53 protein-coding genes, 1 tRNA gene and 3 pseudogenes (2 of these 57 only partly in view) are annotated in these 57,180 nt (G+C 59.1%); 32 read left to right on the forward strand and 25 right to left on the reverse strand.

The genetic code is table 11. The annotated features are described in order from the left end of the window. Both FHX08_RS23895 and FHX08_RS23900 read left to right on the forward strand, forming a co-directional pair. Window positions 1-691 carry the 3' portion of a Bax inhibitor-1/YccA family protein gene (locus FHX08_RS23895; RefSeq protein ID WP_184327707.1) on the forward strand. Its footprint begins 38 nt before the window's first position, so only the last 691 of its 729 coding nucleotides appear in the window; the start codon falls outside the window, past its left edge; it ends in the stop codon at window positions 689-691. A gap of 108 nt (window positions 692-799) precedes the next feature. Further along, complete coding sequence (locus tag FHX08_RS23900; RefSeq protein WP_132655790.1) at window positions 800-1,357, forward strand: GNAT family N-acetyltransferase; 558 nt, start codon at window positions 800-802, stop codon at window positions 1,355-1,357. 6 nt (window positions 1,358-1,363) lie between these two features. Here the strand turns inward: FHX08_RS23900 and FHX08_RS23905 are convergent, their stop codons facing one another. The 3 genes from FHX08_RS23905 to acnA all read right to left on the reverse strand — a co-directional run bounded on the left by FHX08_RS23905 (window position 1,364) and on the right by acnA (window position 5,706). After that, on the reverse strand, window positions 1,364-1,765 hold the full coding sequence (locus FHX08_RS23905) for a DUF2794 domain-containing protein (protein WP_132655792.1): 402 nt from the start codon (window positions 1,763-1,765) through the stop codon (window positions 1,364-1,366). Window positions 1,766-2,038: 273 nt separating this feature from the next. After that, window positions 2,039-2,779 (reverse strand): DUF1223 domain-containing protein, encoded by a 741-nt coding sequence (locus FHX08_RS23910; protein ID WP_132655794.1) that lies wholly within the window; start codon window positions 2,777-2,779, stop codon window positions 2,039-2,041. Between the two features lie 236 nt (window positions 2,780-3,015). Then, window positions 3,016-5,706: an aconitate hydratase AcnA gene (gene acnA, locus FHX08_RS23915; RefSeq protein WP_132655796.1), complete on the reverse strand. Its 2,691-nt coding sequence runs from the start codon at window positions 5,704-5,706 to the stop codon at window positions 3,016-3,018. Between the two features lie 260 nt (window positions 5,707-5,966). Between acnA and ccmA the strand changes: the two genes are divergently transcribed. Genes ccmA through FHX08_RS23940 form a run of 5 tightly spaced genes read left to right on the forward strand, consistent with a single transcriptional unit; the run spans window position 5,967 to window position 8,855 of the window. Further along, window positions 5,967-6,611, forward strand: a complete 645-nt coding sequence (gene ccmA, locus FHX08_RS23920; RefSeq protein ID WP_132655798.1) for a heme ABC exporter ATP-binding protein CcmA — start codon at window positions 5,967-5,969, stop codon at window positions 6,609-6,611. Continuing rightward, window positions 6,608-7,267 (forward strand): heme exporter protein CcmB, encoded by a 660-nt coding sequence (gene ccmB / locus FHX08_RS23925; protein ID WP_132655800.1) that lies wholly within the window; start codon window positions 6,608-6,610, stop codon window positions 7,265-7,267. Before ccmA ends, ccmB begins: the two co-directional genes overlap by 4 nt. Before the next feature lie 48 nt (window positions 7,268-7,315). Then, a complete protein-coding gene (locus FHX08_RS23930) occupies window positions 7,316-8,077 on the forward strand; it encodes a heme ABC transporter permease (RefSeq protein WP_132655802.1) in 762 nt (253 codons plus the stop codon). 2 nt (window positions 8,078-8,079) lie between these two features. Then, a complete protein-coding gene (gene ccmD / locus FHX08_RS23935; RefSeq protein ID WP_113299612.1) occupies window positions 8,080-8,250 on the forward strand; it encodes a heme exporter protein CcmD in 171 nt (56 codons plus the stop codon). Next, window positions 8,247-8,855, forward strand: a complete 609-nt coding sequence (locus FHX08_RS23940) for a DsbE family thiol:disulfide interchange protein (RefSeq protein ID WP_132655804.1) — start codon at window positions 8,247-8,249, stop codon at window positions 8,853-8,855. The genes ccmD and FHX08_RS23940 overlap by 4 nt, the downstream gene beginning before the upstream one ends. On the opposite strand, the gene FHX08_RS23945 is transcribed toward FHX08_RS23940, so the two are convergent. The 6 genes and pseudogenes from FHX08_RS23945 to FHX08_RS23970 form a co-directional block, all read right to left on the reverse strand. Further along, the gene (locus FHX08_RS23945; RefSeq protein ID WP_132655806.1) at window positions 8,852-9,439 is read right to left on the reverse strand and encodes a DUF2585 domain-containing protein; all 588 of its coding nucleotides are present in this window, start codon (window positions 9,437-9,439) and stop codon (window positions 8,852-8,854) included. The two genes, FHX08_RS23940 and FHX08_RS23945, sit on opposite strands and share 4 nt — an antisense overlap. Further along, the gene (locus FHX08_RS23950) at window positions 9,436-10,080 is read right to left on the reverse strand and encodes a septation protein A (protein WP_132655808.1); all 645 of its coding nucleotides are present in this window, start codon (window positions 10,078-10,080) and stop codon (window positions 9,436-9,438) included. Before FHX08_RS23950 ends, FHX08_RS23945 begins: the two co-directional genes overlap by 4 nt. Window positions 10,081-10,141: 61 nt before the next feature. After that, window positions 10,142-11,689 (reverse strand): signal recognition particle-docking protein FtsY, encoded by a 1,548-nt coding sequence (gene ftsY, locus FHX08_RS23955; protein WP_132655810.1) that lies wholly within the window; start codon window positions 11,687-11,689, stop codon window positions 10,142-10,144. Between the two features lie 15 nt (window positions 11,690-11,704). After that, on the reverse strand, window positions 11,705-12,979 hold the full coding sequence (mtaB, locus tag FHX08_RS23960; RefSeq protein WP_132655812.1) for a tRNA (N(6)-L-threonylcarbamoyladenosine(37)-C(2))-methylthiotransferase MtaB: 1,275 nt from the start codon (window positions 12,977-12,979) through the stop codon (window positions 11,705-11,707). Further along, window positions 12,976-13,878 (reverse strand): diaminopimelate epimerase, encoded by a 903-nt coding sequence (gene dapF, locus FHX08_RS23965; RefSeq protein ID WP_132655814.1) that lies wholly within the window; start codon window positions 13,876-13,878, stop codon window positions 12,976-12,978. The genes mtaB and dapF overlap by 4 nt, the downstream gene beginning before the upstream one ends. A 141-nt stretch (window positions 13,879-14,019) precedes the next feature. Beyond that, a pseudogene (locus FHX08_RS23970) lies at window positions 14,020-14,267 on the reverse strand (hypothetical protein). A gap of 488 nt (window positions 14,268-14,755) precedes the next feature. On the opposite strand from FHX08_RS23970, the gene ffh reads away from it, so the two are divergent. The 9 genes from ffh (at window position 14,756) to leuC (ending at window position 22,660) form a co-directional block, all read left to right on the forward strand. After that, the gene (ffh, locus tag FHX08_RS23975; RefSeq protein ID WP_132655816.1) at window positions 14,756-16,339 is read left to right on the forward strand and encodes a signal recognition particle protein; all 1,584 of its coding nucleotides are present in this window, start codon (window positions 14,756-14,758) and stop codon (window positions 16,337-16,339) included. Between the two features lie 16 nt (window positions 16,340-16,355). Next, the gene (locus FHX08_RS23980) at window positions 16,356-16,664 is read left to right on the forward strand and encodes a chorismate mutase (protein WP_112564488.1); all 309 of its coding nucleotides are present in this window, start codon (window positions 16,356-16,358) and stop codon (window positions 16,662-16,664) included. Between the two features lie 49 nt (window positions 16,665-16,713). Next, on the forward strand, window positions 16,714-17,082 hold the full coding sequence (rpsP, locus tag FHX08_RS23985; RefSeq protein ID WP_132655818.1) for a 30S ribosomal protein S16: 369 nt from the start codon (window positions 16,714-16,716) through the stop codon (window positions 17,080-17,082). Window positions 17,083-17,208: 126 nt separating this feature from the next. Further along, on the forward strand, window positions 17,209-17,778 hold the full coding sequence (gene rimM, locus FHX08_RS23990; RefSeq protein ID WP_132655820.1) for a ribosome maturation factor RimM: 570 nt from the start codon (window positions 17,209-17,211) through the stop codon (window positions 17,776-17,778). Window positions 17,779-17,783: 5 nt separating this feature from the next. After that, window positions 17,784-18,485: a tRNA (guanosine(37)-N1)-methyltransferase TrmD gene (trmD, locus tag FHX08_RS23995; RefSeq protein ID WP_184327708.1), complete on the forward strand. Its 702-nt coding sequence runs from the start codon at window positions 17,784-17,786 to the stop codon at window positions 18,483-18,485. Between the two features lie 198 nt (window positions 18,486-18,683). After that, the gene (gene rplS, locus FHX08_RS24000; protein ID WP_132655824.1) at window positions 18,684-19,226 is read left to right on the forward strand and encodes a 50S ribosomal protein L19; all 543 of its coding nucleotides are present in this window, start codon (window positions 18,684-18,686) and stop codon (window positions 19,224-19,226) included. A 147-nt stretch (window positions 19,227-19,373) separates the two neighbouring features. Beyond that, window positions 19,374-20,171 (forward strand): basic amino acid ABC transporter substrate-binding protein, encoded by a 798-nt coding sequence (locus FHX08_RS24005; protein ID WP_132655826.1) that lies wholly within the window; start codon window positions 19,374-19,376, stop codon window positions 20,169-20,171. Window positions 20,172-20,189: 18 nt separating this feature from the next. Beyond that, complete coding sequence (locus tag FHX08_RS24010) at window positions 20,190-21,008, forward strand: amino acid ABC transporter permease (protein ID WP_132655828.1); 819 nt, start codon at window positions 20,190-20,192, stop codon at window positions 21,006-21,008. A gap of 242 nt (window positions 21,009-21,250) precedes the next feature. Continuing rightward, the gene (gene leuC, locus FHX08_RS24015; protein ID WP_132655830.1) at window positions 21,251-22,660 is read left to right on the forward strand and encodes a 3-isopropylmalate dehydratase large subunit; all 1,410 of its coding nucleotides are present in this window, start codon (window positions 21,251-21,253) and stop codon (window positions 22,658-22,660) included. 150 nt (window positions 22,661-22,810) lie between these two features. Here the strand turns inward: leuC and FHX08_RS24020 are convergent, their stop codons facing one another. The 3 genes from FHX08_RS24020 to FHX08_RS24030 form a co-directional block, all read right to left on the reverse strand. Continuing rightward, window positions 22,811-23,641 carry an aldo/keto reductase gene (locus FHX08_RS24020; RefSeq protein ID WP_132655832.1) on the reverse strand — a complete coding sequence of 277 codons (831 nt, stop codon included), beginning with the start codon at window positions 23,639-23,641 and terminating at the stop codon, window positions 22,811-22,813. A 193-nt stretch (window positions 23,642-23,834) separates the two neighbouring features. Further along, window positions 23,835-24,104: a hypothetical protein gene (locus FHX08_RS24025; protein ID WP_132655834.1), complete on the reverse strand. Its 270-nt coding sequence runs from the start codon at window positions 24,102-24,104 to the stop codon at window positions 23,835-23,837. A 49-nt stretch (window positions 24,105-24,153) separates the two neighbouring features. Next, a complete protein-coding gene (locus FHX08_RS24030; protein ID WP_132655836.1) occupies window positions 24,154-24,702 on the reverse strand; it encodes a L,D-transpeptidase in 549 nt (182 codons plus the stop codon). A gap of 138 nt (window positions 24,703-24,840) precedes the next feature. On the opposite strand from FHX08_RS24030, the gene FHX08_RS24035 reads away from it, so the two are divergent. Further along, a complete protein-coding gene (locus FHX08_RS24035) occupies window positions 24,841-25,524 on the forward strand; it encodes a response regulator transcription factor (RefSeq protein WP_007814583.1) in 684 nt (227 codons plus the stop codon). A gap of 1 nt (window position 25,525) precedes the next feature. Continuing rightward, window positions 25,526-25,981: a cyclic nucleotide-binding domain-containing protein gene (locus FHX08_RS24040; protein WP_132655838.1), complete on the forward strand. Its 456-nt coding sequence runs from the start codon at window positions 25,526-25,528 to the stop codon at window positions 25,979-25,981. A gap of 6 nt (window positions 25,982-25,987) precedes the next feature. Here FHX08_RS24040 and FHX08_RS24045 read toward each other — a convergent pair whose 3' ends face one another. The 6 genes and pseudogenes from FHX08_RS24045 to tesB all read right to left on the reverse strand — a co-directional run bounded on the left by FHX08_RS24045 (window position 25,988) and on the right by tesB (window position 33,565). Next, on the reverse strand, window positions 25,988-26,791 hold the full coding sequence (locus FHX08_RS24045) for an exodeoxyribonuclease III (protein ID WP_132655840.1): 804 nt from the start codon (window positions 26,789-26,791) through the stop codon (window positions 25,988-25,990). 161 nt (window positions 26,792-26,952) lie between these two features. Beyond that, entirely contained in the window at window positions 26,953-27,627 is a 675-nt protein-coding gene (locus FHX08_RS24050) for an outer membrane lipoprotein carrier protein LolA (RefSeq protein ID WP_132655842.1), read from the reverse strand. Between the two features lie 134 nt (window positions 27,628-27,761). Next, on the reverse strand, window positions 27,762-30,431 hold the full coding sequence (locus tag FHX08_RS24055) for an FtsK/SpoIIIE family DNA translocase (RefSeq protein ID WP_132655844.1): 2,670 nt from the start codon (window positions 30,429-30,431) through the stop codon (window positions 27,762-27,764). A 233-nt stretch (window positions 30,432-30,664) separates the two neighbouring features. Further along, window positions 30,665-32,086 carry an ammonium transporter gene (locus FHX08_RS24060; RefSeq protein WP_132655846.1) on the reverse strand — a complete coding sequence of 474 codons (1,422 nt, stop codon included), beginning with the start codon at window positions 32,084-32,086 and terminating at the stop codon, window positions 30,665-30,667. A gap of 30 nt (window positions 32,087-32,116) precedes the next feature. Continuing rightward, window positions 32,117-32,467: a P-II family nitrogen regulator gene (locus FHX08_RS24065; RefSeq protein WP_007814595.1), complete on the reverse strand. Its 351-nt coding sequence runs from the start codon at window positions 32,465-32,467 to the stop codon at window positions 32,117-32,119. Between the two features lie 212 nt (window positions 32,468-32,679). Beyond that, window positions 32,680-33,565, reverse strand: a pseudogene (gene tesB / locus FHX08_RS24070) (acyl-CoA thioesterase II). Window positions 33,566-33,651: 86 nt separating this feature from the next. Between tesB and FHX08_RS24075 the strand changes: the two are divergent. Next, complete coding sequence (locus FHX08_RS24075; protein ID WP_132655848.1) at window positions 33,652-34,866, forward strand: ubiquinone biosynthesis hydroxylase; 1,215 nt, start codon at window positions 33,652-33,654, stop codon at window positions 34,864-34,866. A gap of 2 nt (window positions 34,867-34,868) precedes the next feature. Here the strand turns inward: FHX08_RS24075 and FHX08_RS24080 are convergent, their stop codons facing one another. The 4 genes from FHX08_RS24080 to FHX08_RS24095 form a co-directional block, all read right to left on the reverse strand. Further along, on the reverse strand, window positions 34,869-35,060 hold the full coding sequence (locus FHX08_RS24080; protein WP_132655850.1) for a Trm112 family protein: 192 nt from the start codon (window positions 35,058-35,060) through the stop codon (window positions 34,869-34,871). Between the two features lie 8 nt (window positions 35,061-35,068). Further along, window positions 35,069-35,740 carry an LON peptidase substrate-binding domain-containing protein gene (locus FHX08_RS24085; RefSeq protein WP_132655852.1) on the reverse strand — a complete coding sequence of 224 codons (672 nt, stop codon included), beginning with the start codon at window positions 35,738-35,740 and terminating at the stop codon, window positions 35,069-35,071. A gap of 101 nt (window positions 35,741-35,841) precedes the next feature. Further along, complete coding sequence (gene trxA / locus FHX08_RS24090; protein WP_132655854.1) at window positions 35,842-36,813, reverse strand: thioredoxin; 972 nt, start codon at window positions 36,811-36,813, stop codon at window positions 35,842-35,844. Window positions 36,814-36,869: 56 nt separating this feature from the next. Continuing rightward, a complete protein-coding gene (locus tag FHX08_RS24095) occupies window positions 36,870-37,379 on the reverse strand; it encodes a prolyl-tRNA synthetase associated domain-containing protein (RefSeq protein ID WP_132655856.1) in 510 nt (169 codons plus the stop codon). Window positions 37,380-37,637: 258 nt separating this feature from the next. Here FHX08_RS24095 and FHX08_RS24100 point away from each other — a divergent pair. Beyond that, window positions 37,638-37,712, forward strand: a tRNA-Gly gene (locus FHX08_RS24100). Window positions 37,713-37,894: 182 nt separating this feature from the next. Here FHX08_RS24100 and FHX08_RS24105 read toward each other — a convergent pair. Then, window positions 37,895-38,251 (reverse strand): annotated as a pseudogene (locus tag FHX08_RS24105) (helix-turn-helix domain-containing protein); the annotation flags it as partial. Window positions 38,252-38,667: 416 nt separating this feature from the next. Here FHX08_RS24105 and FHX08_RS24110 point away from each other — a divergent pair. The 3 genes from FHX08_RS24110 (at window position 38,668) to FHX08_RS24120 (ending at window position 43,306) form a co-directional block, all read left to right on the forward strand. Next, complete coding sequence (locus FHX08_RS24110) at window positions 38,668-39,339, forward strand: CBS domain-containing protein (RefSeq protein ID WP_132655860.1); 672 nt, start codon at window positions 38,668-38,670, stop codon at window positions 39,337-39,339. 86 nt (window positions 39,340-39,425) lie between these two features. After that, complete coding sequence (locus FHX08_RS24115) at window positions 39,426-41,888, forward strand: phosphoketolase (protein WP_132655862.1); 2,463 nt, start codon at window positions 39,426-39,428, stop codon at window positions 41,886-41,888. Window positions 41,889-41,986: 98 nt separating this feature from the next. Next, a complete protein-coding gene (locus tag FHX08_RS24120) occupies window positions 41,987-43,306 on the forward strand; it encodes a glucoamylase family protein (protein WP_132655864.1) in 1,320 nt (439 codons plus the stop codon). A gap of 100 nt (window positions 43,307-43,406) precedes the next feature. On the opposite strand, the gene FHX08_RS24125 is transcribed toward FHX08_RS24120, so the two are convergent. Beyond that, on the reverse strand, window positions 43,407-45,095 hold the full coding sequence (locus FHX08_RS24125) for an ABC transporter ATP-binding protein/permease (RefSeq protein WP_132655866.1): 1,689 nt from the start codon (window positions 45,093-45,095) through the stop codon (window positions 43,407-43,409). Window positions 45,096-45,280: 185 nt separating this feature from the next. Then, window positions 45,281-45,826 (reverse strand): ABC transporter substrate-binding protein, encoded by a 546-nt coding sequence (locus FHX08_RS24130; RefSeq protein ID WP_312862182.1) that lies wholly within the window; start codon window positions 45,824-45,826, stop codon window positions 45,281-45,283. A 52-nt stretch (window positions 45,827-45,878) separates the two neighbouring features. On the opposite strand from FHX08_RS24130, the gene FHX08_RS24135 reads away from it, so the two are divergent. The 9 genes from FHX08_RS24135 to FHX08_RS24175 form a co-directional block, all read left to right on the forward strand. Then, on the forward strand, window positions 45,879-47,012 hold the full coding sequence (locus FHX08_RS24135; RefSeq protein ID WP_132655868.1) for an ROK family transcriptional regulator: 1,134 nt from the start codon (window positions 45,879-45,881) through the stop codon (window positions 47,010-47,012). A gap of 8 nt (window positions 47,013-47,020) precedes the next feature. After that, window positions 47,021-48,463 carry a M81 family metallopeptidase gene (locus tag FHX08_RS24140; RefSeq protein WP_132655870.1) on the forward strand — a complete coding sequence of 481 codons (1,443 nt, stop codon included), beginning with the start codon at window positions 47,021-47,023 and terminating at the stop codon, window positions 48,461-48,463. 195 nt (window positions 48,464-48,658) lie between these two features. Next, on the forward strand, window positions 48,659-49,372 hold the full coding sequence (locus FHX08_RS24145; protein ID WP_132655872.1) for a FadR/GntR family transcriptional regulator: 714 nt from the start codon (window positions 48,659-48,661) through the stop codon (window positions 49,370-49,372). A gap of 81 nt (window positions 49,373-49,453) precedes the next feature. Then, window positions 49,454-50,962, forward strand: a complete 1,509-nt coding sequence (locus FHX08_RS24150; protein WP_132655874.1) for an ABC transporter substrate-binding protein — start codon at window positions 49,454-49,456, stop codon at window positions 50,960-50,962. Window positions 50,963-51,027: 65 nt separating this feature from the next. Beyond that, window positions 51,028-51,975, forward strand: coding sequence for an ABC transporter permease (locus tag FHX08_RS24155; protein ID WP_132655876.1), 948 nt, complete (start codon window positions 51,028-51,030; stop codon window positions 51,973-51,975). Further along, window positions 51,972-52,856, forward strand: coding sequence for an ABC transporter permease (locus tag FHX08_RS24160; protein WP_132655878.1), 885 nt, complete (start codon window positions 51,972-51,974; stop codon window positions 52,854-52,856). Before FHX08_RS24155 ends, FHX08_RS24160 begins: the two co-directional genes overlap by 4 nt. A 21-nt stretch (window positions 52,857-52,877) precedes the next feature. After that, entirely contained in the window at window positions 52,878-54,662 is a 1,785-nt protein-coding gene (locus tag FHX08_RS24165; protein ID WP_132655880.1) for a gamma-glutamyltransferase family protein, read from the forward strand. 3 nt (window positions 54,663-54,665) lie between these two features. Beyond that, the gene (locus tag FHX08_RS24170) at window positions 54,666-55,421 is read left to right on the forward strand and encodes a DUF1028 domain-containing protein (protein ID WP_132655882.1); all 756 of its coding nucleotides are present in this window, start codon (window positions 54,666-54,668) and stop codon (window positions 55,419-55,421) included. A 39-nt stretch (window positions 55,422-55,460) separates the two neighbouring features. Then, window positions 55,461-57,180 carry the 5' portion of an ABC transporter ATP-binding protein gene (locus tag FHX08_RS24175; RefSeq protein ID WP_132655884.1) on the forward strand. Its footprint extends 119 nt past the window's final position, so only the first 1,720 of its 1,839 coding nucleotides appear in the window; its start codon is at window positions 55,461-55,463; its stop codon lies beyond the right edge, outside the window.

The following is a 57,180-nucleotide window of genomic DNA, read 5'->3' on the forward strand; positions in this document are numbered from 1 at the left end:
CGGCGAAGTGATTGATCAAGGCCTCCGCGCTTATATGCTCAAGGTCTACAACCTGATGGCGCTGGGCCTGGCGATCACTGGTTTGGCCGCTTATTTCTCATTCACCTTCGCCGTCCAGGGCAACGAACTCACCCAGTTCGGGGTGATGCTGTACCAGTCTCCCCTGCGTTGGGTCGTGATCCTTGCGCCTCTTGCGGCCGTGTTCTACTTGAGCTTCCGCATTAGCCGCATGAGCGTGGCCGCGGCACAGGCGACCTTCTGGATCTACGCCGCATTGGTCGGTCTGTCCCTGTCGTCGATCTTCCTGATCTACACACAGTCAAGCATCACGCAGACCTTCTTCGTGACGGCCGCATCCTTCGGCGCGTTGTCGCTTTACGGCTACACGACCAAGCGTGACCTGTCGGCGATGGGTTCGTTCCTGATCATGGGCCTCTTCGGCCTGATCATCGCTTCGCTGGTCAACATTTTCCTGGCTTCGTCGGCCCTGCAGTTCGCGGTCTCCGTGATCGGCGTGCTGATCTTCGCAGGCCTCACCGCCTACGATACACAGCGGATCAAGGAGATGTACTATGAAGCAGACGGTTATGACGTCGCGGGCCGCAAGGCCATCATGGGCGCGCTGACGCTCTACCTCGACTTCATCAACCTGTTCATGTTCCTGCTGCAGTTCATGGGTAACCGGAAATAAGCGGCTCACACTGAAACGGAAAAGGCGGCTTCGGCCGCCTTTTTTGTTGCGGCCGGTCTGCTGGAATGCTTCAACGAGAGCTCTTTCAACCGTGCCGATCGATCCGAAATGCCCCCTATTCTGCGCGACGCCGTTCCTTCCGATCTTCCCGCCATTACCGATATCTATCGCGAGTCCGTGCTGAACGGCACGTCCAGCTACGAAATCGTACCACCGACGCAGACGGAAATGGCAGGCCGTTTCTCCGCCATCCGCGAGCAGGGCTACCCTTACATGGCCGCGGTGGACGAGGGCGGAGCCCTGCTCGGCTATGCCTATGCTTCGGCCTTCCGCACGCGGCCGGCCTATCGCTGGCTGGTCGAGGATTCGATCTATCTGGGCACGGAGGCACGCGGGAAGGGCATCGGCAAGCTGTTGCTCGGAGAACTGATCTCCCGCTGCACTGTGTCCGGCTTCCGACAGATGACCGCAGTCATCGGCGGCGCGAGCCCGGCTTCAATCGCGCTTCACCGCTCGCTCGGTTTCGAAGAGATTGGCCTGATGAAGGGCGCCGGCTACAAGCACGGCCGCTGGCTTGATACGATGCTGATGCAGCGGGAACTCGGCGAAGGAACGGAAACCCATCCCGATCCCGAGGCTTATCCCGGCTCGCTGTTCAAGGGGTGAACTTGTCTATTTATCGACGAGTTTCAACGACTTGTCGAAGACCTTCAGCACCGGTGCGAGTTCATGGCCGCGCTTCAGGATCATGCCGTTGATATTCACCACCGAAAAGGCGCCCTGCTTTCCGGCAAGCTTCGGATTCTTCTCGATGCGGAAAAGCGGCATTTCGCCTGAGCGCTTGAAGACGGAGAAGACCGCCTTCTCCTTGGTATGGTCGATGGCATAGTCTTTCCACTCGCCTTCGCCCACCATGCGACCATAGATCCACAGAATCTGGTCGAGTTCCCGCCGATGAAATGTCACCGGCATCGGCTCTTTGTTTTGTCTGTATTCCCTGAGATCAACGACGGTTGAAGAGCTATTGTCGACGGAGCGGCTTTCGCCGTGTCGCAAATCCGGCGTATCTGTCATCAGACTCCCGAGGCCTCCACGTGTGACAGGAGAATGACAGTTTGCCCAAGCCACGGCAAATTGCAAGGGCGCAGAGCATCACACTGGGGACGAAACCGGCTTTCTCCGGTGTGCCGCATTTCAGTCAAAACAGCGCCTCATTTCCAAGAGAACTATAGGTTCCAGTTTGGCGCCAGCGCGCCAAAGGGCCCGGCGGAGCGTATCGACCTTAACCCCAGCCCCGAATACGCTTGGCCGGGCCGCCTCACATTCATCCGTAACCGGATGAAGTTACTAGATATTTTTTCCAGCCATGACGACGGCAGCGCCGAGGATTGCTCCCGGATCGCCGTTCGGCGTCGCAGACTGCAAGAGAATCGCTGATCCCTCCAAATCCGGTTTTTCCATCACACTCGCCGGAAGGGTGAGTGTCGTGGCCTTGCCGTCCCACATGCCGACGGTCTCCACATCGGTCACACTATGGAGGTAGGAAATCTTCTGGCCACTATTTTCGCCCTTCTCGACGTTGATCGTTTTTTCCTTGTCGAAATAGACGATCACGACATTGGCCTTGCCCTGACCGGCGCCAAGTTTGATCTCCAGTTCGTCGCCGCGCATGCGCGCGCTGACGGGCACGATTAGACCTTTGCCTTCACCCGCGTAGCTGTCCAGCTTGCCGTTGATGCCGGCGAGATCGGCGCCTGCAATATGGTCACGGCCGTTGACGATCACCTGTGGTGTATAGACGTTACTGCGGCCCATCATGCGGGCATAACCGTACTGACGCTCGGTATTTTCCTTCGAACTCAGCGTATCGGCCCAGCCGAGATAGTTCCAGTAATCGACGTGATAGGCGAGTGCGATGACATCGCCTTGGCTGACGAGCTTGCGGAATGCGGCATCGGCCGGCGGACAGGAGGCGCAGCCCTGCGACGTAAACAGCTCAACGACGCCTTTCGGCGCGCCGTCTTCGGCCAAGAGCGGACCTGCAAAGGCAAGCCCGGCTACCAGCGGGATCAAAAAACGCGGGGACATTCACCAGCACCTCTTTTTCAGCGCCGGTAATAGTCCTGACCGCCGGCTCCGAGATATGAACGTACGAATAATCCTTCCAGATCCAAACGCAAAGTCACGAACGGGTGAGACGGTGCCCCTGGCTGAGGACGGCCGAAACACATCGCCGTGAGCTTGAAAGCAGCCGCGTTTTCCGCAAAGAAAAACCGCCGGAAAATGGCTTTCCGGCGGTCATTATCGACTGAGTGTCTTAACAATCAGGCTGCGAGATCGCGCAGAACCGTCTGCAGAATACCGCCATTGTTGAGGTAGACGACCTCATCAAGCGTGTCGACGCGCGACAGCAGCGGAACTTCCTTCACCGTGCCGTCGGCGTAGGTGATCTTGGCGATCTTCTTTTCGCGCGGCTTGATGTTTTCGAGCCCTTCGATGGTAACGAGTTCGTCACCCTTCAGGTTGAGGCTCTGCCAGGTCGTGCCCTCTTCGAAGACGAAGGGGATGACGCCCATGCCGACCAGGTTCGAACGATGGATACGCTCGAAGCTCTGGGCGATGACGGCCTTGACGCCGAGCAGATTGGTGCCCTTCGCAGCCCAGTCACGCGAAGAACCGTTGCCATATTCCACGCCGGCGAAGATGACGAGCGGAACGCCCTCGGCCTTGTACTGCATGGCCGCATCGTAGATCGAAGTCTCTTCCTTGGACGGATAGTGGATAGTGTAGCCGCCTTCCTTGCCGTTTGCACCGAGCATGAAGTTGCGGATGCGGATGTTGGCGAAGGTGCCGCGCATCATGACTTCATGATTGCCGCGACGCGTGCCGTACTGGTTGAAGTCGGCCACGGCGACGTCATGGCCGAGCAGGTAAGCTCCAGCAGGCGAAGCAGCCTTGATCGAACCGGCCGGAGAAATGTGGTCGGTGGTGATCTTGTCCCCGAAGAGACCCAGAATGCGTGCGCCCTTGATGTCGGAGGTGCCGGTGCCCTTCTTGCCCATGCCGACGAAGTACGGCGGGTTCTGGACGTAGGTCGACTGATCGTCCCAAGCATAGGTCTGGCCGGCAGGAACGTTGACCGCCTGCCAGTTCTCGTCGCCCTTGAAGACGTCGGCATACTTGGTTTCGTAGAGCTCGCGGGTGACGTACTTCTGGATGAAGTCCTGCACTTCGTGCGAGGTCGGCCAAATATCCTTGAGGTAAACAGGGTTGCCGTTCTGGTCTTCACCGATCGGCTCCTTCGTCAGGTCCTTCTGGACCGTACCGGCAAGCGCGTAGGCGACGACGAGGGGCGGCGAAGCGAGATAGTTCGCCTGGACGTCAGGAGAAATACGGCCTTCGAAGTTACGGTTGCCCGAGAGCACGCCGGAAACGATGAGGCCCTTGTCGTTGATCGTCTTGGAGATCGGCGCCGGCAGCGGACCGGAATTACCGATGCAGGTCGTGCAGCCGAAGCCGACGAGGTTGAAGCCGAGCTTATCGAGATCGGCCTGTAGGCCGGACTTGGCAAGATATTCGCCGACGACTTGCGATCCCGGAGCAAGCGAGGTCTTGACCCACGGCTTGGTCTTCAGACCCTTGGCAACGGCGTTGCGAGCGAGAAGGCCGGCAGCGATCAGAACCGACGGGTTGGAGGTGTTGGTGCAGGATGTGATGGCGGCAATAGCCACGTCACCATGGCCGAGGTCGAAATCCGTACCTTCGACTGCGTAGCGATTGGAAAGCTGGCCGGGCTTCTTGTAGTCGGCATCCATCGAAGCAGCAAAGCCAGCAGCGATGTTTTCGAGAGCGATGCGGCCTTCCGGACGCTTCGGGCCGGCCATCGACGGGACGACGTCACCGAGGTCGAGTTCGAGCGTGTCGGTAAAGACGAGGTCGGAACCGTCGCCTTCGCGCCACATGCCCTGGGCCTTCGAATAGGCTTCGACGAGCGCGATACGGTCATGCGTGCGGCCGGACATGGTGAGGTAGTTGATGGTTTCGCCATCGACCGGGAAGAAGCCGCAAGTCGCTCCATATTCTGGCCCCATGTTGCCGATCGTCGCGCGATCCGCGAGCGGCATGTTGTCCATGCCCGGACCGAAGAATTCGACGAACTTGGAAACGACGCCCTTCTTGCGCAGCATCTGCACCACGGTCAGAACGAGGTCGGTCGCGGTCACACCTTCCTTCAGCTTGCCGGTCAGCTTGAAGCCGATGACTTCAGGCAGGAGCATCGAGACCGGCTGGCCGAGCATGGCGGCTTCAGCTTCAATGCCGCCGACACCCCAGCCGAGGACGCCGAGACCGTTGATCATGGTCGTATGCGAGTCGGTGCCGACGCAGGTGTCCGGATAGGCAATCGTTTCGCCGTCCTCTTCTTTCGTCCAGACGGTCTGGCCGAGATATTCGAGGTTGACTTGGTGACAGATGCCGGTGCCCGGAGGAACGACGCGGAAATTCTTGAATGCCTGCTGGCCCCACTTCAGGAAGCGGTAACGCTCGCCGTTGCGCTGATATTCCAGCTCGACGTTCTTGGCGAAAGCCTGCGGCGTGCCGAATTCATCGACGATGACGGAGTGGTCGATGACGAGATCGACGGGAACGAGCGGGTTGATCTTTTCCGGATCGCCGCCGAGAGAAACCATCGCATCGCGCATTGCAGCGAGATCGACGACAGCGGGAACGCCTGTGAAGTCCTGCATCAGCACACGGGCCGGGCGATAGGCGATCTCGTTCTCGACGGCGCCCTTGTTGTTCAGCCATGCGGCAACAGCAAGGATATGTTCCTTGGTGACCGACTGACCATCTTCGAAGCGCAGCAGATTTTCCAGCAGCACCTTCATCGAATAGGGGAGCTTCGATACGCCGGGCAGGCCATTTGCCTCAGCCTTGGGCAGGCTGTAGTAGACATAGTCCTTTCCACCAACGGAAAGCGTGGACCGACAATTGAAACTGTCAAGAGATTTAGACACGAGAGACCCCGTTTCTGATAGCCAACACAGTCGTGCGAACGCCTATGCACTTAATGCACATCAGGATGCGGGTACGGCCATTTCCGCTGTCCGCACGTGAGGAAAAAACCCCAAGTTCGGCGCAAGGATGAAATTCACGCCGACCGCTGGCGTGGTTGCAGGTCTTATAGATAATTTCGTAAAGAGTTGCCATAGCGACAAAGGTCAAAATTGGACATTTTTTGAGCCTGCTGGCAGCGCAACGAAGAAAGAACCGATGCATGCATCTTACCGCTGAAAATCTGGCTGCCCGACGCGGGGAAGATCTGATTTTCGTTAACGTTTCCTTTCACTTGCAGGCCGGCGAAGCACTTATTCTGACGGGTAAAAACGGATCAGGAAAATCCACTTTATTGCGCGTGGTGGCGGGCCTGCTGAGGCCTGAAAAAGGCTCTGTCACAGTCATTGATTCGCCCGGTGGCGAAGCCGGCCCGGCAGCCGAAGCGAGCCACTACCTTGGTCATCGCAACGCGATGAAAAATGAACTTACGGTTGCGGAAAATCTGGACTTCTGGCGATCCTTCCTTGGACCCGGCAAAACCGCAGGCCTGAGCATCGAAGAAGCCGCAGAAGCGGTGGGCCTACCTGGCATCACGCATCTTCCCTTCGGCTATCTCTCCGCCGGCCAGCAGCGCCGATTTGCCTTTGCCAAGCTCTTGGTCGCACATCGCCCAATCTGGATCCTCGACGAGCCGACCGCAGCACTCGATGCCAGCGCAGACAAATTGTTTGCAGGGCTGATCGAGACGCACCGCCGGGAAGGTGGCATCGTGATTGCCGCGACGCATCAGCCGCTTGGGCTCGAAAATGCGCGAGAGTTGCGCATGACTGGGTTTGCGGGCGTCGACCAGGGAGTATGGGGATGATCGCCCTTTTCCTTCGCGACCTCAGACTTTCCGTTCGTGCCGGCGGTGGAGCATTGATCGGCATTCTCTTCTTCCTGACGATCGTCGCCGTCATTCCCTTCGGCGTCGGTCCCGATCTTGCATTGCTTTCACGCATCGGCCCAGCCATCGTCTGGATTGGCGCGTTGCTTGCGGCCCTTCTCGGGCTCGATCGTCTGTTTCAGGCGGAGCGTGATGACGGCTCCCTTGATCTGATGCTCATGCAGGAGACGCCGCTAGTACTGACCGTGCTCATCAAATGCGCCGCGCACTGGACGGCAACCAGCCTGCCGCTCGTCATCGCCTCACCATTGCTCGGTCTCTTCATGAACATGAACGAGACGGCGATCGGCGCGACCATGCTCACCCTCCTCGTTGGCTCGCCCGCCATTACCTTCATCGGCGCAGTTGGCGCGGCCGTCGCCGTCGCCTTGCCGCGCGGTGGCCTGCTTGTGTCGGTGCTGATCCTGCCGCTGGCGATTCCCGTGCTGATCTTCGGCGTCAGCGCTACCTATGCAGCGGTCGTTGGGCCATCACCTTTCCTGCCACCATTTCTGATCCTCATTGCCCTGACGCTTTTCTTCGCGGTCATCGGTCCGGCAGCTGCCGCCCTTGCGCTCAGAAACACGGCGGATTGATCGTCGCTTCGATTGCGGCTTCCGGCGGATAAAGGTAAGGAAGCGGATATGAGCGAAACGAGCTTTGCAATCAGCAAATTCAGTGATCTTGCCAACCCGACGCGGTTTCTGGCGCTGGCATCGCGCGTCATTCCATGGCTGGCGGGTATCACCGCCCTCAGTTTTATCGTCGGGCTCTATCTGAGCTTCTCGACCGAGGGCGACTACCAGCAGGGCGAAACGGTGCGCATCATGTATGTGCATGTGCCTGCCGCCTGGCTTTCGATGATGTGCTACACGATCATGAGCATTTCGGCGATCGGCACGCTCGTATGGCGCCATCCGCTGGCGGACGTATCGGCGAAAGCTGCGGCGCCGCTCGGTGCTGCCTTCACCTTGCTTGCGCTTGTCACCGGCTCTCTCTGGGGTAAGCCCATGTGGGGCACATGGTGGGTGTGGGATGCGCGGTTGACCTCGGTCTTCATTCTCTTCCTGATGTATCTCGGCCTGATCGCTTTGAACCGCGCCATGGATGAGCCCTCAAAGGCTGCACGCGTTACCGCGGTCCTCACCCTCGTCGGCTTCGTCAATATTCCGATCATTAAGTTCTCCGTCGACTGGTGGAACACGTTGCATCAATCGGCAAGCGTCCTGCGTCTCGACGGCCCCGCGATCGATCCGGAATTCCTGCGTCCGCTGCTTATCATGGCGATCGCTTTCACCCTGCTGTTCTTCACGCTGCATCTGATGGCGATGAGAAATGAGATCTGGCGCCGTCGCATCGCCTCCCAGCGCCGCATGGCTGCCCGTATGGCAGGCCAAGAGGAATAGAGATGGGCTCCTACGCTTTCTACGTCTACGGCTCCTACGGCTTTGCCGCCCTCGTGACGATTGCGGTGACACTCTGGACCTGGTCTGATGGGCGCGCCCGCCAGAAGGAATTGGCCGCGCTCGAAGCCGCCGGCATCCGCCGCCGTTCCGCACGACCGAAGGACGGCGAATGACCGAGACTGCCCAAGAGAATAAACAAAAGAGCCGCGGCATCAGGCGCTATGCGCTTGCGCTGATTCCGCTTGTCGTTTTTGGTGGCATTGCCGCGACTGCAGCGAAAATGCTCTACGACCAGGATTTCCACGGCAAGAATATCGCGGAAATCCCCTCCGCCTTGATCGGAACGAAAGCACCGTCGCTGAACCTGCCACCGCTCGAGGGCTCTAAGCTGCCGGCGCTGACGGATGAAGCGATCAAGGGCAAGCTCACCCTCGTCAACGTCTTCGCTTCCTGGTGCATTCCATGCCGCGACGAGCATCCTCTCCTCAAGCAATTAGCCGAGGATGGACGGCTGAACATCGTCGCAATCAATTATAAGGACAAGAACGAGAACGCCCTGCGTTTCCTCGGCGAACTCGGCAATCCCTACCACGCCATCGGCGTCGACCCGAACGGCAAGGCGGCGATCGACTGGGGTGTCTACGGCATTCCGGAGAGCTATCTCGTCGCGCCCGACGGTACGATCATCTACAAGCGCGTCGGACCCTTCGACGATATCAGCCTGAAGGAAGGCCTTTTCCCGGCAATGGAAAAGGCGCTCGGTAAGCCGGCTTCCTAAGCCCCGCCCTGCCAGACCTTGATCGCCTCGACCGGCCAGATCAACATCAGCACATTGAGTGTCAGATTGTCCCGGATCACGTAGCCGGTGAAAATCTCGAAGAAGATGGCAATAGCGATGGTCAGCACTACCGGCGCTCTTGAGGCAAAGAAGAAGCCGACAGCCATGAAGATCGTATCCATGGCTGAATTGATAATGCTGTCGCCGTAATAATCGAGCGAGATCGTCGCCGTGCGATAGCGATCGATGATCAGAGGTGAATTTTCCAGAAGCTCCCAGCCCGATTCGATCAGCATAGCCAGAAGCAACCGCGCCGCGAGCGGCTTGCCGCGAAGCAGGAGATGCCCAAGCCCGTAAAACAGGAAGCCATGGATAATATGTGACGGTGTGTACCAGTCGGACAGATGCTGGGAATTGCCGCTGGAATTGACTGTGCCTTCCCAAAGTTTGACGTAGCCGCAGGTGCAGATCGGCACCCGGCCCATCATATATTCGGCAACGATCTGGAAGACCAGGACTGCGAGGCAGACGGAAAACCAGAATATCTGATTCCGTGACCGGTCGGCTGCGTCGATAACGGTCACTTCTCGCTTTCCGCCTCGGTTGGAATGCTGTGCTTCAGCACCAGCGGCATCTGCGCCATCGTGAAGATGATGGTGATCGGCATCGTGCCCCAAACCTTGAAGGCCACCCAGAAATTATCCGAGAAATTGCGCCAGACGACTTCATTCAGCACTGCGAGGAAAAGAAAGAAGATGCCCCAGCGGATTGTCAGCTTGCGCCAGCCTTCGGCATCGAGTTGGAAGGCTGCGTTGAAGACATAACCAAGCAGCGATTTGCCAAAGGCAAGGCCACCAAGCAGGGCAAAGCCGAACAGCGCATTGACGATCGTCGGCTTCATCTTGATGAAGGTTTCGTTCTGCAGCCAAATCGACAGCGAGCCGAAGATCAGCACGACGATGCCGGAAACGAAGGGCATGATTGGCAGGTGGCCGAGCACGATCTTGGACACCAGGAGTGAGATGATGGTCGCCGCCATGAAAAGACCGGTCGCCACGAAAAGCGGGCCACCGAGCTCTGCCAAAGTCGGAAAGCGTGCAACCAGCCACTCGCCGCGCAGATTGGCAAAAAAGAAGACCAGAAGCGGTCCAAGTTCCAGCGCCAGTTTCAGAAGCGGATGATGCCGGTCTGCGGCACTGGGGGTGATATCGCTTTCAGTCGTCATACTTCTTCAAACCTGCTTTTTCTTGCAATGCATGCGAGCCATCGACGGCTAATCTGTGGCATCACTGGCCGATGCCGGCAATAGCCTGCGCAAAATCCTCGGCCTCGAATGGTTCGAGATCATCAACTCCTTCGCCGACACCGATGAAATAGACCGGCAGTTTGTGCTTGGCGGAGATTGCCACCAGAATGCCGCCGCGCGCCGTACCGTCAAGCTTGGTCATGATCAGCCCGCTGACGCCGGCGACGTTACGGAAGATCTCGACCTGATTGAGCGCGTTCTGACCCGTCGTCGCATCGAGCGTCTGAAGGACAGTATGTGGTGCATCCGGATCGAGCTTGCCGAGCACACGCACGATCTTTTCAAGCTCAGCCATCAGCTCCGCCTTGTTCTGCAGGCGGCCTGCCGTGTCGATGATCAGTACATCGCATTTCCTGGCTTTCGCCTGCTCGAACGCGTCATAGGCAAGGCCCGCGGCATCCGCACCAAGCTTCGTACCGATGAATTCGGATCTGGTGCGATCGGCCCAGATCTTCAACTGCTCGATGGCAGCGGCACGGAACGTATCGCCCGCCGCCAGCATGACCTTGAGTCCGGCACCCGAAAGCTTGGCCGCCAGTTTGCCGATTGTCGTCGTTTTTCCAGTGCCATTGACGCCTACGACGAGAATGACATGCGGCTTGTGGGAAAGATCGAGCTGCAAGGGCTTGGCAACCGGCGCCAGCACCTTGGCGATTTCGCTCGCCATGATGCGGCTGACATCCTCGCCGGTCACGTCCTTGCCGTAGCGTTCCGAAGCGAGCGTATCGGTCACCCGCATCGCGGTCTCCACACCAAGATCGGCCTGGATCAGCAGATCCTCGAGATCCTGCAGTGTGTCATCATCCAGCTTGCGCTTGGTGAAGAGTGCGGCGATCTGAGCGGTGAGCTGCGAGGACGTGCGCGCCAGACCGTTGCGCAGGCGCTGGAACCAGGAGAGCCTCGGCTGTGACGCGACGACCGGTTCCGGTTCAGCTACCCGTCCGGTCGCGAAACCTTTGGGAAGAATGGGATCTACTGCCGGTTCGTCGGAGGCTGCGGCCTCCTCCGTCCTGCCGGACATCTCCTCCGCTGCGGAGATCGGTTTGGGTCGAGAATCCTGTTCGCCATTGACCGTCGTGTCCGGTGTCTCCGGAATTTCTTCCGGAAACACCTCCGTGGGCTCCACTCTGCCTTCCGCTTCTACGGCAACGTCACTCTCCGAACGATCTTCCCCGGGGAGATGTCCGGCAGGGACGGAGGGGGACGCCTTCGCAACGTCATCGGTGCTCGCTTCCGCCTCGGCTTCCAAGAGCGACAATGGCACGACGCCCACATCGTCAAGATCACCGGCGGTCGGAAGCAGGCCCGGCTCAGTCTCGAGGGGCTCTGGTTCCGTCGCCCGGCCCTCACCGGCATCCGCCGCCGGACCTCCAGCCGTGTCCATTTCTTCGGCCAAAACCGGATCGGCAGCAACCGGCAGGTCCTCGTCGCGCGAACGCGGCTCCAGGTCCTTTTCCACGGCCTCCGGCACAGGTTCTTCCACCGGCTTACCGAAGGTGAAGACCTTTTTGATGAAACTGAGCGCCATGAGCTGTCCGTGAAGTCAGGCCGCCGCGGCAGCCGTCAATTGCATGTCGAGATGCTTGCCGTTGTGACCGGTGATCATCGCTTCGACGATATCGCGCGGACGAAGACCGGGAACAGTGACAAGCGTGAAGTTTTCGGTATGGGCAAGACCGTTGTTTTCTACCAGCAGCCATTGCCGCGTTCCGACCATCTTGTCCAGATGGCGCTGGTGCAGCATCTGTCCAGTGGCGCGCAGCCGGGCCGCGCGATCCTTGATGAGCGAACGGTCGAGCTGCGGCATGCGCGCAGCAGGGGTTCCGGCCCGCGGGCTGTAGGGGAAGACGTGCAGATACGCGATGTCGGCCTCTTCCGCTAACTGTACCGCATTCGCAAACATATCCTCGGTCTCGGTCGGAAAGCCGGCGATCATGTCGGCACCGAAGCTCATCTCCGGCCGCAGGCGGCGCACATCTTCGATGAAGCGAAGAGCATCGGCGCGCAGGTGGCGGCGTTTCATCCGCTTCAGGATCAGGTCGTCGCCATGCTGCAGGGACAGATGAAGATGCGGCATGAAGCGCGGTTCGTCAGCGATGAGGTCCATGAGGTGACGATCTGCCTCGATACTATCGATCGAAGAGAGCCGCAGGCGACGGATATCCGGCACCTGCTTCAGCAGCGTCTTTGCAAGCAACCCGAGCGTCGGTTCGCCGGGAAGGTCTGCGCCATAGCTCGTGGCATCGACGCCGGTCAGGACGATTTCGCGATAGCCGCTTTCGACGAGATTGCGTGCCTGATCGACCACTGCACCCATCGGCACCGAGCGCGAATTTCCGCGGCCATAGGGAATGATGCAGAAGGTGCAGCGATGATCGCAGCCGTTCTGTACCTGGATGAAAGCACGCACGTGACCGTCGATGTGCTTGACCATCTGTGGTGCGGTGTGCCGCACGCTCATGATGTCGTTGACGCGCAGCTTCTCTTCCGCCGAAACGCCGAAATCCGGAAGTCCACGATAAGAGGCTGCCTTCAGCTTCTCTTCGTTGCCGAGCACGGCATCAACCTCGGGCATTTCTGCGAAGGTCTGCTTCTCCGTCTGGGCGGCGCAGCCGGTAACGATGATGCGGGCATGTGGATTATCGCGACGCGCGCGGCGGATTGCCTGTCGGGCCTGGCGCACAGCCTCGCCCGTCACAGCGCAGGTATTGACCAGAATAGCATTGTTAAGCCCGGCCGCTTCCGCCTGCGATCTCATGACTTCGGATTCATAGGTATTGAGACGGCAGCCGAAGGTGATGACCTCTACGCCGCTCACCGCGCTTGCGCTCCGAGCGTGGCGTCGCGCGACCACGTGCCGGTCGACGGATCAACGATGCCGGACCATTCCCATTCGGCAGGACCAGTCATGACGACATGATCATCCTCGCGCCAGTTGATCGTCAACGGCTGGCGGATCGGGCTGGAGGCAACGTCGATGGTCACCCTACGGCCAGTGCGGCCGGTACGCGCTGCGCTGACGGCAGAGGCACAGGCGGCCGATCCGCAGGCAAGCGTCAGGCCCGCGCCGCGTTCCCAGGTGCGCGTCCGCAGCGCCGAATCCGAGATCACTTGCGCCAGCGTGATATTGGCCTTTTCCGGGAAGATCGGATGGTTTTCGAGCAGCGGTCCGAAACGTTCGAGATCGAAGCTCATCGGATCGCGGTCGACCCAGAAGATCGCATGCGGATTGCCCATGGACATGGCCGAAGGCGAATGCAGCACCGGATTGTCGATAGGCCCGATCTGCAGCTCGATACGGCTCGTGTCATGGAACTCCTCAGCGAGCGGAATGCGATTCCACTCGAAGACTGGCCGGCCCATATCGACAGAGATCGTCCCATCCTCGTGCTCGACCGCATTCAGGATGCCGGCAACCGTCTGGAAGGTGAAGGCCTTCTTACCGGTTTCGGCAGCCAGAGCCTGCACCACGCAACGCGTGCCATTGCCACAGGCCTGCGCCTTGGTGCCATCGGAATTCAGGATATCGATATAGGCGTCGGTGCCCTCCGCCTTCGGATCATGGATCGCCATGATCTGATCGAACTGAGTCTCGGCATCAGCATTGAGCGCGATCGCAGCCTGTGGCGTCACCTTGCCGGTCCGACCGCGCATGTCGACAACCAGGATCTTGTTGCCAAGCCCGTTCATCTTCGCGAATTCGACCGTGTTGCTCATTTGACTAATTCCGCTACGTTTTGGCTGTATATGGCGGAAATGCTCGGGGATTACCAGTGGGTGAGCGCCGAGCGATGTTTGCCCTCTTGCCGACACATGCGGTGAGACCCCGCGAAATCAGAACGGGTGAGCGTTGATGGCCTATGGAAATCCGGCAAATCCAGATTCAGCGCAGCATGCATCGGAACTGAGAGATGCCGCATGGGCTTCGACGATGGCAGCGGTGATGACCTTTCTGAGCTCATAGACGAACAAACGGGATCGTTTGCGATCCAGATCCTGTGCAGCTTTTGCCAGATTCAGGCCTTCCTTCAGGACAATAGTATGGGCACGCGCCAGCCCCAGCTTTCGATATCCCGATTTATCATTTGATATCTCCGCCCATTCATTCGGCATCAAGGATATTCGCGAATCATTTTACAGGATGTACTTAAATAGAAAGTAGAATCAGAAGCGGAGTATCTTGCAACCGGCCTTTTGAGGGAATTCAGGGCGCTGATCGACATATTTTTTCTTCAAAATTCGAAACAGCGGCGAATTTTTAAAAGATGGGATATTGCGTGTGTACTGCCTTTGCCGCGACCGTTTGGCTGACAGGATCTGCCCATAGGCGCTTGCCTTAGGCTTCGGAAAAATTCGTCGGCGGCAGCTCCGGACGCATTCGCCTTGACTTTCCCGCCGCTTTCCTGTTTATCGCGCCCAATCCGCGACGAGTAACAGACTCCGAGCCGCCGACCGGGACTGGATTCCGGAGGTCAACATCCGACAGCGCGTCGCGCCCTCGGGTGCTTTTTGGCTTTGCGTCTTGTTTTCGTCAAGGAAAAGCACGACGTTTCGGACATCCCAAATCTCCCCGAAACGTAGCAAGGAAGAGCCGATGTTTGAGAACCTCCAGGACCGTCTTGGTTCCATCCTGAATGGACTGACAGGCCGTGGCGCGCTTTCGGAAAGTGATGTTTCCGCGGCGCTGCGCGAGGTTCGCCGTGCGCTTTTGGAAGCCGACGTTTCGCTGGAAGTCGTCCGCTCCTTTACTGATCGCGTCCGCGAAAAGGCCGTCGGCGCCGAGATCCTGAAGTCGATCAAGCCCGGCCAGATGGTCGTCAAGATCGTCCATGACGAGCTGATCGAGATGCTCGGCGGCGAAGGTGTCGGCGTCGATCTGCGTGCCGCCGCCCCCGTCGTCATCATGATGGTCGGTCTGCAGGGCTCCGGTAAAACGACGACGACCGCAAAGATCGCCAACCGCCTGACGACGCGCGAGAAGAAGAAGGTGCTGATGGCATCGCTCGACACGCGCCGCCCGGCCGCGCAGGAGCAGCTTCGCCAGCTCGGCGCCCAGGCCAATATCGACACGCTGCCGATCATTGCCGGCCAGTCGCCGACCGATATCGCCGCTCGCGCCGTCCAGGCAGCCAAGCTCGGCGGTCATGACGTCGTCATTCTCGACACCGCCGGCCGTACTCATATAGACGAACCCTTGATGGTCGAAATGGCCGATATCAAGAAGAAGTCGAACCCGCACGAAATCCTGCTGGTCGCTGACAGCTTGACCGGTCAGGACGCCGTTAACCTCGCCCGCAGTTTCGATGAGCGCGTCGGCATTACCGGCCTTGTTCTGACCCGCATGGACGGTGACGGCCGCGGTGGCGCGGCTCTTTCCATGCGCGCCGTCACCGGTAAGCCGATCAAGCTGATCGGTGTCGGCGAACGGATGGGCGAGCTGGAGGAATTTCACCCCCGCCGTATTGCAGACCGTATCCTCGGCATGGGCGATATCGTCTCGCTTGTCGAGAAGGCGGCCGAGAACATCGACGCTGAGAAGGCGGCCGCAATGGCCGCCAAGATGGCCAAGGGCAAGTTCGACCTGAACGACCTCGCCGATCAGCTGAAGCAGATGCAGAAGATGGGCGGCATGGGCGGCATCATGGGTCTGATGCCCGGCATGGGCGGCATGAAGGACAAGATGGCTGCCGCTGGCCTCGACGACCGCCTCTTCAAGCGCCAGCTCGCCATCATTTCCTCGATGACCAAGGCCGAGCGCTCCAATCCCGACCTTCTCAAGCATTCGCGCAAGAAGCGCATCGCCGCCGGCTCCGGCACCGATGCCGCCGACATCAACAAGCTTCTGAAAATGCATCGCCAGATGGCTGATATGATGAAGATGATGGGGGGCAAGGGCAAAGGCGGCCTGATGAAGCAGATGATGGGCGGCCTCGCCGGCAAGATGGGGCTGGGGGGCCTCGGCGGCATGGGCGGCATGCCCGATCTCTCGAATAGCGACCCGAAGCAGCTGGAAGCTCTGCAGAAGCAGGCTGAAGCCGCGGGTCTCGGAAAGCCGGGTGGGGGTATGCCCGGTCTAGGCGGAGGCCTGCCGGGCGGATTGCCCGGCCTTGGCGGCGCAAAGCTGCCAGGCCTCGGTGGTGGTTTCTCGGGTCTGCCCGGATTGCCCAAGAAGAAATGAAAGGATCGCCTGCCCCATGATTGATCCAGACGTCAAAGCCCAGCTCGCCAAGTATCGCCAATCGATCGACAACATCGATGCGGCACTTGTGCATGTTCTTGCCGAACGTTTCCGCTGCACCAAGGAGGTCGGCGTGCTGAAGGCAAAATACAATCTGCCGCCGGCCGATCCGGCGCGCGAGGAATACCAGATTGCCCGCCTTCGACAGCTTGCCGAAGATGCGCATCTGGACCCGGATTTCGCCGAGAAGTTCCTGAACTTCATCATCAAGGAAGTCATCCGGCATCATGAGCAGATCGCTGCGGACCACGCCGCGGCACAATGAACCATACCGCCTCACGAAGCGGTCAAGAAAAGCCTAAGGAGTAAAGAACATGGCACTGAAAATTCGTCTCGCACGCGGTGGTTCCAAGAAGCGCCCGTATTACCACGTCGTTCTCGCTGATGCCCGCAGCCCGCGCGACGGCCGCTTCCTTGAGAACCTCGGTTCCTGGAACCCGATGCTTGCCAAGGACGACGAAAAGCGCGTTCAGCTGAACGGCGAGCGCATCAAGCACTGGCTCGACCAGGGCGCACTCCCGACCGACCGCGTCCTGCGTTTCCTTGACGAAGCCGGCATCTCCAAGCGCGAAGCCCGCAACAACCCGGAAAAGGCAAAGCCGGGCAAGAAGGCTCAGGAGCGCGCTGCCGAGAAGGCTCAGAAGGCTGCTGACGCCGCTGAAGCTGCTGCTTCCGCCGAATAATCGGTTTCAAATTCATCTGAACGGGCGGCATGGCGACATGCCGCCCGTTTCCGTTTCCATTCCCGCGCACTTCGTTTATGAGAGGCGTGATCTCAGCTTCTTGCCCGCGTTCGAATGAAGGAACCCATGACCAAGCTTGAAAACCCGGTGCTGATGGCCACCGTCGGTGGCGCCCAGGGCATTCGCGGCGAGGTGCGTGTAAAGGCCTATACAGCCGATCCGACCGCGCTCGGCGACTACGGCCACCTGCACAGCATGGATGGGCGCATTTTCGAGATTCTTGAACTGCGCGAGATGAAGAATATGGTCGTAGTCCGCTTTCGAGGCATTAATGACCGCAACGCAGCCGAGGCGCTGAACGGCCTGGAACTCTATATTGAGCGCGACAACCTCTCGGACGAGGAACTGGAGGACGACGAGTTCTTCTATGCCGACCTGGAGGGACTTGAAGCTTTCGACGACCAGGGCGTCAGCTACGGCACGGTGACTGGCGTCTTCGATTTCGGCGCCGGCGATCTGCTGGAGCTTAAGGGTCCGGGCAAACGTCCGGTCCTGATTCCCTTCTCGGAAGCTTCGGTGCTGGAAATCGACCTCGAGGCTGGCAAGCTGCTGATCGACCCGCTTGCCGCCGGCCTCGTCGACGATCCCGACGACCTCAAGGGGCTGGCACCTGGCAAGCCGAAGAAAAAGAAGTAAGCGCCATGGCTTTCCGGGCGACCGTGCTGACACTCTACCCGGAAATGTTTCCGGGCCATCTGGGCTTTTCGCTCGCTGGTAAGGCGGTCGAACGCGGACAATGGTCGCTCGATACCGTACAGATCCGCGACTTCACCACTGACAAACACCGCACTGTCGATGACACGCCGGCTGGCGGCGGGGCCGGCATGGTGCTGAAGCCCGATGTGCTCGCCCGTGCCATTGACAGCGCCTCTGAAAACGACAACCGCCCGCGCCTGCTGATGAGCCCGCGCGGCAAACCGCTGACGCAGGAGCGAGTCCGTGAGCTGGCTGCCGGTGATGGGGTGATCATTGTCTGCGGCCGCTTCGAAGGCGTCGATCAGCGGGTGATCGAAGCGCGCGAACTTGAGGAAGTCTCGATCGGCGATTATGTGCTTTCCGGTGGCGAGCCGGCAGCGTTGATCGTGCTTGACGCGATTGTGCGTATTCTGCCGGGCGTCATGGGCAACGACCTGTCCGGGCTGCACGAGAGCTTCGAAGGCGGGCTTCTGGAGCATCCGCACTACACGCGCCCGCAGGAGTGGGAAGGCCGCGAGATTCCGGCGATCCTGACTTCGGGCAATCACGGCGCCATCGAGAAATGGCGCCACGAACAGGCGGTTTCCCTAACCAGAAAAAGACGCCCCGATCTTCTCGCGGCTCAGAAGGCCGGAAAAGAAGGTTGATTTCACAAATTTGACGTCCAAGGGATGACAAGCAGAAGTCTTTCGTGTAATGGCCCACGCGGAAATGGGGTTAGCCCCGTCTGCCAGCAAACAAAGAATGGCGAATCCGCTCCCGCCTGCAAGGGCAAACTCCGGAGGCATCGACCGATGGACAGTGTGAGCGCTCTGGCTGTTTCAGAAGAACCAAAGGTTAAGACGATGAACATCATTCAGCAGCTTGAGGCCGAGCAGGCCGCCAAGATCGAAGCCAAGCGCACGCTTCCCGAATTCTCCCCGGGCGATACCGTCCGAGTCAACGTGAAGGTTACGGAAGGCAACCGTACCCGCGTTCAGGCCTACGAAGGCGTTTGCATCGCTCGCTCCGGCGGCGGTCTGCAGGAAAACTTCACGGTCCGCAAGATCTCTTACGGCGAAGGCGTCGAGCGCGTATTCCCGGTTTACTCCCCGCTGATCGAAAGCGTCGAAGTCGTTCGCCGCGGTAAGGTCCGCCGCGCCAAGCTCTACTACCTGCGCGACCGTCGTGGTAAGTCGGCTCGTATCGTCGAGAACACCGGCACCCGCGCCCGTAAGCTCAACGATGCCGAACGTCAGGCCGTTGCCGACGAAAAGGCACGTATCGAAGCTGAAAAGGTTGCCGCAGCCCAGGCTCTCGCCGCCGAAAAGGCAGCAGCAGAGGCCGCTGAAGCAAAGGCAGCAGCAGAAGCAGCAGCCGCTGCCGCAGCTGAAGGCTCTGCCGAATAAGCAGCTCGCGAAAGCGAAAATCATTGCATGGAAAAGGCGGTCTTTGGGCCGCCTTTTCTTTTTTGCGCTGGTGCGTAACTCATGCAGCCTTGCCATGACGGCATCTTCCATGACAATTCTGCCGTTCAAATAATGGGGAGCCACACCATGTTCTTTCGCCGCACCGTTCTTGCCGGCCTGACCGCCGTCATGCTTTCGCCGATCGCAGCCTTCGCCGCCAGCCTGCCGGACCTTGGCGGCAAGACCGTCGTCGTGGTGACTGAAAATGCCTATCCGCCGCTGCAGTTCGTCGACCCCAAGTCCGGCAAGGCGATCGGCTGGGAATATGATGCGATGAATGAGATCGCCAAGCGGCTGAATTTCAAGGTCGAATATCAGAACACCAGCTGGGATGCGATGATCCAGGCTGTCTCCGATGGCCAATATAACATCGGCATGACCGGCATCACCATCAAGGACGATCGCAAGCAGAAGGTCGACTTCTCCGACCCTTACATGCGCTCGCAGCAGTTCATGCTGGTGCGCGGCGACGAGAAACGCTTCACCGACGCCAAGAGCTTCGGCGCCTTCAAGGACGGCCTGATCGGCGCGCAGCCCGGTACATCGCCCTTCTATACCGCCGTCTATGAAATCCTCGACGGCAACGAGCAAAACCCGCGTATCAAGCTCTTCGAAACCTTCGGCGCGACCGTCCAGGCTTTAAAGACCGGCGACGTCGATCTCGTCCTGACGGATAGCGTCGCGGCCAAAGGTTATGTTGACTCCTCGAATGGCGGCCTGAAGGTCGTCGGTGAGCCGCTTGGCACCGAGGACTTCGGCTTCATCTTCCCGAAAGGTTCCGATCTCGTCGCTCCCGTCAATGCGGCTATTGCCAGCCTGAAGGCAGACGGCACTTTCGATGCACTGAACAAGAAGTGGTTCCTCGACTACAAGATGGGCGAATGATCTGCTGAGCGATCGCAGATGGCGCCACAACCATCCCCGCGACACGAGAAGGACGACCGTCCCTGGTGGCTGGTCGTCCTTGTTCTGATCGGCATCGTCCTCGCTGTCGTCATCATCACCAACGATATCTACACGCAGGTCTTCCGGACAGTGGTGAATGGTGTCGGCATCACCGTGTTCGTGACTCTCGTCGCCTTCGTTCTGGCAACGGTGCTCGGCCTCGGCATCGCGCTGCTTGGCCTCTCCGACAGCATCGTGCTACGTCAGATCGCCCGCTTCTATATCGAGATCATCAGGGGCGTCCCAATCCTCGTGCTGCTCTTCTATATTGCTTTCGTCGGTGCACCGGGTTTTGTCGCGGCCTATAATTTCGCAATTACGCCTCTGGTGAAGGCCGGCGTCACCGAGCCGATCCTCGTGCGCGACCTGTCGCTGATGTGGCGCGCCATCATCGCGCTGATGATCGGCTATTCCTCCTTCGTCGCCGAAATCTTCCGCGCCGGTTTCCAGTCGGTCGATATCGGCCAGATCGAGGCGGCCAAGTCGCTCGGCCTGTCGCGCTACCGCCGCTTCCGCCTCGTCGTCTTTCCGCAGGCTATCCGGGTGATCTTTCCGCCGCTTTCCAACGACTTCGTCTCGATGGTTAAAGATTCGTCTCTCGTCTCCGTCCTCGGCGTTGCCGACATCACGCAGATGGGCAAGGTCTATGCCTCCGGCTCCTTCCGCTTCTTCGAAACCTATTCGATCGTCACCTATATTTACCTGGTCCTCACGATCGGTCTGTCGCTCTTCCTGCGTCGGATCGAGAAGAAGATGAAGCAGATGCCACGGCGCTAGCACGCCTCACGATTCGAATTGCCGTTTCGATCAAAAATCGTTATATCCAGCGCCATGGAATCCAAGTTCAGATGCATCGGTGCGCATATTTTCGTGCTGCAGGATCATTACCGCCTGCCGGCACGCTTCTTTGCGTCCGTTTCCGGTGCGCTCAACAGCCGACTTCGTTGATCGAATGACGGCCGGCGGAGCCTGTCCGCCACATCCCTTATTCCATGCTCCAGCCAAAACGGACATTAGCCATGAGCGCACCGCGTACCCTTTACGATAAGATCTGGGCCGACCATCTGGTCGACGAACAGGAAGACGGGACCTGTCTTCTCTACATCGACCGTCACCTGGTCCATGAAGTCACCTCGCCGCAGGCTTTCGAAGGTCTGCGCATGTCTGGCCGCAAGGTCCGTGCGCCGGAAAAGACGCTTGCCGTCGTCGACCACAACGTTCCGACCTCCGCTGATCGCCACCTCGGCATCAAGAACGAGGAAAGCCGTATCCAGGTCGAGCAGCTCGCCAAGAATGCCGCCGAGTTCAACGTCGAGTACTACTCCGAGAACGACAAGCGCCAAGGTATCGTCCACATCATCGGGCCGGAACAAGGCTTCACCCTGCCGGGCATGACGATCGTCTGCGGTGATAGCCACACCTCCACACATGGCGCCTTCGGCTCGCTCGCCCACGGTATCGGCACGTCGGAAGTCGAGCACGTTCTCGCCACCCAGACGCTGATTCAGAAGAAGGCCAAGAATATGCTGGTGCAGGTCGACGGCCAGCTGCCGCCGGGCGTCACCGCCAAGGATATCGTTCTTGCCATCATCGGCGAGATCGGTACGGCCGGCGGCACCGGTTATGTCATCGAATATGCCGGCGAAGCGATCCGCTCGCTATCGATGGAAGGCCGCATGACGATTTGCAATATGTCGATCGAAGGCGGCGCCCGCGCTGGCCTGATTGCGCCTGACGAAATCACCTTCGAATATATAAAGGGCAAGCCGCGCGCCCCGAAGGGTGAAGCGCTGGAACAGGCGATCGCGTATTGGAAGACGCTGAAGTCCGACGAAGGCGCCCATTTCGACCGTATCGTCAAGCTGAACGCTGCCGAGCTGCCGCCGATCGTCTCCTGGGGCTCTTCGCCGGAAGACGTCGTCTCCGTTCAGGGCATCGTGCCGAATCCGGACGACATCCAGGACGAGACGAAGCGTGCCTCCAAGTGGCGTGCGCTCGACTATATGGGCCTGAAGCCTGGTACGAAGATGACCGACATCGCTGTCGATCGCGTCTTCATCGGCTCCTGCACCAATGGCCGTATCGAGGACCTGCGCGCCGCCGCCAAGGTTGTCGAGGGCAAGACTGTTGCCGCGACCGTCAATGCCATGATCGTTCCGGGCTCCGGCCTCGTGAAGGAACAGGCGGAAGCGGAAGGCCTCGACAAGATCTTCAAGGCTGCCGGCTTCGACTGGCGCGAGCCAGGCTGCTCCATGTGCCTTGCCATGAACGACGACCGCCTGAAGCCGGGTGAACGCTGCGCATCGACCTCGAACCGCAATTTCGAAGGCCGTCAGGGCTTCAAGGGCCGCACGCACCTCGTCTCGCCGGCCATGGCCGCAGCCGCTGCGATCGCCGGCCACTTCGTCGATATTCGCGAGTGGAAGTGATCCTTCTCGCATAACCAGCATGAAAAAGCCCGGCGCTCCAGCACCGGGCGAGGCGACACCTCCCGTTTTGGCGGCTCGAGCTGCAATTATTGATCGGCTGCAGCTGTGGATGACCCTCTGGTACCCCCAGAGGGTCATTTTGTATAAAGCTTAGAACGTCGCGGTGTAAGGATCGGGACCCATACGAGCGCTGGCGCTGTCGAGTTTGGCGATCACAGCCATGTCTTCCCCATCCAGCTTGAAATCGAAGACGTCGAAGTTCTCTTCGATACGCGACGGTGTCACCGACTTCGGTATGACGACAAGGCCGGTATCGATGTGCCAGCGGATGATGACCTGAGCCGGAGTCTTGCTGTGTTTGGCAGCAATCTGGCCGATGACCGGATTGGAAATGAAACGACCCTGACCGAGCGGGCTCCAGGATTCTGTAACGATGCTCAGCTTCTTGTGCGCTTCCTGCGCAGCCTTCTGCTGAAAGTCGGGATGAAGCTCGATCTGGTTGATGACCGGAACCACGCCCGTATCGCCGATGATGTGGTCGAGATGATCGGGATAGAAGTTCGACACGCCGATGGATCGCACGCGGCCTTCTTCCCTCAGGCGCACGAAAGCCTTCCAGGTTTCGCGATAAAGCCCGCGATGCGGTGATGGCCAGTGAATGAGATAAAGGTCGATATAATCGCTACCGAGTTTCTTCAGGCTGACCTCGAAGGCGCGCAGTGCATTGTCATATCCCTGGTCGGTATTGCGCAGCTTCGTCGTGACAAAGATATCCCTGCGGTCGACGCCTGCCTGGCGGATGCCTTCGCCGACACCCTCTTCATTGTCATAGCCGGACGCCGTATCGATATGGCGATAGCCGGCGGCAATGGCCGCGCGCACGGTCGGGGCCGCGATATCCTGCGGGGTTTGCCAGACGCCGAGACCCACCTGGGGAATGGAATGTCCGTCATGGAAAGTGATGATGGGCTGAGCGGTCACAATATATCTCCGGAAGTTTGAAGAGTGGGCCAAAGACACGAATTGAATGGGCATGAATTGAAGCCGCAAGCGGTTTTCCCTGAACGCATTGCTGCCCGCGCGTTCGGTCGAAAATTCATATAGGATACCGGCCGATGAAGACAATCGCTCCCTTGCCGCGGAAGGGAAGCGGCTCCTTCTCAAGGCCGGCGGATCAGCGTTCCTTTGAACGGACTGCTGTTGTGGAAGCCGGCGACGATATCGATTCCTCTACCGTGCAGCCGATGAAAGCTTGGCCTCCGCGTCCTTGTTGGCGAAGATCGATCGTAGAGACATCGGCGACGATATGCTCTTCCGGCTGGCTGCAGCGCCTGATATCGACGCCACCGCCATCGGCCGCCTTCGTTCCCTCGAAATAGCCGTGGTCCAGCGGATAAACGATTTTGGGATAGCGCGGACGGTCGAGAACAATGCGCGACTTCAAGACCTGCCTCTCCCCACTTCGCAAAACGCCTTGTAAGATGGGTCGGCTGTCATATCACTCTCACCGTCGTTCCCCTTCTCAGGAATGGCAGGATACGGCGCATATCGCGGACGCTGACCGCGACACAGCCGGCGGTCGGCTCATAGCCGGGCCGGATGAGATGGAAGAAGATTGCCGAGCCTCGATTGCGCGCCCGTGAGGTCACGTTCCAGTCGAGCACCAGACAAATATCGTAAAGCCCATCCTTCCGCTTCATCTCCTCATGGCTCGGCTTGAACGGCGCCCTGACCGGCCTGTTGTAGTTCGCATCAGCGGGCTGATCGCACCAGAGCATGTCGGCACGAATGCGCTTGATCGGCAGTGACGAGGCAAGACGCCCATTTCGTTCGCCGCGCCGAAAGCCGTAAAGCACTTGCATCGAAGCAATCGGCGTTGCCCCGTCGCCTTCCCGCTTCATCACGGTTCGGCCGCTTCGGCCGATCGCGGCGGGTAAGGTAAGCGGGCCAAACCGAACGATAGCTCTGCTTGGTTTGCCGGGCGCGGCGCGCACCACGAGCGTTGAGGGCCTGCCAATTCGCTCTCGCCTTGCTTTTTCCATTTTTCTCGCATGTTCTTGAATTGCCTTGGGCTTCGATTGAAACCATATGAAGTCTTACGCGGCAACGACAGACCGCCAATCCTTGCCAAATGTTGAATTTGGCGTAGGAGTATCTGACAAACGCAAGGACTCACCAGCATGACCGCACGCACCATTCTTCTGGTGGATGACGACGACGACCTTCGCCAGACGTTGACGGAGCAACTGTCGTTGTATGAGGAATTCTCCGTCCTGCAGGAAGCAACCGCGGGCAAAGGCGTGCAAGCCGCCCGCTCAAATCCGGTCGATCTGCTGATCATGGACGTTGGCCTGCCGGATATGGACGGTCGTGAGGCGGTGAAGCTTCTCCGCAAAGGCGGCTTCAAGGCACCGATCATCATGCTCACCGGCCACGACACGGATTCGGACACGATCCTCGGCCTCGAGGCCGGCGCCAACGACTACGTCACCAAGCCCTTCCGCTTCGCCGTGCTGCTCGCGCGCATCCGCGTGCAGCTTCGCCAGCATGAACAGAGTGAAGATGCCACTTTCACCGTCGGCCCTTATCTGTTCAAGCCGAGTCAGAAGCTGCTGACGACTGATAACGGCCAGAAGATCCGCCTGACGGAAAAGGAAGCGGCGATCATCCGCTATCTATACCGCGCCGAACAGAAGGTCGTGACCCGCGACGTGCTGCTGGAAGAAGTCTGGGGCTACAATTCCGGCGTCACCACTCACACGCTGGAAACACATGTCTACCGCCTGCGCCAGAAGATCGAGCGGGATCCATCCAACGCCGAGATCCTTGTGACGGAAAACGGCGGATACAAGATCATCCCGTAGAATGTCTCTTTCCGACGATATCCATCTGCTGTCGCAGCTTCCGCTCTTCAAGGACATGAACGACGACCAGCTGCGCCTGATTGCTTTCGGCGCAGACCGGCGCGTGATTGCAGCCGGGCAGATGCTGTTCCGTCAGGGTTCACCCGCCGAAAGCGCCTATGTGATCACCAGCGGTAGCCTCGAACTCAGCGTGACGGGCGCAGATGGCATGGGACGGACTGAAGCAATCGCCGGTGCGGGAGCGTTGATTTCGGAGCTGGCCCTTATCACGCTGGTGGAGCGCAAGTTCACCGCGATCGCACGCGAGGATACCGCCATCATCCGCATCACGCGCGCTCTGTTCCATCGCCTGATCGAGGAATATCCCTCTGCGGCACGCCTCATGGAAAGCCGCATCCGCGACAGCATTGCCGATCTTGCGGCACAAGCCGCAAGCCAGTTTCACCGATTCAGCTGAAGCTTCTCAGAGGTCGAGATGCACGGTCACCGGCACATGATCGGATGGCCGCTCCCAGCCGCGCGCTTCCTTGAGCACCTCGATGCGCTGCAGATGCGGACCGAGGTCGGGCGAAGACCAGATGTGGTCGAGACGTCGGCCCTTGTCGGCAGCTTCCCAATCCTTCGCGCGGTAGCTCCACCACGTATAGAGCTTCTCATTGGCAGGCACATGCTGGCGCATGAGATCGTGCCAGCCGCCGCGCTTCATCACTTCGATGAGCCCGTCGGTTTCGACCGGCGTATGGCTGACGATCTTTAGAAGCTGCTTGTGCGACCAGACATCATGTTCCAGCGGTGCAATATTGAGATCACCAACGAGGATGGCTGAGGTGTTTGGTTCGGCGCTGGCCTTCAGGTTCTTCATCTCTTCGATGAAATCGAGCTTGTGGCCGAATTTCGGATTGATCGAGCGGTCAGGCTCGTCACCCCCGGCAGGAACGTAGAAATTATGCAGGCGGATACGCCGGTTGCCACGCTCGAAGATTGCCGAAATATGGCGCGCATCGCCGACATTGCAGTAGTCCTGCCGATGGTCTTCGGTCAGCGGTACCCGCGAGGCAATCGCGACGCCATGGTAGCCTTTCTGGCCGTGAACGATGATGTGCTCGTAGCCCATCGCACGCAGCGGTGCCAGCGGGAAGAGATCGTTCGGAACCTTGGTTTCCTGCAGGCAGAGGATGTCGGGCCGGTGCTTCAGCACCAACTGCTCGACGATCGGCATGCGCAGCCGCACCGAATTGATGTTCCAGGTGGTGATGGAGAAACTCATGCCTGCCCTTTCAGATCCGTCTGAAAAGGCTTTAGAGCAAAGGCGTCAGCGAGAAAACCGGCCGCAGACAAAAGCGGCCGGCGATCAACCGAAAAGCACCGTAGCATCGGCCCGAAGATCTGAATCGATTTTCGGAAAGCCCAATGCGTAGACTAAACACTCTAATCACGGTTCGCTGAAGTGCCCTTGATATCCTCATAGGGCACGCGGAAGACGCGCTCGTCAAAAGCAACACCGGTCTTGACGTTGAAGATCATCACCGAGGTATCCTTGCCCTGGTTGTCGGTGATCGTCCATTGACGCAAATCATAGGTCTTGGGATCGAACATCATTGTGATGGTCGAATTGCCGAACACAGTATTGTTGCCGAGCGAGATCGTCGTCAGATCGGACTCTTCCTTCACACCTTTCACCATGCCGGCCGAGAGATCGATATGCGGTGCAAGCAGAAGACTGAGCGGCGTCTTGGAGAGCGGATAAAGATCCCAAGTCTTCAGTTTCACATTGCCGATCGCGACATTCTTGCCATCGGCAATGACGCGCATCGGCGACGGATCGTCATAATTGAAGCGCAGCTTGCCGGGACGCTCGATGAAGAACTTGCCGCCGGTCTGTTCGCCGCGCGGACCGAACTGCACGAACTCGCCCTGCATCGTGGCAACACCGGAGAAATGATCGGCAATGGCCTGCGCGGTGGCGCTGTTGGCGGCAGGTGAGGCCGCCTGGGCGGAGGCAGAGAGCGGAACGGCGCTTGCGACGGCCGCAGCGGCAAAAGCGCCGAGAACATCGCGGCGGGTTACCGGTAGGCGGGAGAAGATGGATGCGGAGTTGGTCATGTGAACCTCCTGTATGCGGTCTGCATGCCGTTGAAAGGCGGCGTCTTCAAGGCGCGCAATCACCCGGTAAAAGGTAACAGATTATATGCCCCGAGGTTTCCGCCGTACGGGCTGCGCCATCAAATTTTCTTTACTCAGCGGTCCAGGATATCCCCGTCCGTCGGCACGAGAATCTCGCGTTTGCCGGCATGGTTGGCAGGGCCGATGATGCCCTCCTGCTCCATGCGCTCGATCAGCGACGCGGCCCTGTTATAGCCGATCCCGAGCCTGCGCTGAACATAGGACGTGGATGCCTTGCCGTCGCGCAGAACGATGGCGACAGCCTGATCATAAGGATCTTCCGAATCGGCAAGGTTTGCCGTGCCGGCCGGACCGCCACCATAATCGCCATCCTCGTCGTCATCGGCGGTGATGGCATCGAGATATTGCGGCGAGCCTTGCGTCTTCAGATAGGAGACAATCTCTTCGACTTCGACGTCAGATACGAAAGGACCGTGAACGCGTTGGATACGGCCGCCACCCGCCATATAGAGCATGTCGCCCATGCCGAGCAGCTGTTCAGCGCCCTGCTCGCCGAGGATCGTGCGACTGTCGATCTTCGAGGTTACCTGGAAGGAAATACGGGTCGGGAAGTTTGCCTTGATCGTGCCGGTGATGACGTCGACCGAAGGACGCTGGGTCGCCATGATGACGTGGATGCCGGCCGCACGCGCCATCTGCGCGAGGCGCTGGACCGCGCCTTCGATATCCTTGCCGGCGACCATCATCAGGTCGGCCATCTCGTCTATGATGACGACGATATAGGGCATCGGCTGCAGGTCGAACTCTTCGGTCTCGTAAACCGCCTCGCCGGTCTGCCGATCGAAGCCGGTCTGTACCGTGCGCGAGATCGTGTCGCCCTTGGCAAGCGCCTGCTCGACACGCGTATTGAAGCCGTCGATATTGCGAACGCCGATCTTCGACATCTTCTTGTAGCGCTCTTCCATCTCCCGGACGGTCCATTTCAGCGCAACGACGGCCTTCTTGGGATCGGTGACGACGGGCGAAAGCAGATGTGGAATGCCATCGTACACTGAGAGTTCAAGCATCTTCGGGTCGATCATGATGAGACGGCACTGTTCCGGCGTCATGCGATAGAGCAGCGACAGGATCATGGTGTTGATGGCAACCGACTTGCCCGAACCGGTCGTACCGGCCACCAGCAGATGCGGCATTTTTGCAAGATCGGCGATGACAGCCTCGCCGCCGATCGTCTTGCCGAGTGCCATCGCGAGCTTTGCCTTGGAACCTTCGAAATCGCGGGACCCGATCAGTTCGCGCAGATAGACGGTTTCGCGCGTCTGGTTCGGCAATTCGATACCAATCGCGTTGCGACCCGGCACGACGGCGACACGGGCGGCGATCGCGCTCATCGAACGGGCGATATCGTCAGCAAGGCCGATGACGCGGGACGACTTGATGCCGGGCGCCGGCTCCAGTTCATAAAGCGTGACGACCGGGCCAGGGCGGACATGGATGATCTCGCCCTTGACGCCGAAATCCTCCAGCACGCCTTCCAGCATGCGGGCATTCTGCTCCAGCGCATCGGCCGAAAGCGTGGAATCGCGCACTACATTCTTCGGCTCTGCGAGCAGGTGCATGGAAGGAAGCTGGAAACCTTCCGGCCGGATGAACGAACCCTGCGCCTCGCGTTCGACGCGGGCGCCAGGTTTCGGACGGGCCGAAGCGGGAATGACGCGCGGTTCAGGCTTAGCATTTGATTTCGCCGGCGCGCGGATCATCCAATCATCGTCGTCAGGCAGGATATCGGCCGGACGCGGCGGCATGTCGGTGTCGAACGGCGGATCGTCATCCTCATCTTCATCGTCATTGAGAGAGATGGAAGGTGCCGAAACGACACGGCGGCTCGATGCGGCGCGTGACTCCATAGACGGATCCATCCGTTCACCGCGCGTAAGAGGCTTGGCACGTACGGGCTCGTTCAGCGTACCGAATTCATCGTCGTTGAAATCGTAGGGCGATTCGAAATCGCTCTGGCGGCGCTTGCGCGGGCCCATGCCGAAAAGCCGGCGGAAACGGGCCTGATTCATGTACCAGGCATGGGTGATGGCACCGCTGAAGGCCATCCAGCGGGATTCGTCGTCTTCATCATCCTCTTCGCCGACGACACGTGCCTTGCTTCGCGTATCGACATAATCCTCTTGTTCGTCTTCCTCCTCATCGAGCTCGCTGCGGCCGACGATACCGGCCGCAAAGAGCATCATCCACGCGGTTGGGACGGCGAAGACGCAGCCGACGGCGGTGGCGAAGACGCCGGTTGGATAAGCGCCGACGAAGAGAGCCGGAAAGCGCAGGATCATGTCACCGATGACGCCGCCGATACCGTTCGGGATCGGCCAGGTGAGCGGCGGCGGGAAACAGCCGATAACGGCGGACGAAAGCACAGTACCGGCAAGCCAGGCGCCGGCGCGCGCCGGGATGCGGCTGATACGGCGACCGGAAATCAGCGCCAGCGCCCAGGCAACGATCGGCAGCATCGAAACGACGCTCGCCAACCCCAGGAACTGCATGGCAACGTCGGCGAAGGCTGCACCGCTATAGCCCAGCACATTGGTGGGCAGGTTACTCGTGGCATAGGAATAGCTGGGATCGGTGACATTCCATGTCGCAAGTGCCGCAACCGCGAGCGCCAGCATCAGAAAGACCGCAAAGCCGATCAGCGCCTGGATCTGCCGCAGCATGAATGCCGAGAAGGAGAACCGGTCAGGACGGCCATCCATTGCCGGCGACGTACTTCTTGCCATGTTCTAACCCGTCCAAATGCCTGTGGGCACGCGAATCGCAAAGATTCGCCGCGCCAAATGCGTCCGCTCCACCTAACCAAAGTAGAGTTAAAGCGATGTTAACCATGCATATGTCGGATCACTAAAAAGAAAAGGACCCGAACCTTGGAAGGTCCGGGCCAAGAGCGGCTTATGGTTAGATAGCCGCGACGGGCTGTTCAGCGGCGCCCTTGTGCGGGCGCCGCAAATCTAGATTAGGCGTGGTAGGCGGCTTCGCCGTGCGTGGCAAGGTCGAGACCTTCGCGCTCGGCTTCGACCGTAACGCGCAGCCCGATGATGACGTCGACGATCTTGTAGAGGATCGCCGAGCCGATGCCCGACCATGCGATCGTAACCAGCACGCCCTGGAACTGCTTGAACACCTGCGATGCCGTACCGCCGTAGGTGGCGGCGAAGTCCGGCGTCCCGTAATCAACGATGCCGGCGCCGCCGAGGGCCGGATTGACGAGGATACCGGTGCCGATGGCGCCGAGGATACCGCCAATGCAATGGACGCCGAAAACATCGAGCGAGTCGTCATAGTTGAACTTGTTCTTCACGACATCGACGAAGAAGTAGCAGACCGGCGAGACGACGAGGCCGAGAACGATCGAGCCCATTGGCCCGGCAAAACCAGCAGCCGGGGTAACGGCGACGAGGCCGGCAACGGCACCCGAGGCAGCACCGAGCATCGAAGCCTTCCCGCGAGCGAAGCTTTCGACGATGCACCAGGAAACAGCGGCAGCTGCCGTTGCAACGAAGGTGTTGATCATGGCGAGCGATGCGTAACCGTTGGCTTCGAGGTTGGAACCGGCGTTGAAGCCGAACCAGCCGACCCACAGGAGCGAGGCGCCAACCATGGTGAGCGTCATGGAGTGCGGTGCCATGATCTCCTTCTTATAGCCCGTGCGCTTGCCGAGCATGATAGCCCCGATCAGGCCGGCGATACCGGCATTGATGTGAACGACCGTACCGCCGGCGAAATCGATTGCGCCGAGCGAGTAGATGAAGCCAGCCGGAGCGGTGTAGGCGCTCGGGCCGCCCCAGAACCAGACCATGTGCGCCATCGGGAAATAGACGACGGTGACCCACAGGATGACGAAGAGCATCACGGCCGAGAACTTGATACGTTCGGCGAACGCGCCGACGATCAGGGCCGGAGTAATGCAGGCGAAGGTCATCTGGAAGCAGATGAAGGTGAGCTCCGGAATCGCAACGCCCTTCGAGAAGGTTTCAGCCAGCGAGGATGGCGTCACACCGGCAAGGAAGGCCTTGGAGAAGCCACCAACAAAGCTGTTCAGCGAGCCGCCGTCCGTGAAGGCGAGCGAATAGCCGTAGGTGACCCAGATGATCATGACGACCGCCGTGATCATGAAGACCTGCATGAGAACCGACAGCATGTTCTTGGCGCGGACGAGACCGCCGTAGAACAGCGCCAGACCGGGTATGGTCATGAGGAGAACGAGCACCGTGGAAATCAGCATCCACGTGTTGTCGCCCTTCTCCATCGTCATGGCCGGCGCAGCAGCGGCAGCGGCTGGGGCGGCTTCCTGGGCGAAGGCAACGACCGGCGCCAGCAGAGCAGCCGAGAAGGCGCCTACCCGTGCGATGTTGGAGGAAAACTTCGAAATTGACATTGGAAATAGCTCCTTGATCTGCCGTTCGTTTTACAGCGCTTCTGAATCGGTCTCGCCCGTACGGATGCGCACGGCATGGTCGATCGAGTAGACGAAGATTTTGCCGTCACCGATCTGGCCGGTCTTGGCAGATGCTGCGATGGCCTCTACCGCCTTGTCGACGATTTCGGATGCGACAGCGATTTCGATCTTGAGCTTCGGCAGGAAGCTCACCGCATATTCAGTGCCGCGATAGATTTCGGTGTGCCCCTTCTGGCGACCGTAGCCCTTCACTTCGGTTACAGTCAGGCCCTGGATGCCGATCGCCGTGAGGGCTTCGCGGACCTCATCGAGCTTGAACGGCTTGATAATGGCCATCACAATTTTCATCTGGTTTCCCATCCTTCGTTATCCTCGGCGCGGAGCCGACTCTCCTTGCCGCTGACGGTTTCTTCAACAGCGACCGGCGATAGACATTCAAAGGATGTGCCAGATTCGCGAGAACCGTTAACCTATTGAAATGTAAAGGATATAAGACAAGACGCCAATAAACAGGCAAATGATTGGCCAATAAGCGCACAAATAACGCGCAAATTTATAAATATGCCTATTCTTTATTCATTTGCCTTTTTCCGAATCAAGCCCTCCTGCGCCACCGACGCGATCAGGACACCGGAACGTGTAAAACAGGCTACCGCGGGTTAATCCTCTGGCACCTGAGGCAGACGGACTGTCTTGCGTATAGAGCAGCCAGTCGTCAAGCTTGTCGGGTCGGTGGAACCACATGGCATGGTCAAGGCTTGCGACCTGCAGGTTCTGGTCGAAGATGGATGTCCCGTGGGCATGCAGCGATGCATCGAGCAGCGTCATGTCGGAAAGATACGCAAGCACGGCAGCCTGATAGAGCCGGCTGTCCGGCACGGGACCGGTTGCCCGCACCCAGACATCCTGCCGCGGTTCGAGCTTCTCGCGCGTCAAATAGTGTTTGAGCGAAACAGGTCGGATTTCGATCGGCCTTTCGCGCTCCCAATATTTGCGCACCGCCGCCGGCGCATGGGTGAGATACTGTTCCTTGATCTGCTGCTCGCCAAGCAGCGTTTCCGGCATCGGCACTGCCGGCATGGGAATCTGGTGGTCGAAGCCCGGCTCCTCCAGCTGGAATGAGGCCGAGAGTGCAAAGATCGCCTTGCCGTGCTGGATCGCCACGGCCCGGCGCGTATTGAAGCTCGATCCATCGCGAATGCGCTCGACCTGATAGATGATCGGCACGGAGGGATCACCGGGCCGCATGAAATAGGCATGTAGCGAGTGAATGAAACGCTCGCTTTCCACCGTGCGCTGCGCCGCCATCAGTGCCTGCGCGATCACCTGCCCGCCGAACACCCGCTGCCAGCCGACCTGTGGACTGCGGCCACGAAAGATATCGACCTCGATCGGCTCGATATCGAGCGTCGAAATCAATGTTTCCATGGCGGTAGGCTTGCCCGTTTGCTCCGTCATTTTTGTTCACGTCTCGCCGGTAGGAAGTGGTAACCTGATGATCTATATAAATCGCATCTGATCGTGGAAAGTAAGAGGAGCGGGCTATGCTGGACATGCTGGTTGTGGGCGGAGGTTATGTCGGCCTGTCCGCGGCCGTGGCGGTCAAGCAGGCTGCACCTCATCTCAACGTTGCCGTCATTGAGGCTGCGCCCGAGCATGTCTGGAAGAAGGATATGCGGGCTTCTGCCATCATCGCGGCCGCGACGAAGATGCTCGAAGTCTTTGGCATCTGGGACGAAATCCAGCCCGAAGCGCAGCCGATCAACAAGATGATCGTCACCGATTCCAGGATGTCCGATCCCGTGCGACCGATCTTCTTGACCTTCGATGGCGAAGTGGCCGACGGCCGGCCATTCGCGCACATGATCCCAAATGTGGTGATGGTCGGCGCACTGCGTGGATTGTGCGAGCGGCTCGGCATCGAGATCCGCCACGATCTCAGCGCCACGGGGCTGAAAACCGGTGACACCAGTATCGAAGTCAGCCTTTCGGACGGTAGCACCCTGCAATCGCGCCTGCTGGTCGCCTGCGACGGCGTGCGCTCGAGGCTGCGGGACTTTGCTGGCATCAAGACCGTGACCTGGGACTATGGCCAGTCCGGCATCGTGACGACAGTTGAGCATGAACGGCCGCATAATGGCTGCGCCGAAGAGCATTTTCTTCCGTCCGGCCCCTTCGCCATCCTGCCGCTGCGTAACAACCGGTCGTCGCTGGTCTGGACCGAGCGGACGAACGACGCCAACCGCCTCGTCGCTGCTGATGATCTGGTTTTCGAAGAGGAGTTGGAGCGCCGCTTCGGCCACAAGCTCGGCACTCTCAAGGTCGTCGGCGACAAGCGCGCCTTTCCACTCGGTCTGACACTCGCCCGTTCTTTTGTCGCGCCGCGCTTCGCACTTGCCGGTGACGCAGCACACGGCATCCATCCGATCTCCGGCCAGGGCCTCAATCTCGGCTTCAAGGACGTGGCAGCACTTGCCGAAACCATCGTTGAAGCCGATCGACTTGGGCTCGATATCGGTGCCATCAACATTCTGGAGCGCTATCAGAGCTGGCGCCGCTTCGACACCTTCCGCATGGGCGTCACGACCGATGTACTGAATCGGCTGTTTTCCAACGACATGGCTCCGATCCGCATCGCTCGCGACGTCGGCCTCGGCATCGTCGATCGCCTGCCCGGTCTGAAATCCTTCTTCATCGGCCAAGCGGCAGGAACGACAGCCAAGGACAATCCGCGGCTGCTTGCAGGCGAAACGATCTGACCTTACTCGTCTTCGAGACTACGCGCTTCCGAAACCAGCATAATCGGGATGCCGTCCCGGATCGGATAGGCAAGCCGTGCCTTTTCCGAAACGAGTTCATTATGCTCGCGGTCGTAAGAAAGCCGACCCTTGGTTAGCGGGCAAACAAGAAGGTCGAGAAGTTTGGGATCGACTCGGCTCAGCTTTTCGTCCATGGCGGTCTCTACTGTAGCACGGTATCGGAATCGCCGAAAACGCGGGCAAGCACGATTTCGGTGATGGCAATCAGCGTTTCCGCCCTTGTCTTGAGGTCGGGCGCCTCCAATAGCGCCTGTTTTTCAGCTGGGCCGAAGGGTGACATCATGGCCAGCGAATTGACGAGCGTAAGATTGCTGGCGCGCTCGACGCTTTCCCAATCTGCCTCAAGCTTGTTCGCGTCGAGATAGGCCTTGAAGGCTGTCAACAGCGCGTTGCGGTCGACGGCGTCTTCTTCGTTCTCGCTGGAAAGGTCCGATATGAACGGCGCGATGCGAAAGGTGCGGAATGGCTGGCCGTGTGGCCTCTCCTCCAGAAGCCGGAAACGGCACACGCCTGTCAACGAAACAATATAACGCCCATCGCCGGTTTCGGCATACGACGTGATCCGGCCGAGGCAGCCGACCGTCGCAAGCTCGGGGGCGTGTGTCTTATCCTCATGTTCGCCGTGAGCCGGTTGCACCATACCGATCAGACGGTTTCCCGCGAGTGCTGCATCGAACATTGCAAGGTAACGCGGCTCGAAGATATTGAGCGGCAATTGTCCAGCAGGCAGGAGAAGTGCACCTGTCAGAGGAAAAACTACAATCTCGTCCGGTAGATCACCGGGCTTCAGATATCTCGCATTGCCCACTTGCATGAAGACTAGTCCCGCACTCTAGCGGCGGGCGTGTCCAACACGCCCGCTCTGACGAGGAATGTGGTGCCCTTGTCTGAAAACGCAAGGGTGAAGCCGCAAACTCAGGAAAACAGGATCGAGGAGAGCTTACGGCGGGCCGAAACAGTTGCCGGATCCTTGAATCCCCAGACCTCGAAGAACTGCAGAAGCTGGCGTCGCGCACCATCATCATCAAAAGCGCGATCCTTGCGCATGATGAAAAGCAGGTGTTCGGCCGCTTCTTCGCGCTTGCCCTCGACATTGAGGATCTTGGCGAGTTTCAGGCGGGCTTCGTGATGATCCGGGTTCAATGCCAGCTCGCGCTCCAGGGCAACGGGATCGCCGAGCTTGCGGGCTTCTTCGATCTGGTCGAGCTTCTTCAGCACGGCCTGGATGCCGGCATCCTTGCCAACCTCTTCCGGCAGCTCGCTCAGCAACTGACGGGCCTCGCCATGCTGGTCTGCTGCGATCAGGCACTCGGCCATGCCGACAAGCGCCTTCGCATTCTCCGGATCGGCCTGAAGGATCGCACCATAAAGCTGACCCGCTTCGTCGATATCTCCAGCGGCCAGCGCTTCGGAAGCCTGCCCCAGATACGCTTCGATTTCCGCGGTTTGGCCAGTGTCCGCAGGACCTGCGAGGCGATCTATGAACTGGCGAACCTGGCTTTCCGGCACCGCTCCCATGAAACCATCGGCCGGCCGGCCATTGACGAAGGCGATGACGGCCGGAATGGACTGGATACCGAGCTGACCGGCGATCGAAGGATGATCGTCGATGTTCATCTTGACCAGCTTGACGCGGCCCTGACCTTCATTGACGACCTTTTCCAGAACCGGCGTCAGCTGCTTGCACGGACCACACCACGGCGCCCAGAAATCGACCAGCACCGGCTGATTGCGCGATTCCTCCAGAACATCCTTCGCGAAATTCGCCGTCGTCGTGTCCTTGATATGGCTGCCGCCCGCCGCAGGCTGGGGTGCTGTACCATAACTTGCCGTTGCCGACATTTGGTTGCCGAAAGAACCGTTATAGGGGTTGTCGCTGCCGCTCATAGATATCTCCCGCCGCGCCGATCTGCCGGCGTCTCTTGTAGCGATAAAATCGTATGTCAGGACGTCACTTTCAAGACAAGCGGCTTATGCCCCGTCGCTTCCATGAATCGTATCAGATCGGCGCTGCCGATCGAAGTGGTCGCATCGTTGGAAAGTGGATGGCAGTTGACGATGTCGTCGTGCATCAGATCCGCATCGAGTACGAACGTAACGTTATTGCCGGTATCGTTGATCGCGCCGAACGCGGTAACCGCCCCCGGAATGACACCCAGATATTCCATCAACTTTTCAGGCTTACCGAATGACACGCGGCCGGAGGCGCCGATGATGGTATGGACCTGCTTGAGGTCGACAACGGCATTTTCCTCCACCGTCAGCAGGAAATACTGATCTTTCTTGTCCTTCACGAAGAGGTTTTTGGTGTGCCCGCCGGGAATTTCATCCCGCAGCGCCACCGATTCGGCAACGGTGAAGACGGGGGCATGATCTTTGGTGTTGTGAGCTATGCCGAGACCATCGAGAAAGGCGAAAAGATCCTGGCGAGTCTTGGGCTTGTTTTCGGTCATCGTCATTCCATCAGACAAGAAAGAAGCAGATTGCATTGTCTGCTTACGTCCGCCTCATGCGCTTGGCAATCTTCGTGACCGACGCTTTGCCTTGCATTCGCGGCGTTTCCGAACCTGGTTTTCCACCATCAAAACTTTTCTTCGTTTTTCCGTCATTTCCCTGTTGCATTTGAAAATCGTTTGGGCGATATAGCGCCCGTCGCCGCAAGGTGGCGCCCACGGTCCGCTACTTACTACCCCGGACCGGTGCGGATTTGAGCGGGTGTAGCTCAGGGGTAGAGCACAACCTTGCCAAGGTTGGGGTCGAGGGTTCGAATCCCTTCGCCCGCTCCAGTTTCCCAATTGTCCAGCTCGGAGACATAGGTAACAGATTGTCCCTAAGACATAGGTGACAACCTCGTGCCGAACGGGTTGTCGATGGTTTGCAAGGTCCTCTGCTCCAGGTCGATATATCCGAGATCATAGTGCATGAAGCTGACGAGCCAAATACCGTCGTGCCGCTTGCGGGCATGAGCGACCAGCCCGTGCCGGTCAAGCACCGCATGCACCGTGCTCTTCGACGGCACGCGCACATCGCCGGCCAGACGCTTCACCAGCAGTTCTCTGATCTTCCTGGCACCCCAATGCGGCTTCTCTTGTCTGAGCCGCACGATCATTGCCTCCACCGGCTCGGGCAACTGGTTGGCGTAACGCACCGGCCGTCGAGACCGGTCCGTCAGCGCCTCCAGGCCGTCATCCTTGTAGCGATTGAAAATCTTGTAGCCGGTCTTGCGCGAGATGCCGAACTCCCGGCACACATCGCTCATGCCTTCGCCCTCCAGCAGTCGGGCAACAAATCGTAGACGTTCCTCCATCACCGAAGTCCACGGCATCAACACCTCCCGCTAAAAGACGGAAAGTGTTACCCATCTCTCCGGTACAAAACGTCACCTATCTCTCAGGTCGGGCAAAACACCTACGCTTACCGGAGCTTAAACGTCCTTATGACGTGCGCTTGGTATTGCCACCGGCCGCGCAGCGAGACGCCATCACACAGGCTTCGTCAGGACAAAAGCAGGCCAAGCATCAACGAGCGCCGATGGCGAAGGGCACACGTTGCTCCTTCGGTCACCTTTCCGTAGACAAATTTGCGGCCTTCGATTGATCCAACTCAATGCAAAATGCGGTAGTATCCGATTAGGCTTCTTGAGCTTTGTTGGGAGGATTCTTCGCGAACGCGGTTTGCCTACGCCCGCTTCCGGAATTGGCAAAAGAAGATTCCCATCGTTCGGACCTGCGGTGGATCGAGATGCTCGTCAAAGATGTAATGACGACTACGGTTGTCACAGTATCACCTGACAATAGCGTTCGGCATGCGGCCAGGCTGATGTCCGACCAACATGTAAGCGGCGTTCCTGTCGTTGACGACGGTGGGCGCTTGCTGGGTATCATCAGCGAAGGCGATCTGATCCGTCGTACGGAACTGTCCAGCGGAGCATTCGCCCTGAAGACGGATATGGGACTTGGCCCTGATGACAGGGCGAACGCTTTTGTAAAGCGATGTGCGTGGAGAGTGGGTGACGTCATGACGCCCGATCCTGTCACGATCGACGAAAATGCACCCCTTTCCCGTGTTGCCGAACTCATGCAGGACCGCGGCATCAAGCGCATTCCGGTCCTGCGGGACGGAAAACTCGTCGGCGTCGTCAGCCGCGCCGATCTCCTGCAAGTAATTTACTCAGCTAAACCGGACGACACGGCAGCCGGCGACGAGGCCATCCGCCGCAGCATTCTTGTCCGGCTTTGCGAAAATACCGGCTTGGAAGGCTCGGATGTAAGCGTCACGGTCGCAGACGGGATCGTACATTTTTGGGGCAACGTCGAGACGGCGGCGCGCCGGAGAGCTGCGCGGATTCTGGCGGAGGGTGTCCGCGGTGTCCGCGGCGTGGTGGAGCATTTCCCGGAATCTCCCCCTCAATAGTACAGCCGCATCGACATGAGACTGCACCGGCCTTCAAGAAACGGACCGGCGAAATTCAGCAATGTCATTTTGATTGGGAGGCTCAGATGGCTTCACCTGACACGGCAGTGATGAACAAAACAGCCTCGGCAGCGTCGCCTGGGAAAACCCCGCTTTCGGCTGAGGAACTCCGCCTGATGGACGCCTATTGGCGGGCATCGAACTATCTGTCGGTTGGGCAGATCTATCTGCTCGACAATCCCCTGCTCAAGAAGCCTCTCGCACGTGAACACATCAAGCCGCGGCTACTCGGCCATTGGGGAACCTCGCCAGGCCTGAACATGCTCTATGTGCACCTTAATAGGGTGATCAAGCGAGACGACCTCAACATGATCTATGTGATCGGCCCTGGCCACGGCGGACCGTCACTGGTTGCACACGCCTATCTGGAAGGGACCTACACCGAATTCTACCCGAATATTGGCCAGGACGAGGAAGGCATGAAGCGGCTGTTCAAGCAGTTCAGCTTTCCCGGCGGCATCCCAAGCCACGTGGCTCCCGAAACACCCGGAAGCATTCATGAAGGTGGAGAGCTCGGCTATGCGCTCAGCCACGCCTATGGTGCTGCCTTCGATAATCCCGATCTGATCGTGGCCTGTGTCGTCGGTGACGGGGAGGCTGAAACCGGGCCGCTTGCGACCGGATGGCATGGCAACAAATTTCTCAATCCGGCGCGTGACGGATGCGTTCTGCCGATCCTGCACCTCAACGGCTACAAGATCGCCAATCCCTGCTTCCTTGCCCGTATTCCCAATCAGGAATTGGTGAAGTTCTTTGAGGGCATGGGATATGCGCCCCTTTTCGTGGAAGGTCATGAGCCCGACAAGGTTCAGCAGCAGCTTGCCGCAGCCATGGACACCGCCGTTGCCAGGATCAAGGCGATCTGGTCGGAAGCGCGGGACAAAGGAAATGTTAGTCGTCCAGCGTGGCCGATGATCGTCTTCCGTACGCCGAAGGGCTGGACCTGCCCAGAGGAGATCGACGGCAAGAAATGCGAAGACTACTGGCGCTCGCACCAGGTTCCGATGGGCGATATGGACAAACCGGAACATATCAAGGTGCTTCATCACTGGATGAAGACCTACAAACCTGAAGAACTTTTTGACGACGATGGCAGATTGCGTGCTGAACTGGCCGCGCTGGCACCGACCGGACATCGCCGGATGAGCGACAATCCGCACGCAAACGGTGGTCTGTTGCTGCGCGATTTGAAGATGCCGGATTTCCGCGATTATGCAGTCTCTGTTCCCAAGCCCGGATCAGTGACCGCGGAATCGGCTCGCCTCATGGGCAAGTTCCTGCGCGATGTGATGAAACTGAACCTTCAAAGCAAGAACTTTCGGCTGTTTAGCCCAGATGAGAACAATTCCAATCGCTGGCAGGACGTGCTGGAGGTGACAGATCGCTGCTATATGGCCGAGATCTACCCGGAGGACGATCACCTGTCGCCCGACGGCCGCGTCATGGAGGTCCTAAGCGAGCATCAATGCCAGGGCTGGCTTGAAGGCTATCTGTTGACCGGACGTCACGGCTTTTTCTCCTGCTACGAGGCGTTCATTCACATCATCGACTCGATGTTCAATCAGCATGCCAAATGGCTGAAAGTGTGCAATCACATCCCCTGGCGGCGGCCGATCGCCTCGCTCAACTACTTCCTGAGTTCGCATGTCTGGAGGCAGGATCACAACGGGTTTTCCCATCAGGATCCGGGCTTCATCGACCATGTGATCAACAAGAAGGCGGAGGTCATCCGGGTCTATCTTCCGCCGGATGCCAATACGCTGCTGTCCGTTACCGATCATTGCCTGCGCAGCCGCAACTATGTGAACGTCGTGGTGGCAGGCAAGCAACCTGCTCTGCAATGGCTCACGATGGACGAGGCGATCAAGCACTGCGCCGAAGGTCTCGGCATTTGGGAGTGGGCCAGCAATGACCAGGGCTCGGAACCGGATGTGGTCATGGCCTGCTGCGGCGATGTTCCCACTCTGGAGACGCTCTCCGCCGTCCAGTTGATCCGCGAGCACCTTCCCCAGGTGAAGGTGCGGGTCATCAATGTCGTCAATCTGATGAAGCTGCAGCCCTCGAGTGAACATCCCCACGGGCTTTCGGATCCTGACTTCGATGCGTTCTTCACAAAGGATAAGCCGATCATCTTCGCATTCCACGGATATCCCTGGTTGATCCACCGGCTGACCTATCGGCGAACCAACCATAAAAATCTGCATGTCCGAGGCTACAAGGAAGAGGGAACGACCACGACGCCGTTCGACATGGTCGTTCTGAACCAGCTCGATCGCTTTCATCTCGTCGAAGATGTGATCGATCGGCTGCCGCAACTTGGCGCGCGCGCCGCTTATTTCAAGCAGGCAATTCGCGGGAAGCTGATCGAGCACCGGCAATATATCGACAAGCATGGTGATGACATGCCCGAGATCAGCGGCTGGAAATGGGGCGTCAAGAGCACGGAGAAAGGGAAGGCGGCGACTTCCACAGAGGGAGACAATGCCTAGGCGACACGTCGCGTGTAAACGATCATGCCGGCAGGCGTCCGACCAGGGCCGCCTCCGGTTGTCCGACGAAATCTCCTGATCTCCCTGGTTACCTTATCATGTCGGAATTACTGTCAACCGATCTCGAATTGAACCGAATGCCGACGGAAGAGGACCTCGGTCGCCTTCAGTTCACGACCCTGCTCTACTATCTGCAATGCACGAATCCGGACAACGGGTTGGTTCGAGACAAGACACAGGCAGGCGCACCAGCGAGCATCGCTGCCATCGGCATGGCTCTTGCCACCATTCCTGTCGTAGTGGAGCGCGGCGTCGTCATTCGCGAGTTTGCCGCCAAGATCGCCCGACGCCGACTGGAATTCCTGATATCCTGCCACCAGGGGCCGGAACCTGACGCCTCCGGCTACAAGGGTTTCTTCTACCATTTCCTCGACATTGAGACGGGGCGACGAGTCTGGCAGTGCGAATTGTCAACAATCGACTCGGCTTTCCTGTTCGCCGGTGCTTTGACCGTCGCGGCTTATTTCGATGCGGACACCGAGGACGAGGCGAAGGTTCGCGCACTTGCCAAGGCGCTGTACGAGCGCGTGGACTGGAACTGGGCTCGCGACCACGGAGCCACGCTCACCCATGGCTGGCGACCGGAAAGTGGATTCATTCCCTATCGATGGCGGGGCTATGACGAAGGTCTGCTTCTTTACATTCTCGGGCTCGGCTCGCCGAGCCACCCTCTGCCGCCGGAAAGCTATACGGCTTACACGGAGAGCTACGAATGGCGGAATATCTTCGGTCGCGAATTGCTCTATTCCGGCCCGCTCTTTACGCATCAGCTTTCACATATGTGGATCGATTTTCGCGACATTCGCGACAATTTCATGCGCGAGCATCGAAGCGACTATTTCCAGAACAGCCGGCATGCCACTTTCGTCCAGCAGGAATATGCCATTCGCAACCCGCTGAATTTTAAAGGCTACGGCGAACATTGCTGGGGCTTCACGGCAAGCGATGGGCCTGGCTGGATCAAGAGAAATATAGACGGCGTCGATCGGGAATTCTTCGACTACGTTGCCCGGGGCGCACCCTATGGGCCAGATGATGGAACGGTATCCCCCTGGGTGGTGGTTGCCTCGCTGCCATTTGCGCCGGAAATCGTCATCCCGACCGTGCGAAACTTTGCCCGCATGAAACTTGGAATGACACGGCTTTATGGGTTTAGGCCGTCGTTCAACCAGACATATACGACTGGTGACAACAACGACGAATGGTGGGTCAGCCCTTACCATTTCGGGATCGACCAAGGTCCGGTTGTCTTGATGATCGAAAACTACCGAAGCGGCTTGCTGTGGAACATTATGCGTCGCTGCGAGCCGGTGGTGGTCGGATTGAGACGAGCGGGGTTTTCAGGCGGCTGGTTATGATGGCTGTGCCGAATCCGCCCGAATTTCCTGAGGCACAACAGGCTTGTGGCGAACAACGCTACAGACGACCGAGGTTTCAAAGAACCAGACTGCGTGACACTCAGGCTTTCTGTTTTTGATCGATCCACCTCCAGGAGCCGTCCGAACCATATTCCAGAACGGCATCGTAGGATGAGCGCGGGGCATCCGGCTCGGCGAAGTTGACGCACGCGATCCTTCTTTCCGCCAGAAGCCGGAGAATTGCGGACAGAAGCTCGTGACCGAAGATGGCATCGGCTTTTTCTAGAACAATATATGACGGAGTGGCCATGATCGCGCTTGCAAGTGCAATGAGCCGTTGTTCGCGAGGCGACAGCAACGTGGTCCAGTCTTGCTCGCTATCCAGCTCATTAGGTATCAAATCGCGTGTGAGCCCGAGATTCCTCAGCAAAGCGAGGATCTGACCATCCGTTTCCTTGATCGAACGCTCCGGGGATACCAGGATTTGGCGCAGAGTTCCCGGGCCCAAATAGGCCCGCTGACCGAGAAACCGCACATGTTGACGGGGAGGGATGACGATGCGCCCGGTCCCTGACGTATTAAGTCCTGCCGTAGTCCGGAATAAGGCGGACGCCGCGACCTCACTTTCTCCCGTAACGATCACCCGCGTATCGGTTGGGATGAGGACCGACAAATCCGTCACCAATACCTCTCCTGTCGGCGACGTCAGCGTCAGGTGTTCATAGCCAAGGCTGTCCTCAGCCTCGACGAGTTCGATACCGATATCCGCCGGGCTGCTAGCTTCCTCGATCGCTTCCAAAAGGGAACTGAGACGCGCCACGACGGTCGCGAAGTTCGAGATCGAGTTGAATTGTGCGACGATGAATGAGAGCGCACCGACGAGCATGGCAAAGGCTGCCGCCGACTGCGTGATGACCCCAAATTCGATGTCCCCACGCATGAACGCGGGCGCGATGATGACGACCGGAATGATCTGTATCATCCAATTGTAACCGGTGGTGAAGAAACCAACGTTGCGATTGATGGCGATTATCCGCCTGAAGTTTGCGGCGAGGCTATCGAACTGCTTGAGAAGCCGATCTGTGTGGCGTTGTTCGGAACCCTCGATCATGATTGATTCCGTGTTTTCACGCACACGGATCAGTTCGGACCGAAAGGCCGCTTCGCGGTCGAGCTGGTTATAGTTCAGGTCGATCAAAGGTCGTCCCAACACGATCGTCATAAACGATCCGAAGGCGGCATAGACAACCGCCGTAAAGAACAGAAGCGGACTGATCAGCCACAACACGCCCGAAAAGGTGAAGATCGTCAACACGCTGCTGAGCAGCATAAGCAGGAAGGAAAGCGTCGTCGTCGTGAATGCTTTGACATCCTCGGCAATCCGCTGGTCAGGATACGCAACTTTACCCCGAATGCCGAGCCGGTAGAAAGTACCGTCGGTCATATAAACACCGATTGCACGACGGGTGAGGTGCTCTCGCCAAAGCAAAGCCAGTCGTTCTTCGGCAAAGCGGGCAATCACCGATACGAGGGTCGAAGCGGCAAAAGCGCCAGCGTAGAGGATCGCCTGGCGAATAAATTCGGCAGTCTGCCTTTCAGCGATCGCAGTCATGAAGTGCCGGCCGACAAAACTGTTGACGACATTCAGAGCGCTGATGCCGCCGAAGAGGGCGACCAGGGAAGCGAGAAGAAATCCGGCTCGTCCGCCAACATCGGATGTCATGAACAATTTGATCGCGCGGATGAACCGTATTGCCGTCAACTTGAGCGGAATTTGCTGCTGGCCCATTGTCGCCCCCAAACTTGTGTTGGTACGAACTATAGCGCGAAAAACGTGCGACAGAGAGCGGCGCGGGAGTGGATGGGCGAGCCTTCTCTTTGGCGGTAGTGACACATAGCAGGAGAGGCTCCCAAACGGGACACGACTGCTGAACAATCGATCCCGCGCAGGACGCGTCGCTCTGCATGTATTTGCTATTTCCGCGGATCGAACAGGTCGCGAGGCCATCGCCGAGAATGTTGAATCCGAGTACGGTCACCATGATCGCGAGGCCGGGAAAGAGCGACATATAGATGTTGAGGCCGAGATATCGACGGCGCTGACGCTGTCGATGAAGGTGCGCAGACGGCCGCTGGCGGCAAACCCGCACTTGGTATCGAATGGCGGGTAAAATTCTTCACGACGGCATCGGCATCGAAGGGCGTGCCATCGTGGAACTCGACACCCTGGCCCAGCTTGAACGTCCAGACGATGCCGGCATCGTTGCTTGACCAGTCGGTAGCAAGCGCCGGCTGAAGGCTCAGATCCTTAGCACGGGAAAGCAGACTATCGTACATCGGATCCAAAACGGCGGCGGTAAACGTTGCGGTCTGATCCCCCGGATTCCATCGAGCGTGGCGCGACCGTGCGAGTGCTAATAAAATCCCTTGCGAATGATTTCCATTGGTTCTTGATTCTTGGAACCGGCCATCCGGTTGGCTTTGATCAATTTTCCAATTTATTTTGGTTGATTGGTTCATTTTCCGAACTTACTGTCAGGGCGAAATCACAGGCAAGGGGTCAGGAGTTTTAATGTTCAACTCATCGCAGCGTGAGCTTCTGCGGGTCATAAGCGAGTCCGGCCCCCTCAGCCGGACCGATCTTGCGTCCGCGATCGGGCTCAGCAAAGCGGCGATGAGCGGCATTGCCCGCGAGCTGATCGATCGCGGTGTGCTGCATGAGACGGAAACAGTCTATGGTCAGGGCCGGCCCTCCGTCCTGCTCGACCTGAAGCCGGAATGCGCCTTCTTCATCGGCATCTCACTTCTGGAAGATCCGGTACCGATGATCCTCAGTGATCTTAACGGCAATATCATCGCCCGCCAGCAGCTGCCCTATTCCCGCGATCCCAAGACCATCGCCAATGCGATCGCTCATGGCCTGCCGGACATCCTGAAGGCGCATCAGCAGGCGAGCTCTAAGCTTGCCGGCATCGGGGTGGCGCTATCTGGCTTCGTCGACGAAAAACAGGCGACCTGCGTGCAATCCACCTTGCTCGGCTGGCAGGACGTGCCGCTGGCGGAAATGATCCGTCAGGCGAGCGGCGTCGATACTTTCATCGAAAATGATGCCAAAGCCGTGGCCGTCAGCGAAAAGCTCTTCGGCATTGCCCGAGACACGCCGAATTTCTCGGTCGTTTCGCTCGGAGACGGCATCGGCTGCGCCCATTTCATCGATGGCAAGCTCTATCGCGGCAATCATGGCGGTGCGGGCGAAATCGCCCATGCGACAATCGAGCCCGGCGGCGCGCCCTGCCGCTGCGGCAAGCGCGGCTGCCTCGACACCGTTGCCTCGATGAAGGCGATCAAAGAGATGGCGCGGGCCGCCGGCCTGAAATGCACTTCGCTATCGGAACTGGAAGAGGAAGCCTCGCAAGGCACCGCCGAGGCGATCGCCATCATCCATAAGGCCGGCGCCGCCCTCGGCCTCGCGATCTCGCACCTGATCCAGATGAATGATCCCGGCCTGATCCTGATCACCCATGTCGATAGCTCCTTCGACGGCCTCTTCGGCACGGTCGTACAACAGGCGATCGAAGCCAATGTTCTTCCGCGTTATGCCGGCCAGACACCGATCCGCACCCGCCGCGTCGATAGCGACGTTTGGGCACGGGGCGCTGCCAGCATCGCCGCCCATAATTTTCTGATTGGTCCCAATATAAGCTGAGGTCTCCCATGCGCATCGCCGTCGGTGGCATTCACATCGAATGCAGCACGTACAATCCTGTCCTGAATGACGAGAAGGACTTTCGGGTGGTGCGCGGCGAGGGCCTGCTGGCCGCGCCCTATTTCGCGTTTTTAAAAGATTATCACGCCGAATTCCTGCCGACGATCCATGCCCGCGCCATTGCCGGCGGCCCGGTTGCGCGCCACACATACGAAGCTTTCAAGGCCGAGTTCCTGGAGCGCCTGAAGCCGCTTCTGCCGCTCGACGGCCTCTATCTGGCCATGCATGGCGCCATGTATGTCGAAGGCATGGAAGATGCGGAAGGCGACTGGATTACAGCGGCCCGCGAGCTTGTCGGCGACGAATGTACGATCTCGGCAAGCTATGACCTGCACGGCAATGTCACCCAGTGCATTCTTGATGCGCTTGACATGTACTCCACCTATCGCACCGCGCCGCATATCGATGTCGAAGAGACGATGCGCCGCTCGGTTTCGATGCTCGTGAAGAGCCTGAAGACCGGCGTGAAGCCTATCCTACTCTGGGCGCCGGTTCCGGTCGTTCTGCCGGGCGAACGCACCAGCACCGTCGATGAACCGGCAAAGAGCCTCTATGCAGAACTGCCCGGCATCGATGCACTCGATGGCGTCTGGGATGCCTCGCTGATGGTCGGCTACGTCTGGGCCGACGAGCCTCGCGCCACCGCTGCGGCCATCATGACCGGCACCGATCGCGCGGTGCTCGAGCGCGAGGCGAAACGCATGGCAAAGGCCTACTGGGATGTGCGCGAAAAATTCGTCTTCGGCTGTGAGACCGGCTCGATCGAGGAATGCGTTGCCAAGGCGATCGCCAGCCCCACTGGCCCCGTCGTACTCGCCGAATCCGGCGACAACCCGACTGGCGGCGGCGTGGGTGACCGGGCCGAGGTTCTGGCCGAACTGATCGCAAAGGGCGCCATCGGCGTTGTCTTCGCCGGCATCGCCGACAAGGCGGCCACGGATACCTGCTATGCCGCTGGCATCGGCGCCATGTTGGAACTGACCGTCGGCGCCTCTCTCGACACCAAAGGCAGCACACCGGTGACAGCACGTTTCATCGTAAAATTCCTGCACGAGACCGCCGACGCAGCCGATCGCCAGGCCGTCGTCTCCACCGGTGGTATCGATCTGGTGCTGTCCGCCAAGCGCCGCCCCTATCACAATATTGTCGATTTCACCCGCCTCGGCCTCGATCCGCACAGGGCCAAGATTATCGTCGTCAAGTCAGGCTATCTCTCGCCGGAACTGGCACTGATTGCCAACCCAAACCTCATGGCGCTTTCAGCCGGCGTGGTTGACCAGTTCGTCGAGCGTCTACCTCGTCTGCGCAAACAGCACCCGACTTATCCTTTCGATAAGGATTTCAACTTCGAGCCGCAGACCTTCCTCTCCGCGCGTTCGCTAAATCGCTGAACCAATTGCCCTTTGGTACCGAATGCCTCGCGAAGTAAGTGATGTGCGTGGAATAGTGCATCCAACCTTCGCATCCGCCGCGAAATCATGCTGTAAGGCGAAAAAACAGGCATCTATTTATTTGCACAAAAAAGCGCTTGACGAGTCCAGGGAATTGGTTTGCATTGAACCAATATCAAATTGGTTCATCCCACTATGGACAACGCTCAAGGCAATTCAAATTACGCGCTGGAGAAGCTGAGGGCTCTCCTCCGTTCGGACAGTCTTGACGCAGACGGCAAACTGCCCACCGAACGTACGCTCTCCGAAATGCTCGGCGTCAGCCGCCGTTCGATTCGTCGTGCACTGGAAGTACTGGAGGCAGAAGGCCGGATCTGGCGCCGGCAGGGCTCCGGCACCTTCGCCGGCAAGCGGCCGGACGAATGGAGCAACCAGGTTGATTCCATTATTGCTGAAACCGATTTCATGGAGATCATGGAGGTACGTTTGCGCATCGAGCCGCAGCTCGTCCAGCTTGCAGCCATGCGCGCCAAGGCCGCCGAAATCGAATGCATGTATGATCTGGTGGAGAAGATCTACGGCAGCACCGACGCGGATGGTCGCGAACTATGGGACGGCGCGCTACATCGCCAGATCGCCCAATGCGCCGGCAACCAATTCTTCCTGACGATTTTCGATGTCATCAACCGCGTCCGGCAGGATCCCGCCTGGCAAACGATCCGCGAGCGCGCCCGCAGCATAAGCCGCACGCGTGAAGTTACGTACGGCCAGCACCGGGCAATCGTCGACGCGATCGCTGCGCGTGATCCGGCCAGAGCAGGCGAAGCCATGCGCCAACATCTGCTGACGCTTCAGGAAAGTCTCATCCGCATCACTTCGCTGGACCATGGTGAAACGGCAGCGGAGTAGATAGCGGCAAGGAAGACCTGCGGAACCACAACGACGGCTTCAAACGCAGTGTGAAACAAGAACACAACAGAGGAGAATAAAATGAAATTCACCAGATTGCTAACGACCAGCGTAGCGGCAGCGCTCTTCGCGTTTCCCGCTTTTGCTGTCGAGCTGAAGATCGGTCTGCAGGATGACGCCGACGTGCTCGATCCCGCCCAATCGCGCTCCTTCGTAGGCCGCATCGTCTATACTGCAATGTGCGACAAGCTGGTGGACGTTACGCCGGATTTGAAGATCGTGCCGCAGCTTGCGACTGAGTGGAGCTGGTCGGCCGACGGCAAGGAACTCACCATGAAGCTTCGCCAGGGCGTGAAGTTCCAGGACGAGACGCCGTTCAATGCCGAGGCGGTCGTCGCGACCATCGAGCGAAACATCACTCTGCCGGAATCCCGCCGCAAGAGCGAGCTCGCTTCCGTCGCCAAGGTCGAGGCTACAGGCGAGTACGAAGTCAAGTTCACGCTGAAGAGCCCTGATGTCTCCCTCCTTGCCCAGCTTTCCGACCGCGCAGGCATGATCGTCTCGCCGAAAGCAGCCAAGGAGCTTGGCGCCAAGTTCGGCGATCATCCGGTCTGCGCCGGCCCGTTCAAATTCGTCGAACGCGTCCAGCAGGACCGCATCGTGCTGGAGAAGTTCCAGGACTACTGGAACAAGGACAACGTCTTTATCGACAAGGTCACCTACCTGCCGATCCCAGACACGACCGTTCGCCTCGCCAACCTGCAATCGGGTGATCTCGACATGATCGAGCGCCCTGCGGCAACCGACGCCGCGACTATCAAGGCTGACGCGAACCTCGTCTACAAGGATATCGTCAACACCGGCTGGCTCGGCATCTACGCCAATGTGGGCAATGGCGCCCGCGCCGATAACCCACTCGGCAAGGACAAGCGCCTGAGACAAGCTTTCTCGCTGGCAATCGATCGCGAGGCCGCTATGCAGATCGTCTATGACGGCACCGCCGTTGCCGGCAATCAGCCGTTCCCGCCGAGCAGCCCCTGGTTCGACAAGAATATCCCGGTACCGGCCCGCGACGTCGAGAAGGCCAAGTCTCTCGTGAAGGCAGCAGGTTACGACCGTGTTCCGGTCGAGATCATGGTCGCGAATGGTCCGGTCACGATGCAGATGATGCAGATCATCCAGTCGATGGTCGCGGAAGCCGGCTTCGATGTGACCCTGAAGGCGACCGAATTTGCGACCCTGCTCAACGAACAGACTGCCGGGAACTATCAGCTCAGCCGCTCGGACTGGTCCGGCCGCGTCGATCCTGATGGTAACATTCAGCAGTTCGTCACCTGCAATGCCGGTCTGAACGACAGCAAATACTGCAATGCTGACGTCGACAAGCTTTTGAACGAGGCGCGCCAGTCCACCGATGATTCGGTGCGCAAGCAGAAGTATGATGCGGCGACTGCGATCCTCAACGAGGATCTGCCAATCATCTTTATCGGCCATCAGTCTTGGAGCTGGGGATTCCACAAGAATGTCACCGGCTTCATCCCCTCGCCTGACGGCATGATCCGCCTAGTCGGCGTGAAAAAGGACGGCTGATACGCCAAATCTTGAGGATGCGGCAGAACTTACCGCGTCCTCCTAACGCTATCGGGAGCGCGCTTATGTACAGTTACATCGCCAAGCGGCTGCTGGTCGCCATTCCAACATTGCTGATCATTTCGGTCTTCGTCTTCTCGCTGCAGAAGCTTCTGCCAGGCGATCCTATTCTGGCCATGGCCGGCGAAGAGCGCGACCCGCAAGTGCTGGAACTCCTGCGGGAAAAATATCACTTCAACGATCCCGTCCCTTACCAGTATTTCTATTGGCTGGGTTCGGCGCTCCAGGGCGATCTCGGCATTTCGCTGCGCACCAACCAGCCGGTTCTGGAACTCGTGGCCGAAAAGCTGCCGGTCACCATCCAGCTCGCTATCATGTCAATGATCTTCGCCTTCGTCATCGGCGTGCCGATGGGCATCCTGGCGGCCGTCAAGAAGAACACCGCCATCGATTATATCGCCAACATCATAGCGCTATCCGGCTTGTCGATCCCGAATTTCTGGCTCGGTATCATGCTGATCCTGTTGGTCTCGGTAAATCTCGGTTGGCTGCCGGCTTCAGGCTACGAACCCTTCTTCTCCAACCCGCTGCGTTCGATGGAAACCATGCTCATGCCATCCGTCGTGCTCGGCAATGCGCTGGCCGCCACGCTGATGCGCCACACTCGATCGGCCATGCTGAGCGTCCTGAGCGCCGACTATATTCGTACCGCCCGAGCAAAGGGGCTCTCGGAAAGGTCTGTGGTGTTGGAGCATAGTTTCCGAAATGCCGTCCTGCCCATCGTCACGCTGAGCGCCCTGCTCTTTGGAGAGTTGCTGGCAGGTGCGGTCCTCACCGAGCAGATCTTCACCATCCCAGGCTTCGGGAAGCTCATCGTCGACGCCGTCTTCAACCGCGATTATGCGGTTGTCCAAGGAGTCGTGATCTGCACCGCGATCGGGTTCATCGTCATGAACCTCGTCGCTGACGTGCTCTACGTGCTTCTCAATCCGCGCATGAGGGCCTCGCTATGACCGCAATTGATCAGGTTACGGCAGCACATCTTCCGTCCGCCGAGCGGCGGTCACCGAACCGCGCGTGGCGCAAGCTGAAAGCCAACAAGGGTGCACTTGTCGGCCTCGCCATCATCGCCTTCTTCACGTTTCTTGCGATCATCGCACCGCTTCTGCCGCTCCCCGATCCGATCGCAACCAGCTGGTCGGCGATCCGCAAGGCGCCGTCCGCAGCCCATTGGCTCGGCACTGACGATATCGGCCGAGATATCCTCTCGCGCATGATCTGGGGCGCCCGGGCCTCGTTGATGGCGGGCGTCTTTTCGGTGGCGATCGCGGTCCTCGTCGGCGTGCCCTTCGGTCTGGTGTCCGGCTATTTCGGCGGCTGGATCGATATGGTGATCTCGCGCATCACCGAAGCCTTCCTGGCGATGCCGTTCCTCATTACCGCAATTGCACTCGCTGCCTTCCTTGGCCCGAGCCTTACCAACGCGATGATCGCGATCGGCCTTTCGGCCATGCCGATCTTCGTGCGGTTGACGCGCGGTCAGGTTCTCGCGGTCAAGACCGAAGAATATATCGAAGGTGCTCGCTCCATCGGGTTGCGCCACTTCAGCATCATCACCCGCTATATCCTGCCGAATGTCCTGGCGCCGATCCTCGTGCAGGCAACGCTGACGATTGCGACCGCCATCATCGCCGAAGCCAGCCTTTCCTTCCTCGGCCTCGGCCAGCAGCCGCCGGCGCCAAGCTGGGGCTCGATGCTGAATGTCGCCAAGAACTTCCTGAGCCAGGCGCCCTGGATGGCGCTCTGGCCCGGCATTGCCATTTTTCTCGTCGTTATTGGTTTCAATCTCTTGGGCGACGGCCTGCGCGACGCACTCGACCCGCGCGAAGCGTGACCCCTCGAAAGGACATATGAAATGACCGTATTCACGACCCGCCCCGAAATTCTGGGTACGTTCGGCGTCGTCACCTCGACGCACTGGATCGCATCTGCCGTCGGCATGAGCATCCTGGAAAAGGGCGGTAACGCCTTCGATGCCGCAGTCGCCACCGGCTTCACCTTGCAAATCCTTGAGCCGCATCTCGTCGGACCCGGCGGCGACATGCCGGCCATCATCTATTCCAAGAAAAAAGACACGGTCGAAGTCATCTGTGCCCAAGGGCCCGTCCCGGCAGGCGCCACCATCGAGCACTACACGTCCGAAGGCATGAAGCTGATCCCCGGCGATGGCCTGCTCGCGACCGTTATTCCCGGCTCGTTCGACGGCTGGATGCTGATGTTACGCGATTATGGCAGGATGAGCGTGCGCGACGTGCTGGAGCCGGCAATCTATTATGCCCAGAACGGCCATCCGCTGCTGCCTCGTGTCTCGGCCACCATCAAGGGCCTTGCCGAATTCTTCGAGAAAGAATGGCCGACCTCTTACGAAACTTGGGTGCCGGGCGGCTCGGTGCCGGAGCCGCATTCTAATTTCAAGAACCCGGTTCTGGCCGAAACCTGGAAGCGCATCATTTCCGAGTCCGAGGTAAAGCAGGGCCGCGAGGCGCAGATCGAAGCTGCCCGTGACGCCTTCTACCGCGGCTTCGTTGCCGAGAAGATCGCAGACTATCTAAAAACCGCGGAAGTGATGGATGCGAGCGGCAACCGCCACAAGGCGGTCCTGACCGCAGATGACATGGCGAACTGGTCGGCAACGATCGAGGAGCCGCAGACCTATGACTATCATGGCTGGACCGTCGCCAAGATCGGCCCTTGGGGCCAGGGTCCGGTCTTCCTGCAGACGCTCTCCATCCTCAAGGGCATGGATATCGCTTCGATGGCGCCTGACGGAGCCGACTTCGTCCATACCGTGACTGAGGCCATGAAGCTCGCCTTCGCAGACCGCGAGGTCTACTATGGCGATCCCAAATTCGCCGATGTGCCCGTCGGTCAGCTTCTGTCGGACACCTACGCCGCCACCCGCCGCAAGCTGATAACGGGCGAAGCGTCTTTCGACCTGCGCCCTGGAAGGCTGTCCGGCTTCGAAGAGCAATATGACGTGACGATGCAAATGCTCGGCGCTGATTCCAAGACCGGCGCCGTCTACGAACCGACGATGGCGCATCTGACGGAGAAGCGCGGTGACACCGTCCATATCGATGTCATCGACCGGGAGGGTAACATGGTCTCCGTCACGCCTTCGGGCGGTTGGCTGCAGTCCTCGCCGATCATTCCGGGTCTCGGCTTCTGCCTGAATTCGCGCGCTCAGATGTTCTGGCTGAAGCCCGGCTTGCCGACGTCACTCGCTCCCGGCAAGCGCCCGCGCACGACGCTGACGCCTTCTCTCGCCCTTTACGAAGGCCGACCCACACTCGCCTTCGGCACCCCCGGCGGCGACCAGCAGGAACAGTGGCAACTCTCCTTCTTCCTGCGTTATGTGCATCATAAGATGAACCTGCAGGCGGCGATCGATCAGCCGCTCTTCCACACCGCACATTTCCCCGGCTCCTTCTATCCACGCACGCGTGAGCCGGGTGGCTTGATGGTGGAAGGCAATTTCAGCACCAATGTGCTCAACGATCTTCGCGCTCGTGGCCACAATCTCACCGTATCCGAGCCTTGGACCATTGGCCGCCTGACAGCCGCTCGCCGCGATGCCGATGGGTTGCTGCGCGCCGCTGCCACACCGCGCCTCATGCAGGCCTATGCAATCGGGAGATAAGAGATGACCTGGTCCATCGTCGCCCGCGATCCCGACACAGGCTATCTCGGCATCGCCGTTGCCACCCGTTTCTTTGCGGTTGGCGGGCTGGTGCCGCATATCCGCGGCGGCATCGGCGCGGTCGCCACCCAGGCCTTCATCAGTCCGCTTTACGGCACGGACGGCCTTGCACTGCTTGCCGAGGGCAGGACGCCGGACGAGATCATCGCGGAACTGACCGATCGCGATGCTGGCCGCGACCAGCGCCAGCTTCATCTGATCGATGCCAGGGGTCACAACGCCGCCTTCACCGGTGCCAAATGCATCGATTGGGCCGGTCATCTGATCGACGACAATGTCTCCGTTGCCGGCAATATGCTGGCCGGCCCAGAAGTCGTTGCCGAGACGCTCGCCACCTACAAGAGGGCAATGGACAAGCCCTTCATCGAGCGCCTGCTCGAAGCCATGCAGTCGGGTGAGGATGCTGGCGGCGATAAGCGCGGCAAACAGTCCGCCGCCCTCCTTGTCCATCGAGATCAGGATTACCCTTGGCTGAGCGTCCGCGCGGACGATCATCCCGATCCGCTCGCGGAGCTGCGCCGTCTCTATGCGGTGGCCCAGGAACCCTACATGCATGTCGCTGAGACGATGGCGACAAAGGCCGATCCAAATGGAATGATTGACAGGCGTGAGATCGATAAAAAGATCGCAGCGCTGGAAACTGCGCGTATTGCAGAAGGGCGGCCGTCCGCCTCTTTCGCCACGCCTTTGAAGACCTGAAAGCCTGCCTCTCCGGCGCAAAAAGAATAAGGGAACGATATGAGTGATCAGCCAGCAGCATCCGTCTCTCCGGTTCTTTCCGTCCGGAATCTGACGACGTCTTTCCTTGCCGATGGTGAATGGAAATCCGTCGTCCGCAACGTCTCCTTCGATGTTATGCCGGCGGAAACGGTCGCCATCGTCGGCGAGAGCGGTTCCGGCAAGAGCGTCACCTCGCTTTCCATCATGCGCCTGCTCGCCAAGGGCTCAAGCCGCGTCGAAGGCAGCATCGCCCTCAACGGCCGCGATATCCTTTCGCTCTCCGACAAGGAAATGCGTGCCGTGCGCGGCAAGGATGCCGCCATGATCTTCCAGGAGCCGATGACTAGCCTGAACCCGATCTTCACTATAGGCAGGCAGATTTCCGAAGCGCTCACCTGCCACGGCGATATCAGCAAGGCCGATGCACGAGCCGAAACGATCCGTCTTTTGGAGAAGGTGCGCATTCCCAATGCCGCATCCCGCTTCGACGAGTACCCGCACCAGTTTTCCGGCGGCATGCGCCAACGCGTCATGATCGCCATGGCGCTCGCCGCCCGGCCGAAACTGCTGATCGCCGACGAGCCGACCACAGCGCTCGACGTAACGATTCAGGGCCAGATCCTCGATCTCATCAAGGTCCTGCAGGAAGAGGAGGGTATGTCCGTTCTCTTCATCACTCATGACATGGGCGTGGTCGCCGAAATCGCCGACCGCACGATCGTCATGTATCGCGGCGAGGCCGTCGAAACCGGCATGACCGATGACATTTTCAACCGAGGAAAGCATCCCTATACGCGCGCCCTGCTTTCCGCCGTGCCGCGTTTGGGTTCCATGGATGGCCGCAAATGGCCGTTGCGCTTCCCTGTGGTGGATACGGCAACTGGCGAGCGCAGCGAGCCAGTCGAAGTCGCCGAAACCGTAGACTGCCACAAGACGCCGATCCTAGAAGTGAAGAACCTCGTTACGCGCTTCGATATTCGCGGCGGTCTCTTCGGCCGTAGGACCGGCGCCATTCACGCCGTCGAAGATGTCTCCTTCAACCTCTTCCAGGGCGAAACCCTGGCGCTTGTCGGCGAATCGGGTTGCGGCAAGTCCACGACCGGTCGCTCGATTACCCGGCTAGTGCAGCCCAATGCCGGTTCCGTCAGCCTCGATGGTTATGATGTGCTGAACCTCGATGCAAGCAGACTGCGCAACATGCGCCGCAGCATTCAGATGATCTTTCAGGACCCCTTCGCCAGTCTGAATCCACGCATGACGGTGGGAGCAGCCGTCGCCGAACCCTTTATCGAACATGGTCTCGGCACTCGCGCCCAAGCCCGAGAGAGGGCCGCGGATCTGCTCGAGCGTGTCGGCCTGAAGGCGGACATGATGAAGCGCTATCCGCATGAATTCTCAGGCGGCCAGCGCCAGCGCATTTGCATTGCGCGTGCCCTTGCCCTCGACCCGAAGGTCATCGTTGCGGATGAAAGCGTCTCGGCCCTTGACGTCTCGATCAAAGCCCAAGTCTGCAATCTCTTGATGGACCTGCAGCAGAGCCTCAACCTTGCCTTCCTCTTCATCTCTCACGATATGGCCGTGGTCGAACGCGTCAGCCACCGCGTTGCGGTCATGTATCTCGGCGAGATTGTCGAAATCGGACCGCGCGAAGAGCTATTCCGCAACCCGCAGCACCCCTACACCAAGAAGCTCATGGCGGCGGTTCCCGTACCAGATCCCGCCCGCCGTGGCATTCGCC

Source organism: Rhizobium sp. BK529 (genome assembly GCF_014194105.1).
In the GTDB taxonomy this organism is placed as follows: domain Bacteria; phylum Pseudomonadota; class Alphaproteobacteria; order Rhizobiales; family Rhizobiaceae; genus Rhizobium.

Coding starts and splice junctions, on each gene's coding strand:
- FHX08_RS24130 (WP_312862182.1), bottom strand. CDS start 45,826: ATGAACCAATCAACCAAAATAAATTGGAAAATTGATCAAAGCCAACCG.
- FHX08_RS24085 (WP_132655852.1), bottom strand. CDS start 35,740: ATGCAAGTGGGCAATGCGAGATATCTGAAGCCCGGTGATCTACCGGAC.
- FHX08_RS24040 (WP_132655838.1), top strand. CDS start 25,526: ATGTCTCTTTCCGACGATATCCATCTGCTGTCGCAGCTTCCGCTCTTC.
- rpsP (WP_132655818.1), top strand. CDS start 16,714: ATGGCACTGAAAATTCGTCTCGCACGCGGTGGTTCCAAGAAGCGCCCG.
- FHX08_RS24125 (WP_132655866.1), bottom strand. CDS start 45,095: ATGGGCCAGCAGCAAATTCCGCTCAAGTTGACGGCAATACGGTTCATC.
- FHX08_RS23930 (WP_132655802.1), top strand. CDS start 7,316: ATGAGCGAAACGAGCTTTGCAATCAGCAAATTCAGTGATCTTGCCAAC.
- FHX08_RS24080 (WP_132655850.1), bottom strand. CDS start 35,060: ATGGACGAAAAGCTGAGCCGAGTCGATCCCAAACTTCTCGACCTTCTT.
- FHX08_RS24170 (WP_132655882.1), top strand. CDS start 54,666: ATGACCTGGTCCATCGTCGCCCGCGATCCCGACACAGGCTATCTCGGC.
- FHX08_RS24010 (WP_132655828.1), top strand. CDS start 20,190: ATGGCGCCACAACCATCCCCGCGACACGAGAAGGACGACCGTCCCTGG.
- FHX08_RS24150 (WP_132655874.1), top strand. CDS start 49,454: ATGAAATTCACCAGATTGCTAACGACCAGCGTAGCGGCAGCGCTCTTC.
- ccmA (WP_132655798.1), top strand. CDS start 5,967: ATGCATCTTACCGCTGAAAATCTGGCTGCCCGACGCGGGGAAGATCTG.
- ffh (WP_132655816.1), top strand. CDS start 14,756: ATGTTTGAGAACCTCCAGGACCGTCTTGGTTCCATCCTGAATGGACTG.
- rimM (WP_132655820.1), top strand. CDS start 17,209: ATGACCAAGCTTGAAAACCCGGTGCTGATGGCCACCGTCGGTGGCGCC.
- ftsY (WP_132655810.1), bottom strand. CDS start 11,689: ATGGCGCTCAGTTTCATCAAAAAGGTCTTCACCTTCGGTAAGCCGGTG.
- trmD (WP_184327708.1), top strand. CDS start 17,784: ATGGCTTTCCGGGCGACCGTGCTGACACTCTACCCGGAAATGTTTCCG.
- FHX08_RS24145 (WP_132655872.1), top strand. CDS start 48,659: ATGGACAACGCTCAAGGCAATTCAAATTACGCGCTGGAGAAGCTGAGG.
- FHX08_RS24135 (WP_132655868.1), top strand. CDS start 45,879: ATGTTCAACTCATCGCAGCGTGAGCTTCTGCGGGTCATAAGCGAGTCC.
- rplS (WP_132655824.1), top strand. CDS start 18,684: ATGAACATCATTCAGCAGCTTGAGGCCGAGCAGGCCGCCAAGATCGAA.
- FHX08_RS24115 (WP_132655862.1), top strand. CDS start 39,426: ATGGCTTCACCTGACACGGCAGTGATGAACAAAACAGCCTCGGCAGCG.
- FHX08_RS24110 (WP_132655860.1), top strand. CDS start 38,668: ATGCTCGTCAAAGATGTAATGACGACTACGGTTGTCACAGTATCACCT.
- FHX08_RS23940 (WP_132655804.1), top strand. CDS start 8,247: ATGACCGAGACTGCCCAAGAGAATAAACAAAAGAGCCGCGGCATCAGG.
- FHX08_RS24120 (WP_132655864.1), top strand. CDS start 41,987: ATGTCGGAATTACTGTCAACCGATCTCGAATTGAACCGAATGCCGACG.
- FHX08_RS24075 (WP_132655848.1), top strand. CDS start 33,652: ATGCTGGACATGCTGGTTGTGGGCGGAGGTTATGTCGGCCTGTCCGCG.
- FHX08_RS23980 (WP_112564488.1), top strand. CDS start 16,356: ATGATTGATCCAGACGTCAAAGCCCAGCTCGCCAAGTATCGCCAATCG.
- FHX08_RS24155 (WP_132655876.1), top strand. CDS start 51,028: ATGTACAGTTACATCGCCAAGCGGCTGCTGGTCGCCATTCCAACATTG.
- dapF (WP_132655814.1), bottom strand. CDS start 13,878: ATGAGCAACACGGTCGAATTCGCGAAGATGAACGGGCTTGGCAACAAG.
- FHX08_RS23910 (WP_132655794.1), bottom strand. CDS start 2,779: ATGTCCCCGCGTTTTTTGATCCCGCTGGTAGCCGGGCTTGCCTTTGCA.
- ccmB (WP_132655800.1), top strand. CDS start 6,608: ATGATCGCCCTTTTCCTTCGCGACCTCAGACTTTCCGTTCGTGCCGGC.
- FHX08_RS23900 (WP_132655790.1), top strand. CDS start 800: ATGCCCCCTATTCTGCGCGACGCCGTTCCTTCCGATCTTCCCGCCATT.
- FHX08_RS24140 (WP_132655870.1), top strand. CDS start 47,021: ATGCGCATCGCCGTCGGTGGCATTCACATCGAATGCAGCACGTACAAT.
- FHX08_RS24035 (WP_007814583.1), top strand. CDS start 24,841: ATGACCGCACGCACCATTCTTCTGGTGGATGACGACGACGACCTTCGC.
- FHX08_RS24055 (WP_132655844.1), bottom strand. CDS start 30,431: ATGGCAAGAAGTACGTCGCCGGCAATGGATGGCCGTCCTGACCGGTTC.
- FHX08_RS24165 (WP_132655880.1), top strand. CDS start 52,878: ATGACCGTATTCACGACCCGCCCCGAAATTCTGGGTACGTTCGGCGTC.
- FHX08_RS24160 (WP_132655878.1), top strand. CDS start 51,972: ATGACCGCAATTGATCAGGTTACGGCAGCACATCTTCCGTCCGCCGAG.
- FHX08_RS24095 (WP_132655856.1), bottom strand. CDS start 37,379: ATGACCGAAAACAAGCCCAAGACTCGCCAGGATCTTTTCGCCTTTCTC.
- leuC (WP_132655830.1), top strand. CDS start 21,251: ATGAGCGCACCGCGTACCCTTTACGATAAGATCTGGGCCGACCATCTG.
- FHX08_RS24005 (WP_132655826.1), top strand. CDS start 19,374: ATGTTCTTTCGCCGCACCGTTCTTGCCGGCCTGACCGCCGTCATGCTT.
- FHX08_RS24050 (WP_132655842.1), bottom strand. CDS start 27,627: ATGACCAACTCCGCATCCATCTTCTCCCGCCTACCGGTAACCCGCCGC.
- ccmD (WP_113299612.1), top strand. CDS start 8,080: ATGGGCTCCTACGCTTTCTACGTCTACGGCTCCTACGGCTTTGCCGCC.
- trxA (WP_132655854.1), bottom strand. CDS start 36,813: ATGAGCGGCAGCGACAACCCCTATAACGGTTCTTTCGGCAACCAAATG.
- FHX08_RS24065 (WP_007814595.1), bottom strand. CDS start 32,467: ATGGGAAACCAGATGAAAATTGTGATGGCCATTATCAAGCCGTTCAAG.
- FHX08_RS24060 (WP_132655846.1), bottom strand. CDS start 32,086: ATGTCAATTTCGAAGTTTTCCTCCAACATCGCACGGGTAGGCGCCTTC.
- FHX08_RS24045 (WP_132655840.1), bottom strand. CDS start 26,791: ATGAGTTTCTCCATCACCACCTGGAACATCAATTCGGTGCGGCTGCGC.
- FHX08_RS23950 (WP_132655808.1), bottom strand. CDS start 10,080: ATGACGACTGAAAGCGATATCACCCCCAGTGCCGCAGACCGGCATCAT.
- FHX08_RS23905 (WP_132655792.1), bottom strand. CDS start 1,765: ATGACAGATACGCCGGATTTGCGACACGGCGAAAGCCGCTCCGTCGAC.
- FHX08_RS24030 (WP_132655836.1), bottom strand. CDS start 24,702: ATGGAAAAAGCAAGGCGAGAGCGAATTGGCAGGCCCTCAACGCTCGTG.